General features: G+C 39.8%; 54 protein-coding genes, 2 rRNA genes and 1 riboswitch (1 of these 57 running past the window's edge). Of the genes, 46 read left to right on the forward strand and 10 right to left on the reverse strand.

Translation table 11 applies throughout. The features are described 5' to 3' along the window. A 23S ribosomal RNA gene (locus ACQKN3_RS15285) occupies nt 1-141 on the forward strand; the annotation flags it as partial. A gap of 183 nt (nt 142-324) precedes the next feature. After that, nucleotides 325-440, forward strand: a 5S ribosomal RNA gene (gene rrf / locus ACQKN3_RS15290). A 64-nt stretch (nt 441-504) separates the two neighbouring features. Here rrf and ACQKN3_RS15295 read toward each other — a convergent pair. Then, nucleotides 505-975, reverse strand: coding sequence for a GNAT family N-acetyltransferase (locus tag ACQKN3_RS15295; RefSeq protein ID WP_251690826.1), 471 nt, complete (start codon nt 973-975; stop codon nt 505-507). Between the two features lie 200 nt (nt 976-1,175). Here ACQKN3_RS15295 and ACQKN3_RS15300 point away from each other — a divergent pair, with 200 nt between their 5' ends. The 16 genes from ACQKN3_RS15300 (at nt 1,176) to purD (ending at nt 18,151) form a co-directional block, all read left to right on the forward strand. Next, a complete protein-coding gene (locus ACQKN3_RS15300; RefSeq protein ID WP_251690825.1) occupies nt 1,176-1,874 on the forward strand; it encodes a response regulator transcription factor in 699 nt (232 codons plus the stop codon). After that, nucleotides 1,871-3,319: a HAMP domain-containing sensor histidine kinase gene (locus ACQKN3_RS15305; protein ID WP_427713009.1), complete on the forward strand. Its 1,449-nt coding sequence runs from the start codon at nt 1,871-1,873 to the stop codon at nt 3,317-3,319. The genes ACQKN3_RS15300 and ACQKN3_RS15305 overlap by 4 nt, the downstream gene beginning before the upstream one ends. A gap of 1 nt (nt 3,320) precedes the next feature. Further along, nucleotides 3,321-4,358: a LolA family protein gene (locus ACQKN3_RS15310; RefSeq protein WP_251690823.1), complete on the forward strand. Its 1,038-nt coding sequence runs from the start codon at nt 3,321-3,323 to the stop codon at nt 4,356-4,358. A 153-nt stretch (nt 4,359-4,511) separates the two neighbouring features. Beyond that, entirely contained in the window at nt 4,512-4,700 is a 189-nt protein-coding gene (locus ACQKN3_RS15315) for an NETI motif-containing protein (RefSeq protein ID WP_251690822.1), read from the forward strand. Nucleotides 4,701-4,798: 98 nt separating this feature from the next. Beyond that, nucleotides 4,799-4,898: riboswitch (purine riboswitch) on the forward strand. A 167-nt stretch (nt 4,899-5,065) separates the two neighbouring features. Further along, on the forward strand, nt 5,066-5,554 hold the full coding sequence (purE, locus tag ACQKN3_RS15320) for a 5-(carboxyamino)imidazole ribonucleotide mutase (RefSeq protein WP_251690821.1): 489 nt from the start codon (nt 5,066-5,068) through the stop codon (nt 5,552-5,554). Beyond that, entirely contained in the window at nt 5,551-6,675 is a 1,125-nt protein-coding gene (gene purK / locus ACQKN3_RS15325) for a 5-(carboxyamino)imidazole ribonucleotide synthase (protein ID WP_251690820.1), read from the forward strand. The genes purE and purK overlap by 4 nt, the downstream gene beginning before the upstream one ends. A gap of 13 nt (nt 6,676-6,688) precedes the next feature. Then, a complete protein-coding gene (purB, locus tag ACQKN3_RS15330) occupies nt 6,689-7,990 on the forward strand; it encodes an adenylosuccinate lyase (RefSeq protein ID WP_251690819.1) in 1,302 nt (433 codons plus the stop codon). A 28-nt stretch (nt 7,991-8,018) separates the two neighbouring features. Continuing rightward, nucleotides 8,019-8,729, forward strand: coding sequence for a phosphoribosylaminoimidazolesuccinocarboxamide synthase (purC, locus tag ACQKN3_RS15335; RefSeq protein WP_251690818.1), 711 nt, complete (start codon nt 8,019-8,021; stop codon nt 8,727-8,729). A gap of 3 nt (nt 8,730-8,732) precedes the next feature. After that, nucleotides 8,733-8,978, forward strand: a complete 246-nt coding sequence (purS, locus tag ACQKN3_RS15340; RefSeq protein ID WP_350478741.1) for a phosphoribosylformylglycinamidine synthase subunit PurS — start codon at nt 8,733-8,735, stop codon at nt 8,976-8,978. A 4-nt stretch (nt 8,979-8,982) separates the two neighbouring features. Further along, the gene (gene purQ, locus ACQKN3_RS15345) at nt 8,983-9,666 is read left to right on the forward strand and encodes a phosphoribosylformylglycinamidine synthase subunit PurQ (protein WP_427713016.1); all 684 of its coding nucleotides are present in this window, start codon (nt 8,983-8,985) and stop codon (nt 9,664-9,666) included. Further along, nucleotides 9,653-11,884 (forward strand): phosphoribosylformylglycinamidine synthase subunit PurL, encoded by a 2,232-nt coding sequence (purL, locus tag ACQKN3_RS15350; protein ID WP_427713019.1) that lies wholly within the window; start codon nt 9,653-9,655, stop codon nt 11,882-11,884. Before purQ ends, purL begins: the two co-directional genes overlap by 14 nt. Next, a complete protein-coding gene (gene purF, locus ACQKN3_RS15355) occupies nt 11,860-13,278 on the forward strand; it encodes an amidophosphoribosyltransferase (protein ID WP_251690814.1) in 1,419 nt (472 codons plus the stop codon). The genes purL and purF overlap by 25 nt, the downstream gene beginning before the upstream one ends. A 24-nt stretch (nt 13,279-13,302) precedes the next feature. Continuing rightward, nucleotides 13,303-14,358 (forward strand): phosphoribosylformylglycinamidine cyclo-ligase, encoded by a 1,056-nt coding sequence (gene purM, locus ACQKN3_RS15360; RefSeq protein ID WP_427713022.1) that lies wholly within the window; start codon nt 13,303-13,305, stop codon nt 14,356-14,358. Further along, entirely contained in the window at nt 14,358-14,930 is a 573-nt protein-coding gene (gene purN / locus ACQKN3_RS15365; RefSeq protein WP_251690812.1) for a phosphoribosylglycinamide formyltransferase, read from the forward strand. Before purM ends, purN begins: the two co-directional genes overlap by 1 nt. Before the next feature lie 63 nt (nt 14,931-14,993). Beyond that, nucleotides 14,994-16,529: a bifunctional phosphoribosylaminoimidazolecarboxamide formyltransferase/IMP cyclohydrolase gene (gene purH, locus ACQKN3_RS15370; RefSeq protein ID WP_251690811.1), complete on the forward strand. Its 1,536-nt coding sequence runs from the start codon at nt 14,994-14,996 to the stop codon at nt 16,527-16,529. A gap of 371 nt (nt 16,530-16,900) precedes the next feature. Then, nucleotides 16,901-18,151 carry a phosphoribosylamine--glycine ligase gene (gene purD / locus ACQKN3_RS15375; protein ID WP_427713025.1) on the forward strand — a complete coding sequence of 417 codons (1,251 nt, stop codon included), beginning with the start codon at nt 16,901-16,903 and terminating at the stop codon, nt 18,149-18,151. A gap of 53 nt (nt 18,152-18,204) precedes the next feature. On the opposite strand, the gene ACQKN3_RS15380 is transcribed toward purD, so the two are convergent. From ACQKN3_RS15380 to ACQKN3_RS15395, 4 genes are all read right to left on the reverse strand, one after another. Then, nucleotides 18,205-18,981 (reverse strand): multidrug ABC transporter ATPase, encoded by a 777-nt coding sequence (locus ACQKN3_RS15380; RefSeq protein ID WP_427713027.1) that lies wholly within the window; start codon nt 18,979-18,981, stop codon nt 18,205-18,207. Between the two features lie 13 nt (nt 18,982-18,994). After that, nucleotides 18,995-19,237 (reverse strand): hypothetical protein, encoded by a 243-nt coding sequence (locus ACQKN3_RS15385; protein ID WP_251690808.1) that lies wholly within the window; start codon nt 19,235-19,237, stop codon nt 18,995-18,997. A 65-nt stretch (nt 19,238-19,302) separates the two neighbouring features. After that, nucleotides 19,303-19,875, reverse strand: coding sequence for a hypothetical protein (locus tag ACQKN3_RS15390; protein WP_251690807.1), 573 nt, complete (start codon nt 19,873-19,875; stop codon nt 19,303-19,305). Between the two features lie 121 nt (nt 19,876-19,996). Further along, on the reverse strand, nt 19,997-20,626 hold the full coding sequence (locus ACQKN3_RS15395; protein ID WP_251690806.1) for a hypothetical protein: 630 nt from the start codon (nt 20,624-20,626) through the stop codon (nt 19,997-19,999). 250 nt (nt 20,627-20,876) lie between these two features. On the opposite strand from ACQKN3_RS15395, the gene ACQKN3_RS15400 reads away from it, so the two are divergent. Together ACQKN3_RS15400 and ACQKN3_RS15405 are read left to right on the forward strand one after the other, a co-directional pair. Further along, nucleotides 20,877-21,884, forward strand: coding sequence for a hypothetical protein (locus tag ACQKN3_RS15400; protein ID WP_427713029.1), 1,008 nt, complete (start codon nt 20,877-20,879; stop codon nt 21,882-21,884). Between the two features lie 172 nt (nt 21,885-22,056). Further along, the gene (locus tag ACQKN3_RS15405) at nt 22,057-22,674 is read left to right on the forward strand and encodes an exosporium glycoprotein BclB-related protein (RefSeq protein ID WP_427713031.1); all 618 of its coding nucleotides are present in this window, start codon (nt 22,057-22,059) and stop codon (nt 22,672-22,674) included. 112 nt (nt 22,675-22,786) lie between these two features. Here the strand turns inward: ACQKN3_RS15405 and ACQKN3_RS15410 are convergent, their stop codons facing one another. Beyond that, nucleotides 22,787-23,017, reverse strand: a complete 231-nt coding sequence (locus ACQKN3_RS15410) for a YgaP-like transmembrane domain (RefSeq protein ID WP_079523760.1) — start codon at nt 23,015-23,017, stop codon at nt 22,787-22,789. A gap of 313 nt (nt 23,018-23,330) precedes the next feature. On the opposite strand from ACQKN3_RS15410, the gene ACQKN3_RS15415 reads away from it, so the two are divergent. The 12 genes from ACQKN3_RS15415 to ACQKN3_RS15470 all read left to right on the forward strand — a co-directional run bounded on the left by ACQKN3_RS15415 (nt 23,331) and on the right by ACQKN3_RS15470 (nt 38,877). Beyond that, nucleotides 23,331-25,064 (forward strand): adenine deaminase C-terminal domain-containing protein, encoded by a 1,734-nt coding sequence (locus ACQKN3_RS15415; protein ID WP_251690803.1) that lies wholly within the window; start codon nt 23,331-23,333, stop codon nt 25,062-25,064. A 27-nt stretch (nt 25,065-25,091) separates the two neighbouring features. After that, a complete protein-coding gene (locus tag ACQKN3_RS15420; protein ID WP_427713036.1) occupies nt 25,092-26,150 on the forward strand; it encodes a DUF3048 domain-containing protein in 1,059 nt (352 codons plus the stop codon). Nucleotides 26,151-26,168: 18 nt separating this feature from the next. After that, nucleotides 26,169-26,483 (forward strand): YerC/YecD family TrpR-related protein, encoded by a 315-nt coding sequence (locus tag ACQKN3_RS15425; protein WP_008408714.1) that lies wholly within the window; start codon nt 26,169-26,171, stop codon nt 26,481-26,483. A gap of 166 nt (nt 26,484-26,649) precedes the next feature. Continuing rightward, nucleotides 26,650-27,339: a heptaprenylglyceryl phosphate synthase gene (locus tag ACQKN3_RS15430; RefSeq protein ID WP_251690801.1), complete on the forward strand. Its 690-nt coding sequence runs from the start codon at nt 26,650-26,652 to the stop codon at nt 27,337-27,339. A gap of 35 nt (nt 27,340-27,374) precedes the next feature. Then, nucleotides 27,375-29,633 carry a DNA helicase PcrA gene (pcrA, locus tag ACQKN3_RS15435; protein ID WP_251690800.1) on the forward strand — a complete coding sequence of 753 codons (2,259 nt, stop codon included), beginning with the start codon at nt 27,375-27,377 and terminating at the stop codon, nt 29,631-29,633. Nucleotides 29,634-29,645: 12 nt separating this feature from the next. Then, the gene (gene ligA / locus ACQKN3_RS15440) at nt 29,646-31,643 is read left to right on the forward strand and encodes an NAD-dependent DNA ligase LigA (RefSeq protein ID WP_251690799.1); all 1,998 of its coding nucleotides are present in this window, start codon (nt 29,646-29,648) and stop codon (nt 31,641-31,643) included. Between the two features lie 18 nt (nt 31,644-31,661). Beyond that, the gene (locus ACQKN3_RS15445; protein WP_251690798.1) at nt 31,662-32,837 is read left to right on the forward strand and encodes a CamS family sex pheromone protein; all 1,176 of its coding nucleotides are present in this window, start codon (nt 31,662-31,664) and stop codon (nt 32,835-32,837) included. Between the two features lie 292 nt (nt 32,838-33,129). Beyond that, nucleotides 33,130-33,420, forward strand: a complete 291-nt coding sequence (gene gatC / locus ACQKN3_RS15450) for an Asp-tRNA(Asn)/Glu-tRNA(Gln) amidotransferase subunit GatC (RefSeq protein ID WP_079523753.1) — start codon at nt 33,130-33,132, stop codon at nt 33,418-33,420. Nucleotides 33,421-33,437: 17 nt separating this feature from the next. Continuing rightward, on the forward strand, nt 33,438-34,901 hold the full coding sequence (gene gatA / locus ACQKN3_RS15455; RefSeq protein ID WP_251690797.1) for an Asp-tRNA(Asn)/Glu-tRNA(Gln) amidotransferase subunit GatA: 1,464 nt from the start codon (nt 33,438-33,440) through the stop codon (nt 34,899-34,901). Between the two features lies 1 nt (nt 34,902). Beyond that, on the forward strand, nt 34,903-36,348 hold the full coding sequence (gene gatB, locus ACQKN3_RS15460; RefSeq protein WP_251690796.1) for an Asp-tRNA(Asn)/Glu-tRNA(Gln) amidotransferase subunit GatB: 1,446 nt from the start codon (nt 34,903-34,905) through the stop codon (nt 36,346-36,348). Nucleotides 36,349-36,816: 468 nt separating this feature from the next. Continuing rightward, nucleotides 36,817-37,989, forward strand: a complete 1,173-nt coding sequence (gene nagA, locus ACQKN3_RS15465) for an N-acetylglucosamine-6-phosphate deacetylase (RefSeq protein WP_427713042.1) — start codon at nt 36,817-36,819, stop codon at nt 37,987-37,989. A 15-nt stretch (nt 37,990-38,004) separates the two neighbouring features. Beyond that, nucleotides 38,005-38,877: a GNAT family N-acetyltransferase gene (locus ACQKN3_RS15470; protein ID WP_251690794.1), complete on the forward strand. Its 873-nt coding sequence runs from the start codon at nt 38,005-38,007 to the stop codon at nt 38,875-38,877. 43 nt (nt 38,878-38,920) lie between these two features. Here the strand turns inward: ACQKN3_RS15470 and ACQKN3_RS15475 are convergent, their stop codons facing one another. Beyond that, nucleotides 38,921-39,817 (reverse strand): alpha/beta hydrolase, encoded by an 897-nt coding sequence (locus ACQKN3_RS15475; protein WP_251690793.1) that lies wholly within the window; start codon nt 39,815-39,817, stop codon nt 38,921-38,923. Beyond that, complete coding sequence (locus ACQKN3_RS15480; RefSeq protein ID WP_427713046.1) at nt 39,814-40,431, reverse strand: YesL family protein; 618 nt, start codon at nt 40,429-40,431, stop codon at nt 39,814-39,816. The genes ACQKN3_RS15475 and ACQKN3_RS15480 overlap by 4 nt, the downstream gene beginning before the upstream one ends. 169 nt (nt 40,432-40,600) lie before the next feature. Between ACQKN3_RS15480 and ACQKN3_RS15485 the strand changes: the two genes are divergently transcribed. The 4 genes from ACQKN3_RS15485 (at nt 40,601) to ACQKN3_RS15500 (ending at nt 44,572) form a co-directional block, all read left to right on the forward strand. After that, nucleotides 40,601-41,908 (forward strand): sugar ABC transporter substrate-binding protein, encoded by a 1,308-nt coding sequence (locus tag ACQKN3_RS15485; RefSeq protein ID WP_251690791.1) that lies wholly within the window; start codon nt 40,601-40,603, stop codon nt 41,906-41,908. Nucleotides 41,909-41,977: 69 nt separating this feature from the next. Further along, complete coding sequence (locus ACQKN3_RS15490) at nt 41,978-42,895, forward strand: carbohydrate ABC transporter permease (protein WP_251690790.1); 918 nt, start codon at nt 41,978-41,980, stop codon at nt 42,893-42,895. A gap of 24 nt (nt 42,896-42,919) precedes the next feature. Beyond that, on the forward strand, nt 42,920-43,723 hold the full coding sequence (locus ACQKN3_RS15495) for a carbohydrate ABC transporter permease (protein WP_251690789.1): 804 nt from the start codon (nt 42,920-42,922) through the stop codon (nt 43,721-43,723). A gap of 9 nt (nt 43,724-43,732) precedes the next feature. Next, complete coding sequence (locus tag ACQKN3_RS15500; protein ID WP_251690788.1) at nt 43,733-44,572, forward strand: Gfo/Idh/MocA family oxidoreductase; 840 nt, start codon at nt 43,733-43,735, stop codon at nt 44,570-44,572. On the opposite strand, the gene ACQKN3_RS15505 is transcribed toward ACQKN3_RS15500, so the two are convergent. Further along, entirely contained in the window at nt 44,566-45,858 is a 1,293-nt protein-coding gene (locus ACQKN3_RS15505) for a transcriptional regulator (protein ID WP_427713051.1), read from the reverse strand. The two genes, ACQKN3_RS15500 and ACQKN3_RS15505, sit on opposite strands and share 7 nt — an antisense overlap. Nucleotides 45,859-45,941: 83 nt before the next feature. Between ACQKN3_RS15505 and ACQKN3_RS15510 the strand changes: the two genes are divergently transcribed. The 10 genes from ACQKN3_RS15510 (at nt 45,942) to ACQKN3_RS15555 (ending at nt 56,662) form a co-directional block, all read left to right on the forward strand. Beyond that, nucleotides 45,942-46,958 (forward strand): NAD-dependent epimerase/dehydratase family protein, encoded by a 1,017-nt coding sequence (locus ACQKN3_RS15510; RefSeq protein WP_251690786.1) that lies wholly within the window; start codon nt 45,942-45,944, stop codon nt 46,956-46,958. Further along, entirely contained in the window at nt 46,959-48,038 is a 1,080-nt protein-coding gene (locus tag ACQKN3_RS15515) for a dihydrodipicolinate synthase family protein (RefSeq protein ID WP_427713055.1), read from the forward strand. After that, nucleotides 48,007-49,020 (forward strand): zinc-dependent alcohol dehydrogenase, encoded by a 1,014-nt coding sequence (locus tag ACQKN3_RS15520; protein WP_251690784.1) that lies wholly within the window; start codon nt 48,007-48,009, stop codon nt 49,018-49,020. The genes ACQKN3_RS15515 and ACQKN3_RS15520 overlap by 32 nt, the downstream gene beginning before the upstream one ends. A gap of 1 nt (nt 49,021) precedes the next feature. Beyond that, on the forward strand, nt 49,022-50,074 hold the full coding sequence (locus ACQKN3_RS15525; RefSeq protein WP_251690783.1) for a Gfo/Idh/MocA family protein: 1,053 nt from the start codon (nt 49,022-49,024) through the stop codon (nt 50,072-50,074). Nucleotides 50,075-50,084: 10 nt separating this feature from the next. Next, nucleotides 50,085-50,714, forward strand: coding sequence for a peptide ABC transporter substrate-binding protein (locus tag ACQKN3_RS15530; RefSeq protein WP_251690782.1), 630 nt, complete (start codon nt 50,085-50,087; stop codon nt 50,712-50,714). Beyond that, a complete protein-coding gene (locus ACQKN3_RS15535) occupies nt 50,711-51,685 on the forward strand; it encodes a Gfo/Idh/MocA family protein (RefSeq protein WP_251690781.1) in 975 nt (324 codons plus the stop codon). The genes ACQKN3_RS15530 and ACQKN3_RS15535 overlap by 4 nt, the downstream gene beginning before the upstream one ends. Before the next feature lie 74 nt (nt 51,686-51,759). Further along, nucleotides 51,760-53,283 (forward strand): hypothetical protein, encoded by a 1,524-nt coding sequence (locus ACQKN3_RS15540; protein ID WP_427713058.1) that lies wholly within the window; start codon nt 51,760-51,762, stop codon nt 53,281-53,283. Then, nucleotides 53,284-54,858, forward strand: coding sequence for an FAD-dependent oxidoreductase (locus ACQKN3_RS15545; protein WP_427713060.1), 1,575 nt, complete (start codon nt 53,284-53,286; stop codon nt 54,856-54,858). A 1-nt stretch (nt 54,859) separates the two neighbouring features. Beyond that, on the forward strand, nt 54,860-55,798 hold the full coding sequence (locus ACQKN3_RS15550) for a GNAT family N-acetyltransferase (RefSeq protein ID WP_427713063.1): 939 nt from the start codon (nt 54,860-54,862) through the stop codon (nt 55,796-55,798). Beyond that, complete coding sequence (locus ACQKN3_RS15555) at nt 55,799-56,662, forward strand: ROK family protein (protein ID WP_427713066.1); 864 nt, start codon at nt 55,799-55,801, stop codon at nt 56,660-56,662. A gap of 57 nt (nt 56,663-56,719) precedes the next feature. Here the strand turns inward: ACQKN3_RS15555 and ACQKN3_RS15560 are convergent, their stop codons facing one another. Further along, on the reverse strand, nt 56,720-57,671 hold the 3' portion of the coding sequence (locus tag ACQKN3_RS15560) for an ABC transporter ATP-binding protein (protein WP_251690776.1). Its footprint extends 131 nt past the window's final position; 952 of the gene's 1,083 nt are visible here — the last part of the coding sequence; its start codon lies beyond the right edge, outside the window; it ends in the stop codon at nt 56,720-56,722.

A 57,671-nucleotide genomic window follows, 5' to 3' on the forward strand; every position in this document is an offset into this window, starting at 1 on the left:
GCATGAAGCCCCCCTCAAGATGAGATTTCCCATTACGCAAGTAAGTAAGACCCCTGAAAGACGATCAGGTAGATAGGTTCGAGGTGGAAGTGCGGTGACGCATGCAGCTGACGAATACTAATCGGTCGAGGACTTAACCACATTTTATTGCACAATTCAATGAAACGTTTATCCAGTTTTGAAAGAATGATCTTTCTAAGGGTTTCAAGACACAAGCTAGTCGAGGAAACGACTGAGTGATTGAAGGAGCGTACTAAAGTACGTGACTGAAAGAACGAGGGAAGTTGACGAAGGATAGCGCCGTGTATTGGAAGCCGAAAATAGTGAAGTGATGATGGCAAAGAGGTCACACCCGTTCCCATACCGAACACGGAAGTTAAGCTCTTTAGCGCCGATGGTAGTTGGGGGCTTCCCCCTGTGAGAGTAGGACGTCGCTTCGCACACGCAAAACCACTGAGGAATCAGTGGTTTTTTTGTTGTTATAAATAGATACATTATAATCGATTATATTCTGACCATGGTCATGAATTTTGTGACGTCATTGCTGAATTCATTTTCTTTAACAAAACCAAGCTTTTTATATAAATGAATGGCTCTTTCATTAAACGTTGCTACGGTTAATCTTAACGATTTACTTGGATAACTATCTTCAATGAATTTCATAATATACGTACAAAACTCGAACCCCTTGCCTAGACCCACCAGATTGGGGTGCATCCCGACTCCCATATCAATTAAATCTTCCTTATAAACATCAAACTTATTTCCGCTAGGTACTCGAGCACTCTTCCCGGTACAAAAAAAACCAATTACCTCTTTATTTTTATTAATAATTACATAGTAGGATCCATCCAGTAATTCCTCCATAGCTTCCACTGTTTGTTCATTATTATAAAAGTCGTAAGGCTCTTCATAATTCCAGTCGAGAATTGCAGTGGCCATCTTGCTGTTCATCTTTTCAAAAAAAATTTCCATTTCTTTACGACACCTCTTTTAACAAATTATATAGTTGATATTAACATAAAAACCCATTTTAGAAAGGTCGTCTTTACTGTGAAAGGTAACTTTGGCTATCTTTAAACAGACAATACAAAGTAAGATAAAATATAAAGGATTTATAAAGTTACAATTATCGGAAAAATTACTTGTTATAGTGATTGTAGGAGGCGTACATGATGGCACAACAAATTCTTTTAGTGGAAGATGACCGCGAAATTGCGCGAATTATTAAAGACACATTAATAAAGGAAGGTTATGCAGTAACATGGGCAACGACAGGAATTGAAGGATTAGAAGATTTCTCTGCCGGAAACTATGATTTAATACTTGTTGATTGGATGATGCCTGAAATGGATGGGTTATCAATGATTGAACATATTCGAATGCAAAGTGATGTCCCAATTATTATGATCAGTGCAAAAAGCAATGAAACGGATAAAGTCACAGGATTACAAGATGCCGATGATTATTTGGCAAAGCCATTTTCTTTAGAAGAGTTAAAAGCGCGTGTTCGGTCTCAATTACGTCGATGGCAGCGATATAATAAAGTCTTTGCAGCAGAAGATATGTTTTCATATGTACATGGGTTAAAAATCGATTGGGTAAAAGAACGTGTTTATATCGAAGATGCTGAAATTAACTTGACGCAAAAAGAATTTGCGTTACTGAAAGTATTGGCACAAAATCCATTCGAGTTATTTACAAAGGAAGCGTTGTATACACTTGTTTGGCACCAAGTTGAGCTGGACCAGACACATACGGTAACGGTCCATATTAAAGCATTACGTGAGAAGCTGCATGATCCTGTAAAATCACCTAACTATATACAAACCGTATGGGGAAAGGGCTACCGCTTTATAGGTGAACAAGTATGAAGATTAAATCATGGCTTCTACTTACGTATTTGCTTGTCATGATATTGCCGTTACTTGCATTGTATGGTCTTTACGTAACGATTAACGCATATTACCAAGATAAAAATGTTGATGAGTATTTTGAAAAGTGGGCATTAGTTACAGATTTAAAAGATCAATTGGATCATCCATCGCTTTACAATATTAATGCGAATTACAAGGAAATCGAGAAACTGACATCCGATCAGTTGATGATTACGCTGTACAGTCCGAATGGAAAGATTTATTATTCCTCAAATTTTATTAACACTTTCAGCAGCTTTGATTCGAAAAGAACGGTTTATAAAAATCTGTATGAATTTGAACAAAACTATAAGACATTTATTTATAAAGAACCTGTTTATGAAGATGGAGAAATAAAGGGTATATACAAAATTGCGCTCGTTCGTTCAGAATGGCTGGAACAAGTAAATACCAAATCTCTATTTGTCATAATTAGTTTAATTGCAATAATGCTGCTCATATACGGGTCGGTTGTCTATTTGCTAAACAGACGCCTCAATAAGCCGGCAAAACGACTAATGGAGCAAATGCGTGCTTTCGCCAAGGATGAAGCAACAAATCCGCTACCTGTAACAAAGGATGAAATCGGGGAATTAACCGAGAGCTTTCAGCTAATGCAGCAGGAAATTACGGCGACTCGAAAAAAGCTTGCATCGGAGCAGCAACAAAAGGAATTTATGATTGCAAGTCTGTCTCATGACTTGAAAACGCCTCTAACATCAATTCAAGCATATGCAGAAAGCTTACGGTACGGGAACCATTCTGAAAAGGATCATCAGGAATATTTGCAGATCATTCAGTCCAAATCAGACTATATGAAGCAGTTGCTTGATGATTTAATGATGTTGACATTATTGCAATCCCCAACATATGAACTGGAACTTGTAAAAGTCGATGGTGAAGAGTTTTTTGATATGCTTTTAGGTGACTATGAACAGATTAGTAGGGAAAAAGGGTTTAAGGCAAAAACGAAAGTCAAAGTGGAAGGAAGTTATTTCGTAAATCCGAAGCAACTGATGCGCGTTGTCGATAATGTTGTCGCGAATGCATGGACGTATACAAATCCTGGAGGAACGATTTATGTATCCGCATTTGAAAAATCAAATATGCCTTCGTGGAGTATAGGGAAATTAGCAGAAAGCTTTACGGAAAAAGGTGTTTATATTGTCGTACAAAACAGCGGTGCAGCGATAACGGAACAGGAGTGTAAACAAATGTTTGAACCGATGTATCAGATTGATGATTCCCGAAGCCATATAGGTGAGCGGGGGGCTGGTCTCGGTTTAAGTATTGCAAAGCAAATTATAGCTAAGCATGATGGAACAATTACAGCTAGAGCACAGAAAAATCAGTTAGCGATTGTCATATGGATACCATCAATTGAAGAAGAGAGGAATGGATAAAATGAAAAAATTGATTTATTCAGCAGCAGTAGTTTTAACGCTATCTTTGGCAGCATGCAGCAATGAAGAAAGTTATTCACCCCAGGAAATATTAGATCAGGCGATGCAGGAAACGTCTGAGCTTGATTCTTTTTATGGAGAATATAAAATGACAATGGATGACGGGACCGAAATACTTTCAAAGCAATGGGAGAAAAACGGAAAGACTCGTGTAGAGATGGTTGACTCCACAGGAGAGGAATCAATTGCTGTTAACGACGGTAAAACAATAACATCCTATTCGAAAACAATGAATGAAGCAATCATCTTTGAGCTCGGTCCAGACATGGAAAACTTAGTTCGACCAACGTTAAAAGAGCAGGCATTACGTACATTAGAACAAATAAAAAATTCCCATGATATTACGATTGGTGAAGAAGAAAAGATTGCCGATCATGAAACGTACCATTTAATCGCAAAAGCTAAAAAGCAAAATACGCTTATTGGAGATATGGAAGTTTGGGTTGATAAAAAAACATGGATGACATTAAAGACAATATCTGTAAGTGGCGATATGAAAATAACTTCTGAATTCACAAAATTTGAACCGAACAGTAAAATTGATGATTCCATATTTATTCTGGACATTCCGGAAGATGCTAATGTAAAAATTGAGCCTTTTCAGCCAATCGAACAATTAACAGAGCAGGAAGCTGTCGAGAAGCTAGGCCCCTTTTTAATCTTCTCCGAATCACTTGGTTACACATTGGAAGGAATTGAAGATATGGGGATGGCGGAAACTGAAGAGATTGTGTTAACGTATTCTAAAAACGGTGAGCAGCAATTTTCTCTTTCAATCTTCAAGCCAATGGAGTCCATCGGTGAAGATGAAGAGATAATTGAAGTACGCGGACAAAAAGGATCTAAAATTGATTTGGAGACTTTCAAATTACTTCAATGGGATGAAGAGGGCTTACGCTATAATATAATTATTGAAAATCCTGACTTAACATTTGAGGATATACTGGAGTTAACAGAACAAATGGAGTATATAAAATAAATGAACTGGAGCAATCACTGGAAATTTGTGATTGCTCCGTTTTATTTTCCAGTTGTGACAAATCGTTCACAAAATTAAATCTTTCTATTAGAAAGTACTAAAAATATCGTGGTATAGTTAGAGCGATATTTTACATGTGGAAGGATGACCTTTTTGGCTAAAAAGCAAGTATGGTATGAAGTAGAAGAAAATGAAACAATCGAGCAATGCCTTGAAAGAATGAAGAAAGATGGCTATATGCCATTTGGACGAAGAGAAGAACCTGTATTTGAAGAGGTAAATGGCGAACCTGTTTACTTACGTCAAAAAATACAATTTAAAGGTATATTGATAGAAGATTAACGGGCGATTTGATTAAAAACCGAACATTATCTTTTGCTTTAAAAATATCGTTCGCATTTTTACGTTGATTTTATTCGTAACCCTTGTTAAAATGTGAACAGGAAAAACATTTAATCCCTCATATATGCTAGAGAATATGGCTCTAGTGTCTCTACCCGGCACCGTAAATACCGGACTATGTGGGAAAGCAACTTCAGGTATGATGAATAAAGGATGTGGATTGCAATGCAATTATCTACATATACTTTTAATGCTCAGTCCTCAAGTAGATTGCTTTCTCATGCGTAGAGCGTAGAGAGCAGTTTATTTGAGGATTTTTACATTGATTTTTAACAAGTGAGAAGATGTTTAAAGGAGCGAAATTCATGAATCCGAAAATTGGCGTTATTATGGGAAGTTCAAGTGATTGGGAAACGATGAAGCATGCTTGTGACATTTTGGACGAGCTGCAAGTGCCTTATGAAAAGCAAGTCGTTTCAGCACATCGCACACCAGATTTAATGTTTGAATATGCGGAAGCTGCACGTGGACGCGGTATTCAAGTAATTATTGCAGGGGCTGGTGGAGCAGCTCATTTACCAGGTATGGTAGCAGCAAAAACGACATTACCTGTAATAGGGGTACCTGTACAGTCACGTGCGCTAAACGGACTCGATTCACTATTATCGATTGTCCAAATGCCAGGTGGTGTACCTGTCGCAACTGTAGCAATCGGCAAGGCAGGAGCAACAAATGCGGGCCTGCTTGCAACGCAAATTTTAGGAGCGTTTGATCAGGAGCTTGCTGCAAAGCTTGAGGCAAGACGTGAAGCGACAAAAGCTCAAGTTTTGGAAAGCACAGGTGACTTAACGTGACGAAAATGATTTACCCTGGACAAACAATCGGCATTATCGGCGGTGGTCAGCTTGGTCGTATGATGGCAGTTGCGGCAAAAGAAGCCGGCTATAAAATCGCAGTACTGGAGCCAACAATGGATTCGCCTTGTGGGCAAGTGGCAGACATACGAATTGTCGCAGCTTACGATGATGAAGCAGCATTGGAAGAGCTGGCGGAAGTAAGTGATGTCATAACATATGAGTTTGAGAACATCGATTACGATGGCTTAAAGCGTTTAACACAAATGGCCTATGTTCCTCAAGGTGCAGAGCTTGTGCGCATTACACAAAATCGTGTAACAGAAAAGCAGATGATTGTTGATGCAGGCTGTCCGGTTGCGCCATATATTGTCGCTTCTACATATGAACAGCTTCAAGAGGACATCGGAAAAATCGGCTTCCCATGTATCGTAAAAACAGCACGGGGCGGTTATGACGGGAAAGGCCAGCAGTTATTGAAATCTGCTGAGGACTTACCGTTAGCAAAAGAATTATTTGCATATTCACAGTGTATTGCAGAGGGCTTTGTTCCATTTACAAAAGAGATTTCAGTCATCGTTCAACGCAATGGAGACGGTGAAACTTACTGCTTGCCTGTCGGAGAAAACATTCATATAAATCATATTTTACATGAAACGATTGTGCCGGCACGAATCGAACAGTCTACAGCACAATTAGCTGAGGAAGCTGCTCTAAAAATTGCGGATTCACTACAACTGATTGGTACATTGGCAGTTGAAATGTTCGTCCTTGAAGATGGCAGTATCGTAATTAACGAATGCGCACCACGTCCGCATAACTCAGGCCATTATTCGATTGAGGCATGCAATATTTCACAGTTTACTCAGCATATTCGTGCAGTATGCGGGTGGCCGCTACGTAAACCAAAACTGTGGGCGCCATCAATTATGGTGAATGTACTTGGTCAGCATGTCGTTCCATTAACAAATTCCATTTCGAAGTTTCCTGACTGGTCAGTACATTTGTACGGGAAATCAGAAGCAAAGGTAAATCGAAAAATGGGTCATGTCACAATCATGACAGATGATATAAATACAGCATTACAACAAATTAAAGACTCTGGTATCTGGCCGGAGTAAAAGGAGAAGATTTATGATAGAACGCTATACACGTCCTGAAATGGGTGCAATTTGGACTGAAGAAAATAAATTTAAAGCATGGCTTGAAGTAGAGATTTTAGCTTGTGAAGCCTGGGCTGAAATTGGTGAAATTCCAAAAGAGGATGTAGCAAAATTACGTGCAAATGCATCATTTGATATCAATCGTATTTATGAAATTGAGCAGGAAACACGTCATGATGTAGTAGCATTTACACGAGCTGTTTCGGAAACACCTGCACTTGGTGATGAAAAGAAATGGGTACACTACGGTTTAACTTCAACGGACGTTGTAGATACAGCACTATCATATTTAATCAAACAGGCGAATGAAATTTTACGGAAAGATTTACATCAATTCATCGCTATTCTGACTGAAAAAGCGAAAGAGCATAAATTTACAGTAATGATGGGACGTACGCACGGTGTGCATGCAGAACCGACAACATTTGGTTTAAAGCTGGCATTATGGCTTGAAGAAATGCGCCGTAACTTAGTACGTTTTGAAGAAGCCGCAAAAGTAATTGAAACAGGTAAAATGAGCGGTGCTGTCGGAACATATGCCAATATTAACCCGCGTGTGGAAAGCTATGTATGTGAACATCTTGGATTAGCAGCTGCACCAATTTCTACACAGACATTACAGCGTGACCGTCATGCACAATACTTTTCTACATTGGCATTAATCGCTACATCAATTGAAAAATTTGCGACAGAAATCCGCGGACTGCAAAAATCCGAAACACGTGAAGTGGAAGAAGGGTTTGCGAAAGGGCAAAAAGGTTCATCTGCTATGCCGCATAAGCGAAACCCAATCGGCTCTGAAAATATGACAGGTATGGCACGATTGATGCGCGGTTACATGCTGACAGCTTATGAGAATGTAGCTTTATGGCATGAACGTGATATTTCCCATTCTTCAGCTGAACGTGTCATTATTCCGGATGCCACAATTACATTAAATTATATGTTAAATCGTTTCGGTAATATTTTGAAAAACTTAACTGTATTCCCTGACAATATGAAACGCAATATGGAGCGTACATTTGGTCTGATCTACTCACAGCGTATTTTACTTGCGTTAATCGACAAAGGATTATCACGTGAGGAGGCGTACGATACGGTTCAGCCATTAACAGCGCGAGCTTGGGATGAGCAAACACAGTTCCGTCCGCTTGTGGAAGCGAGTGAAGAAATCACAGCGCATCTATCACCGGAAGAAATTGCAGACTGCTTTGACTACAACTACCATATTCAGAATGTTGATTTGATTTTCGAACGTTTAGGTCTTAACTAACTAATCAATTAATCAGGAGGAATACGTCATGAATAAAGGCCAGCTTTTATATGAAGGGAAAGCAAAACGACTCTATACAACAGAAGATACTGAAATACTTTTTGTTGAATACAAAGATAGTGCGACAGCATTTAATGGTGAGAAAAAAGCCGAGATTGCTGGAAAGGGAAATTTAAACAACCAAATTACGACGTTACTTTTCGAAAAGTTACAAGCAAACGGAATTGAGTCACATTTCGTAAAAAGGCTTTCAGCGAACGAACAGCTTGTACGTAAAGTCGAAATTATTCCAATCGAAGTTGTTACACGCAATATTGCTGCAGGCAGCCTGGCAAAACGTCTAGGCTTGGATGAGGGTACTCCACTAAAGCGTCCGATCGTCGAATTTTATTATAAAGATGATGCATTAGGTGATCCGCTGATTACAACAGAGCATATTGATGTGCTGAATATCGCAACACCAATGGAAGTAGAACAGCTGTATAATGCGGCACTGCATGTGAATGAAGTGCTGCTACCGATTTTTACTGCTGTTGGTGTAACGCTAGTCGACTTCAAACTGGAATTTGGTCGTGATAAAGGCGGCAATATTTTACTTGCCGATGAAATTTCTCCTGACACTTGTCGTTTATGGGACTCTAGTACAAAGCAAAAGCTTGATAAAGACGTATTCCGCCGTGATTTAGGCAATCTAACGGAAGTATATGAGATTATATTACAAAAACTTGGAGGCAACTAACTCATGAAGAAAGTTAAAATATATGTAACATTAAAAGAAAGCATCCTGGATCCACAAGGTTCTGCAGTTCAAGGCTCATTGCAAAAAATCGGCTATGGTGAAGTTTCTGACGTACGTATCGGCAAGTATTTGGAAGTTACAATCGAAGATACTGACCGTGATATCAACACAATCGTGAAAGAAATGTGCGAAAAAGTATTAACGAACACGGTGATTGAAAAGTACCGTTACGAAGTTGAGGAGGCATAATACGATGAAATTTGCAGTACTCGTTTTCCCGGGGTCTAACTGTGATATCGACATGTTTCATGCGATTAAGGACGAGTTAGGTGAAGAAGTAGAATATGTTTGGCATACAGCTACAAGTCTAGACGGATTTGACGGGGCATTAGTGCCTGGCGGTTTCTCATATGGAGATTATTTACGTTGTGGCGCAATGGCAAACCAATCAAACATTATGTCGGCTCTAAAAGAGTTTGCAGCACAAGGCAAACCAGTGTTAGGTGTTTGTAATGGATTCCAAATTTTAACGGAAGCAGAGCTGTTACCAGGAGCTCTTATCCGCAATAAAAACCTGAAATTCATGTGTCGTACAGTACAGCTGAAAGTTGAAAACAACAACACATTATTTACAAACGGATATGAAGAGGGAGAAGTAATCAATATTCCGATCGCGCACGGTGAAGGCAACTACTACTGTGATGACGAAACATTAGCCTCTTTACAAGCCAATAACCAGATTGTCTTTACATATGAGGGTGAAAATCCGAACGGTTCTTTAGCGAATATCGCAGGAATTATCAATAAAGAAGGCAATGTACTCGGCATGATGCCACATCCAGAGCGTGCTGCAAATGAAATCGTTGGTGGCGCAGACGGTCTTAAACTATTTAAATCAATTGTGAAGCAGTGGAGGGAACAGCATGTTAACAACTAATTTCGAACCAACACCAGAGCAAATTAAGGAAAAACGTCTCTATGCAGACATGGGGATGTCAGATGCGGAATTTGACTTGGCAATTGAAAAGTTAGGTCGTATTCCAAACTGGACAGAAACAGGTCTTTTCTCGGTGATGTGGTCTGAGCACTGCTCTTATAAAAAATCGAAGCCGGTACTTCGCAAGTTCCCGACAAAAGGTCCTCAAGTACTGCAAGGTCCTGGTGAAGGTGCCGGTATTGTTGACATCGGTGATGAGCAGGCGGTCGTTTTCAAAATGGAATCACATAACCATCCATCTGCTATTGAACCATACCAAGGTGCTGCAACAGGTGTAGGCGGAATTATCCGTGATGTTTTCTCAATGGGTGCACGTCCAATTGCTATGCTGAACTCCTTACGTTTTGGTGAGTTGAAATCAGCGCGCGGTAAATATCTATTTGAAGAAGTTGTTGCGGGTATTGCAGGTTACGGAAACTGTATCGGTATTCCGACAGTAGGCGGCGAAATTGGTTTTGATCCGTGCTACGAAGGAAATCCGCTTGTAAATGCAATGTGTGTCGGATTAATCGATCATAAGGATATCCAAAAAGGTATTGCTGCAGGAGTAGGAAATACTGTAATGTACGTTGGTGCAAAAACAGGTCGTGACGGTATTCACGGTGCAACATTCTCTTCTGAAGAATTGACAGAAGATACTGAAGAAAGTCGTTCGGCAGTACAAGTTGGGGATCCATTCATGGAAAAATTACTTCTTGAAGCTTGTCTGGAAGTTGTAAAATCAGATGCATTAGTTGGTATTCAAGATATGGGTGCAGCAGGTCTTACTTCATCTTCAGCAGAAATGGCCTCTAAAGCTGGTACTGGTGTAGAGATGAACTTGGACTTAGTTCCTCAACGCGAAACAAACATGTCAGCGTATGAAATGATGTTATCAGAGTCTCAAGAGCGCATGCTGATCGTTGTAAAAGCAGGTCGTGAAGATGAAATTAAAGCGATTTTCGATAAATATGATCTTGATGCGGTAGCAGTAGGAAGAGTGACAGAAGACAAAATGCTTCGTTTACTGCACAAAGGTGAAGTGGTAGCAGAGGTGCCTGCAGACGCGCTTGCTGAAGACGCACCGGTTTACAATATGCCGGATGCTGAACCAGCTTACTTTGCAGCATATCAGGCAATGGAAAATACAGAACCAAACGTAACAGATTATAAAGAAACGTTAACAGCACTTTTAAAAGCGCCGACAATCGCTTCAAAAGAATGGGTTTATGATCAATATGACTACCAAGTACGTACAAATACGGTGGTAGCACCAGGTTCGGATGCTGCAGTATTACGTGTACGCGGTACAAATAAAGGGTTGGCGATGACGACAGACTGTAATGCTCGCTATATCTACCTAGACCCTACAACAGGCGGAAAAATTGCTGTTGCTGAAGCAGCGCGTAACATCGTATGTTCAGGCGGACAACCACTTGCGATTACAGACTGCCTAAACTTCGGTAATCCGGAAAAGCCTGAAATCTTCTGGCAAATCCAAAAATCGGCTGACGGTATTGCAGAGGCTTGTTTAGCATTAGATGCACCAGTTATTGGCGGTAACGTATCAATGTACAACGAGCGTTCAGGCGAAGCGGTTTACCCAACACCAACAATCGGTATGGTTGGATTAGTAAAAGATTTAGCGCATGTTACAACACAGGAAGTTAAAGCTGCCGGTGATGTTGTGTACGTAGTCGGTGACACAAAAACAGAATTCGGTGGTTCTGAATTACAAAAGTTAGTGGAAGGCGGCATTTCTGGCAAAGCACCTTCAATCGACTTAACAGTAGAAGCGGCACGTCAACAATCTATTTTGGAAGCAATTCAAGCGGGACTTGTTCAGTCAGCGCATGATGTTTCTGAAGGCGGAGTTGCGGTTGCATTAGCGGAGAAAACTTTCGCTGCAAAAGGTTTAGGTTTGGACGTAGCATTAACAGGTTCTGCAACAACGGCTCTGTTCGCTGAATCACAATCACGCTTTGTATTAACAGTGAAAGCTGAACATGCAGAAGGATTTGAAACAATCGTAAAAGACGCACAAAAAATCGGTACAGTAACAGACGACGCGAATATTAAAATTAGCGGCGAAACTGGTGTACTTGTTGAAGGTACTGTGGAGGAATTCCGTTCTGCCTGGAAAGGAGCAATTCCATGCTTGCTGAAATCAGAGGCTTAAATGAGGAATGTGGTGTATTTGGCATTTGGGGTAACCAGGATGCGGCCCACTTAAGTTATTACGGTTTACACGCATTACAGCATCGTGGACAGGAAGGAGCTGGTATCGTCACAACCGACGGTAATCAGCTTCAGGCTGTACGTGGTGAAGGTCTCGTAAATGACGTGTTCAATGAAAATAAATTACGTAAAGTAGTAGGGCACGCAGCAATTGCGCATGTACGATACGCAACAGCAGGCGGCAAAGGACTGGAAAATGTCCAGCCATTGTTATTCCGTTCTTCAACTGGCTCACTGGCAATTGCCCATAATGGGAACTTAGTGAATGCCACACATTTAAAACAGTTTTTAGAGCGCTCTGGCAGTATTTTCAACTCGACTTCCGATACAGAGGTTGTTGTACATCTCATTAAAAAATCAAAACACTCACCATTTCGTTCAAAAGTGAAAGAAGCATTGTCGTTATTAAAAGGCGCATTCTCTATTATTTTATTAACGAATGACCAAATGATTGTGGCTCGGGACCGAAATGGTTTACGACCGCTTTCACTTGGAAAGCTGGGTGATTCATATGTAGTTGCTTCTGAAACATGTGCATTTGATTTAATCGGTGCGGAATACGTACGTGAAGTGGAACCTGGCGAGTTATTGATCATTTCAAATAATGGTCTTGAGGTCGACAGCTATGTTGAAAAGGACAAGCGAACAATGTGTGCGATGGAATATGTATATCTTGCACGTCCTGATTCAAATATTGATGAAGTAAATATCCATATGGCCCGTAAACGCATGGGGAAAGAACTCGCAAAAGAATGTTCCCATATTGAAGCGGACGTCGTTACAGGAGTTCCTGATTCGTCCATTTCTGCAGCAATCGGATTTTCTGAAGCGAGCGGTATTCCATACGAGCTTGGTTTAATTAAAAACCGCTATGTTGGACGTACTTTTATCCAGCCGACACAGGAGCTTCGCGAACGTGGTGTTAAAATGAAACTATCACCGGTAGTTCAAGTTGTTAAAGGAAAACGTGTTGTAATGGTAGATGATTCAATTGTACGCGGTACAACATCGAGACGCATTGTACGCATGCTGAAAGAAGCAGGGGCGGCAGAAGTACATGTTGTGATTTCTTCCCCTCCAATGACGGATCCTTGTTATTACGGAATCGATACGTCGACACATGAAGAGCTGATAGCATCAAGCCACAGTGTGGAAGATATACGAGTAGCAATTGAAGCAGACACACTAACATTTTTATCGCTGGAAGGTATGGTCCGTGCAACGAACCGCCCGTTTGAAGATGAAAATGGCGGACTTTGCGTCGCATGCTTTACTGGTAAATACCCGACAGAGATTTTCCCGGACACAGTTTTACCACATGAAAAAGACTGTTAGAAATTAAGGAGGAGCAAGTACATTATGTCAAAAGCATATGAACAGGCAGGCGTAAATATTGAGGCAGGTTATGAAGCAGTAAAACGTATGAAGTCACATGTCGAGCGTACGAACCGTTTAGGTGTGATGGGAACGTTTGGCGGCTTTGGAGGCATGTTTGATTTGTCTGCACTGAACTTAAAGGAACCAGTTCTTATTTCAGGTACGGACGGTGTTGGGACGAAACTGAAGCTTGCATTTATGGTTGATAAACACGATACAATCGGCGTGGACTGTGTTGCGATGTGTGTAAATGATATCGTTGCACAAGGTGCTGAACCACTTTACTTCCTTGACTATGTAGCAGTAGGGAAGGCCGAGCCGGCAAAAATAGAACAAATCGTTAAAGGTGTTGCAGACGGCTGTGTGCAGTCAGGAGCAGCATTAATCGGCGGAGAAACAGCTGAAATGCCGGGTCTTTACGAAGAAGAAGAGTACGACTTAGCTGGTTTTGCTGTAGGTGCTTGTGAAAAAACGGACATCATTACAGGCGAGAAAATAGAGGAAGGCGATGTTCTAATCGGCCTTGCTTCAAGCGGTGTACATTCAAACGGCTATTCATTAGTGCGTAAAGTTGTGTTCGCGGACAATGAAATCGCAGTTGACGCAGTAGTAGAAGGCTATGAAGACCTTGGTCCTATCGGCGAAGCGCTTCTCGTTCCTACAAAGCTTTATGCAAAGCCAGTTTTAGCAGCACTTAAAGCTGCAGATGTACACGGTTGTGCACACGTTACAGGCGGGGGCTTCTATGAAAACTTGCCACGTATGATGCCACAAGGTTTGGCAACTGAAATCGATTTAGGATCTTGGCCAGTGCTGCGCATCTTTGAATTTTTAAAAGAAAAAGGTGCATTGGCGGACAAAGATTTATATAACGTATTCAACATGGGAATCGGCTTTGTTATTGCGGTTCCAGCGAGTGAAGCTGATAAAGTGGTTGCTGCAGTAGAAGCTGAAGGTGAAAAAGCTTACACAATCGGTCGCGTTGTGAACGGTGAAGGAGTTATTTTCAACGGCGAACATGACGGGAGCTTAGTGTAATGGGTACGAAAATTGCCGTATTCGCTTCTGGAAGCGGTAGTAACTTTCAGGCAATTCAAGAAGCTATTAGTCGCGGTGAGCTTAACGCGACGATCGAGCTTGTCATTACGGATAAGCCGGGTGCTTATGTTGTGACACGTGCACAAAATTTCGGTATACCTGCTATGGAGCTTGCACCGAAAACCTTTGCCGACAAGTTAGCTTATGAAACCAAACTTGTTGAACTGTTAAAAGAACGAGAGATTGAATGGATCATCTTAGCAGGTTATATGCGCCTTGTTGGGGAAACGCTATTATCGGCTTACGAGCATCGGATTATCAATATTCATCCGTCGCTGCTGCCATCATTTCCCGGAAAAGACGCCATTGGTCAGGCGATGAATCACGGCGTAAAAGTTACGGGTGTAACGGTCCACTATGTAGATGCGGGAATGGATACAGGAAAGATTATCTCGCAGGGAGCAGTTGATGTTGTAGATGGTAACCGTGAAGCGACTGAAGAGCGTATACATAAATTAGAACATGCGCTATACACGAAGACATTACAGCAATTATTTAAAGTAAATAAGTAAATTCGCATGAGCCGCTCCTGTGAGGGCATTGCTCACCGAAAAAATGAATTGGAGGACCTAATCGTGACGAAACGTGCACTTATTAGTGTTTCAGATAAAAATGGTATTTTAGAATTTGCAAAAGAATTAGTAGCTCTTGGCTATGAAGTACTTTCTACTGGAGGAACAAAAAGTTTATTACAACAAAACAATGTTCCGGTAACTGCAGTAGATGAAGTAACAAACTTCCCGGAAATTTTGGATGGCCGTGTAAAAACATTAAACCCGATGATCCATGGCGGTCTATTAGGTAAGTTTGATGAGCCAAGCCATGTTGCGCAAATGAACGAACATGGCATCCGCCCAATCGAAATTGTATGTGTCAATTTATATCCGTTTGTCGAAACGATTTCAAAACCGGATGTATCTTGGGATGATGCAATTGAAAACATCGATATCGGCGGTCCGACAATGCTACGTTCGGCAGCAAAAAACCATGATTATGTAACGGTAATTGTTGATGCAAATGACTATTCTGCCGTATTGGAAGAGTTAAAGGCAGATGGAAAAACGACATTAACAACACGTCGTCGTTTAGCAGCAAAAGTATTCCGTCACACGGCTGCATATGATTCGTATATTTCCAATCATTTATCAAATGCAATTGGCGAAGAGTTCCCGGAAAACATGACGTTAACATATGAACTGAAGCAAACATTACGCTATGGTGAAAACCCTCACCAAAAAGCGGCGTTCTATGCAAAACGTTTAGGTTCAGATTTCTCGATTGCCTACGCAACACAATTACACGGCAAAGAATTATCGTACAACAATATTCAGGATGCAAATGCAGCATTGCAAATCGTAAAAGAATTTGAACTACCTGCAGCGGTTGCCGTGAAACATATGAACCCATGTGGTGTCGGAACTGGTGAAACAATCGAAGAAGCATTCAGTAAAGCATATGAAGCAGATCCAACATCGATCTTCGGCGGCATCATTGCATTAAATAAAGAAGTGGACAAAGCAACTGCAGAAAAGTTATCGGGTATTTTCCTTGAAATCATTATTGCGCCAAGCTTTACTGCAGAAGCATTAGAAATTTTAACACAAAAGAAAAATATCCGTCTGTTAACTATCGATTTCGCACAGGAAAAGCAGGATCAATTCAATGTTGTTGCTGTTGAAGGTGGTTTACTTGTACAGGAGCCGGACCGTTTCGGATTTAAAGATGCAAACATTCAAGTTGTGACAGACCGTAAACCGACTGAAGAAGAATGGGAAGCGTTAAAACTAGGCTGGGCAGTTGTGAAGCATGTAAAATCAAATGCCATTGTTGTAACGGATAAACAAATGACATTAGGTGTTGGCGCTGGTCAAATGAACCGTGTAGGCGCAGCAAAAATTGCCTTTGAACAAGCGGGAGACAAAGCACAGGGCGCGGCATTGGCTTCGGATGCATTCTTCCCAATGGGCGACACAGTGGAAGCAGCGGCAAAAGCCGGTATTAAAGCAATCATTCAACCAGGCGGCTCAATTAAAGACCAGGAATCAATCGATGCAGCGAACAAATACGGTATTGCAATGGTGTTTACAGGGGTTCGTCACTTTAAACATTAATTAATAAGTTAGCAGTAGAGAAATTATTAAATTTACGTTATAATAGAATAAAGTTTCGCTAATGTTCTGGCCGGATGTTAGCAGAAGCGTTTGCAAATGATTTATTTATTCTTCTTTCTGGCCGGGAGAGGGATAAATAAGACGATTGGGCGATTCTTGGCCGGGTCCCCATCGTAACCAAATTTTATTAACAACTGTATCGACTTTGGCCGGGAGATGCGCTGTTAATAATAAAATAATCATTGATTGTAATATGCACAGCACTACTTTTGGTCGGGTAGCGCAGTGTAAACGACCATTAATGAAAAACGCTCGCCTAAAATTTGGCGGGCGTTTTTTTTATCCAAATTTCTATAAAAGGGGAAGCTAATATGAACATTCTTGTAATCGGTAGTGGTGGTCGTGAGCATGCGATCGCGAAGCAATTCAATAATGCACCATCTGTACAAAAGGTATTCGTAGCACCAGGAAATGACGGAATGAAACAGGATGCACAAGTTGTTGCGATTGATGCACTAGATTTCGCAGCACTTGCACAGTTTGTAAAAGAAAATGATGTAGCTTTAACATTTGTAGGGCCAGAGCAGCCATTAGCAGAAGGAATCGTTGACTACTTCAATGAGCAAGGCTTGGTTATTTTCGGTCCAACGAAAGCGGCGGCAAAAATCGAAGGTTCGAAGTCTTATGCAAAAGAGATTATGAACAAATATAACATTCCGACGGCAGCGCATGAAACTTTTACGGAAGCGGATAAAGCGGTTGCTTATATTAAAGAGCAAGGTGCTCCGATTGTAATTAAAGCGGACGGATTAGCGGCCGGAAAAGGTGTCATTGTCGCGATGACAGAACAAGAAGCAATTGAAGCTGTGGAAGATATGATCGGCAACCAACGTTTCGGGGATTCTTCGTCCCGTGTTGTTGTGGAAGAGTTCCTCGATGGCGAAGAATTCAGCTTCATGAGTTTTGTACATAAAGGGCAAATATACCCAATGGTCATTGCACAAGATCATAAACGTGCATATGATGGCGATAAAGGACTAAATACAGGCGGAATGGGTGCTTATTCACCAGTACCGCAAATTTCTGAGGACATTGTGAAAGTTGCGTACGACACAATCGTAGAGCCAACTGTAAAAGCAATGGATGCAGAAGGTGTATCATTCACTGGAATTCTGTATGCAGGCTTAATTTTAACTGCCAAAGGCCCGAAAGTAATTGAGTTCAATGCACGTTTTGGTGACCCGGAAACACAAGTTGTGTTACCACGTATGGCTTCAGACTTCGGTGAATTTATGATGAGCTTAATGAACGAGCAGCCATATGAGTTACAGTGGAAAGAAGAGGCTATGCTAGGGGTTGTTGTTGCGGCTGAAGGCTATCCGGGTGATGTGGAAAAAGGCAATGCACTGCCGGAACTTTCGGATATTGAACTGCCGGTATTCCATGCGGGGACAAAGCTTGAGGGCGACCGGTTCATCGGTAACGGTGGCCGTGTGTTGTTAGTGGCGTCAGAAGCAGCCACGTTAAAAGAAGCGCAGGAAAAAGTATATGCTGAACTTGCAAAGAAAGAATGGACGAATTTCTTCTTCCGCAAAGATATTGGTTGGAGAACATTTAAATAAAGGAGAGGCGATACGTGCAGACGTGTCGCCTTTTCTACTATCTAAGCTGTCTGTTATATATCACCTTTTTTATGTTTCTCAATCTCAATGGCGAGCAATAGTAACTTGTCATCAAACTCATCCAGTATACGTAGTTTTTCATCAAGCTCTGTTTCAAAACTGGTTGCTTGAATGAATAAATTTTGGAGCTGGTTTTCAAGGTTGATTCGGGTGATCGTTTGTTCATCAGTTGGAGAATAATTATTATGTTCAGGCTCTTTTATTTGGACCATTTCTTCAAGGGTAGAATGAATTTCATCATTTTTATCTTTAATATGCTTTAACAAATCGTGCTGTTGATTGATCGTATCACGTAGAGAAAGTAATTGTTCATTGTTGCTGTTCATGAAAGAACGCAGCAAATGATCCAGTTCTTCTACGGCCTGTATATAGTTTTCTGAACGGGCAGCAGGATTTTCGCTATTAGCTGTTTTTTCGATTGTTTCTTTTAATTGTTTGTTTTCTTTCTGTAAGTTTTCTTTTTTTTCCACTAGTGATTCAATGGAAGTAATCAGTTTTATTCTTTGCTCTTCACGTAATTGAATATTTTCATGCAGCTCGCTAAGCTCTTTTTCAAAACTTTTCCTCAGCATCATTAATTCCAATGAAAGTTCTTTTTTCTCGTTTACTAACTGACTCAGTTCCTGCTCAAGACTATTTACCATTGAATAATAGTCCACGCTTTGTAGGGTGGATATTTCGTTTTGATATTTTGCGATTTCTGATTTTAAAAAGATGATAGTTTGCTGTAATTGAAGTACGTCCTTATTTTTCACGCTTTCAATATCCACATGGATCCTCCTTTCAAGTCATATCTTTCAGTAAGCCTATAATCTCCTGAAACTCTTTTTCATTTTCATTGATGAGCTGGTTTATTTTTTCAACAGCTTTTTTTTCTTCTTCTTCATTGACAGGGTATGATGCTTCATATTTATTGTTTGATAATAGATAAGCTAATAATAAATTGAGTGAACTTTTTTCCAGAAAAATAAAGCTATTATTATTTTCCTGGAGCTCATCTTTTATCGATGAAAAATGTTCTTTCATGAATTGCTTTAATATCTTTTCAATTGTTAGTACTTCGGATTCTTCTTGTTTATCTTCAAATTCGTTTATGATGTTTCCTCCTGTTCCAAATGAATGACACTTAAATTAATAGGGTTTACAACAGCAATCCCATCTTGAAACTGATCACAATAAGTAAAGCCTGTAATGCTTCCAGCGTAAGATTTATTTGGGGACCATCTTATCTGGAAATTTGTAAATGAAATGATTTCATTCGGTTCGATTGATGTTTTGCTAATTGGTTTAAGCCAGTATTCGTTTTTGTTTGGCGTTTTTGAGAAACGCAACCATTCATTCGGTCCTTTTAGTCTTTGTTGGAGCTGTTCATGTACATACCGACCACTAAATGAAAAAGGTGATGATTCAGGCAATGTTATACAAATAGAAGGGTTTAGTAATGGTTCATTACCGATATTATAAATATGATAAGAGCCTAAACATAAACTCTCCTGATCTAATTGATGGGATATATTAAAAGTGGAAGTGAAATAGCTAATAACCTTGGTGTTGTTGGAGTTAGGAAGTTTTTCGATGAGTTCCTTTATTTCGTGGAGATAGGTTTGGGTTTGATTTTGCAGCGTATTTAACTTTATTTCGAAAGGGTGGGAGCTTTTGGGCACTGGAAATACCTCCTCCTTACGGTTAAATTTTATTTGCTTATGTAAGCAAAATAAAGAAAGGGTGTTTCTCCCTTTCTTTATTATATGATGATGAAGTTGGTGATAACACTGATTCATAATATTATGGGAAAACAACAGCACAGTTGTTAGGGCGAGATGCTGGTGAACAAGCAAATGGTAAATCTGCTCGTGGTTCACAGTAGTCAGCCAAAAATTCTACTGTCACTGGGAATGTTGATTGAATGCTTTGGCAAACTGCGATTGAAAGTGATAGATTCTCAAATGAAATTGTACCGTCCCCATTGTTGAAGAATGGACCAGTTGAGCATACGAAGCAATCAAGATCTGTATATGTTACATCAACATTTGTCCCTTTAGGTGCACACATTACAACATGTTCGCAGCGTGAAATATCAAAGCCGTTACTTGTGTAAGTTGTTCCGTTTGCTAACGTAATGCAAATTGTCACAGTGAAGTTCTTTTGAATCATAAGCTGTTGTAAATAAACAGATGTTCCGTCAATCGTAAATGTACGATTTTCACGGCTCATAATAACAACAGGGTTTACTGCTGCTGGTACTACTTGGCATGTAACTTGAGCTCCTCCGACAACTGCATCTACTGGTAAACCTGGAAACGTAATTGGGCTTGTTGGAGTGAACTCAAAAGACATATCTTTCACAACCCAGTCATACACCTTTTCCACATTAATACAGATTAGTTCTTGTTGCGATGGCATTTGTTCCTTCATGTTCTTATCACCTCCTTCTATATTTTTATCTTTCGTTTGTATTTTATGACGCTGTAATAGAAGTGCATAGGCAAAGAAATAGTTTGGCTGTTGGGAATTCTGTAATTAGGTTACCTTCACAAATTAGTAGATCAAAGCCCATTTTTGTGACTTTATAATTAAAAACAACTGCAAAGGTGAAGTGTTTGTCACATACCTCAGTTAACGTCAATAAAATATGAAGAGATGCGGATTGAAAGGGGTGAATGAAATGGAAGAATCCACAACCTATACTCTCCAGGAAATTGAAAAGTTGAAATTAAAAATCTCTGGGTACAGAAATACATTGATGACATTGAAAATGGGGACATCGTTTGAAGATTTCCAAATGATGAAAAATGAATTTGAAGCATTAAAAAGCCAATTAACATATATAGAAGGCTTAACAAAAACAATGGAAGAAAAACAACAAACTCAAACTGTAATTTATGAAGAGCAAGCAAAACAATTTGAAATGCAGATTGCTTCATTGAATAAGACGGTTGAAAAAATGGGTAAGGAAATTGTATTAATATCGAAGAAGTTAAATAATGTTAAAGAAGAAAAGGTGGAAGAGGAAAAGAAAGCGCAGCCGTTAGCAGAAAAATCTAATGCTCCAAAGCCTGATAGTACGATGAAATATCTTCAGAACGGGACTCAGGAAAATGTACCTGCACCGGCGCTACCGAATCAACCATCGTATATGCAGTTGAGAAATTTAACAAATCAAGTCATCCAATTGCAAAAAGAGGATGAAAAGACGAAACCGGAAGAACATATAGAATATAAAGCTGATCAAGTTGATGAACGCTATTTTAATCAGCGTTATTTCCAAACAATCAACCATCCACCACAAAATGTAAGTAGAAATTCTTTGAATAAAGCTTCACTCAAACCAAATAAGTCGTCAAAGGGTGAAGCAACCTTTTTACCGACTTTAAATAAAGTCTCTAACTTATTTGAGCCAGAGAATGGACCCGAAGAAACGCCTCCATCTCTAATTAAGAAAGTTAGTGAAAGTAGTATCGTAAGTCCTGAACTTCATGAAGTTAAGTTGGTAGTTGAAAAATTACAACCAGTCGATTTAAGTGAAATAAATGAAGGCAGTTCAATGCGGGAAGAAGAGCAGATGGAAAGTATTGAATTAACGGTTGAAGAAAGTACGGATAATTCAGATTCTGGAGAAGAAAAGACGAAGAAACAGCGGAATTCCTCGTTCTTTAATATTTTTCGAAAATAAATAGAAAAGCTTTATAAAATCATCCTAGTGTTAGGATGATTTTATTTTTTTTGCCTGAACAAGCTGTCGATTCGCTCAAGTAAAAAACTGAATTACAAAATTTGATTACTAGTTAATTGCCCTTTGATTCTATTGATTGGTGAATAGAATAATTGCGAAGGAGGTGAAAAATATGTGTATGTGTTCTAAAAATATGAATATTGGTAATTTACATCCATGTGGATCAAACTGCGTTAACTTAGGACCATTCAGAGCTGTAAGACCGGGTTGTACACCACCAAATACAGGGTCAATCATTCCATTCTCTTCTGGTATTACGCCAGTGGTATTAACTACGCTTGTTGGGGGATTAGTGGGTACAACAAGTTTAATTGGATTTGGTACTGCGGTTCCTGGAATTACAATTGTAGGGAATACAATTGACCTATCAGGTGTTGCTACTGAAGCTTTCGCAGTTCCACGCAATGGTAGTATTACAGCAATCTCCGCATCATTCACTGCACTAGCTGCCGTTGATCTTGGTTTAGGATCTGTATCGGTTACTGCTCAAATTTACCGTGCACCTGCAGGAAGTTCAGTATTCACTGCTACAAATGCTAGAGTTACGCTGACACCGCCATTTACAGGGCTTATAACTCTTGGCCAAACATCATATGGATCATCAAATGTGCCACCGGTTCCTGTAGCACAAGGTGACCGTTTATTAATGGTTTACTCAATTGCCGGAACAGGAGTTACATTAGCTGCTGCACTGACAGGTACGGCAAGTGCTGGTATTACAATTTCATAAACGCATAAAAGTTATTACTGAAACCCAAAAGCGCTATATTTAACCAATATAGCGCTTTTTTATTGTGTATACGTATTACATAAAATTATTCAACATACCCTAGATCCACCTCTTAATCATTGACGGGCATCATTTCGTTCATTTGTTCCGATTTGGCCATTGCAACTACTGGACAATATTGATAATATCCTTCCGCCACTTTCATCGAACCGGCAAGAATCATCATACGGCCAACTGTACATTGAGGTTTATGAGCGATTCTCCCAACACCGAATGCGGTCATTGCAACACCGCACATCATACGGATAAAAGCGTTTGTTTCAGAAATATTGGGGGTTAGCAATTATACTTCACTCCTTTTTTTAGAAAATTTAAAAATTATTTTGGAAACACTTTGCTTTATGAAAGTGCTATGTTACGATTAATTCACCAAAAGGAATATTGTAGCAATTGCCTACATAAAGCAAAATATATTGAATTAAGTATGTGTTATTCTTTTAAATCGATACGCATTAATCTAGCTTCAGCAGCTGTTAAAGACAATTGCTGAAGCTACTTGAATCGCAGCAGTATATTTTTTAGAGCTGGTATAAGTATCTTGGAAAAGTTATGAGCGTCCTTATATTATGGTAGAAAAGTTGAAAGGAGTGCAGAATATGCCGGAAATTAGTTGGAAGTTAAGTAATATTCGAGAGCAAGTGAGTATCATTGATGGGCATGCTGCTCCGAGTCTAGTTTTAAAAAATGCAAAGTACTTACATAGTATGATGAAAAGTTGGGTAACAGGAAACATCTGGATATCCAATGACCGCATCGTTTATGTCGGGAAGGAACTGCCTGCAAGTGTAGAAGGGACAGAGGTTATTGATCTGGCCGGAAAAGTAGTTGTACCAGGTTATATTGAGCCGCATGTACACCCTTTTCAATTATACAATCCCCATAGCTTTGCAGAATTCAGTGCACAGACAGGCACAACTACATTCATTTCAGACAATATGACACTTGTTTCATTAATGAAAAATAAGAAAGCGTTTTCTTTTATGGATGAGCTTGCTAAATTGCCATTTTCATTTTACTGGTGGAGTCGCTTCGATTCACAAACGGAGCTTGAAAATGAAAGGGAACTATATTCAAATGCCTCCGTATTGGAATGGCTTGACCGTCATGACGTACTGCTCGGCGGGGAACTTACAGGATGGCCTCGTCTGATGCGCGGGGATGATCAAATGCTCTACTGGATTCAGGCAGCTAAGCATAAGGGAAAAAAAGTCGAAGGGCATTTACCGGGAGCATCCGAAAAAACGTTGGCTAAAATGCGTTTACTAGGAGTCGATGGTGACCATGAATCAATGACGATTGAAGATATCGAAGCACGTTTGCAGCATGGTTATGCTGTTACTCTCCGTTATTCTTCAATTCGCCCGGATTTGCCGCATTTATTAAAAGCGGTTGTCGATAAAGGCTACGAAATATTTGATCAGTTAATGATGACGACAGATGGATCCACACCGAGCTTCCATGAAGATGGTGTGATGGATAAATGTATAAGGGCTGCCCTTGAAGCAGGTGTACGTCCGGTTGACGCTTATAATATGGCAAGTTATAATGTTGCGCGCTATTATAATATGACAAATCTGCATGGGCTGCTTGCTACAGGGCGTTATGCAAATATTAATATTTTGTCGGATGAATATTCTCCGACACCTGAAGCAGTCATTTCAAAAGGAGTATGGCTAAAGCGCGACAATAATGATTTGAAAGCATTCCCGGAAGTAGACTTATCACTATTCGGTGATTTGAAAATTGATTTTGATTTGCATGAAGGAGATTTTCAATTTTCGATGCCGATTGGCGTTGAAATGGTGAATGATGTTATTACGAAGCCTTATAGTATAAAAAATCTCGGACATCATCATCATACCTTATCTACAGAACATGATGAAAGCTATTTAATGCTTGTCGACCGAAATGGGAAATGGCGCATTAATACGATGATTAAAGGATTTGCTACTCATGTAAAAGGCTTTGCTTCATCGTATTCAAATACTGGAGATATAATTTTAATCGGAAAATCGATGCACGATATGCAGCGTGCGTTCCGAGAACTGAAGAAAATGAATGGCGGGATTGTGCTTGTTGAAGATGATCAAATCGTAACAAGTATTCCTTTGACATTGGCCGGCTCTATTTTCGATGGGACAGTTAATGAAGTAATTCCGCTAGAACTGGCATTGAAGAGTGCTTTGAAAAAACGTGGTTATCACCATACAGATGCAATTTACACATTGCTGTTTTTACAATCGACACATTTACCATATATTCGAATTACGACGCGTGGGATTTTTGATGTCATGAAAAATAAGGTTATGCTACCTGCTGTAATGCGATAAACCTATAAAAGTGAGAGGAGTAGCACGATGAAACGCAGTATATTTATGTTAGCATTATTAGGTATAACCTTAACGACAGGTTGTTCCGATAAAGAACGAACAGAGGAGCCTGTTGTAGAGATAGAAGAAACAGAAGTAGAGGAAGATATTATTGTTGCGGAGGCGGAAGAAATACTGCCATTTGTTACACCATTTACAGGGGAACGTGTAGCAGAAGAAGTGACGATGCGTCCAATACTTGCAACGATTAATAACCATCCGCAGGCACGTCCTCAATCTGGACTTGCACAGGCGGATATTATATATGAAATGCTGGCGGAAGGTGATGTGACACGCTTTTTAGCACTTTACCAGTCCGAACTTCCTGAATCTATCGGACCGATTCGCAGTGCGCGGTCGTACTTCATTGATATCGCAAAAGGACTGGACGCATTTTATATTGCACACGGATACAGTCCTGAAGCGAAATCGATGCTTGCACAGAGAGTTGTCGATAATATAAATGGAATGCACTATGATGGTACTTACTTTAAACGTTCATCAACACGGGTCGCTCCACACAATTCCTATATTTCGGGCGAAAATGTAAAGGCCGGTGCCGAAAAAGTAGGGACTTCACTACTTTATCAGAAAAAAGTGTCCTACCCATTTTATGAAGCCGAAGATAATGTTAAAATAGGAACAACGGCTAATGAAGTATCGATGAAATACAATAATAGCGGTTCATTTAATAGTCAGTACGTTTACAATGCAGAAACGAATCAGTACAAGCGTTATTCTGCAAATGTAGAAACAATCGATTACGAAACAAATGAATCCATCGAATTAGCCAATATTTTATTTTTTGAAATGCCTCATCGAATTGTAGACAATGCGGGTCGACGCGAAATTACAATTACGGGTGGTGGCAATGCGTATGTAGCTCAAGCGGGGACGATACGTGAAGTGAAATGGAAAAATGCAGATGGCCTGCTGGTGGCAGTCGAAGAAGATGGATCGGAAGTAAAGTTAGTTCAAGGAAAGACATGGATACATTTCGTACCAACATCTCCAGGTTTAGCGGCATCTGTTATATATTCAGAGTAGAGAGGAAATGGTGGGCACATGCAAATTGAAAAAATTCGCGGTCATCAAACAGATCAGTTGTTTAAAGCTGTCCTAGAGTTAAAAGATATTGAGGAATGCTATAAATTTTTCGATGACTTGTGCACGATTAGTGAAATTCAGTCGTTGGCACAGCGATTTGAAGTTGCACATTTATTACGTTTGAAAAAAACGTATGAAACAATTAAAAAGGAAACAGGTGCGTCAACAGCAACAATTTCCCGTGTACGCCGTTGCTTTGACTACGGAAATGACACTTATGATGAAATGCTGGGCCGTCTTTATCCAGACGAAAAGCCATTTACGTCAAAGTAAAGAAGCGCCCAATCATAAATATATGAGCAAGCTTAAAAGACTGAGCAGATTTATCCGCTCAGTCTTTTAATATTTCATCGAATTTCGTTATACTAAGAGATGGTCAATAAAAACTAAGATAATGAAAAGTTCAATATAAAAATTTTGAGAATAGGTGGATATATTCATGGAATATTTAAACTGGAGACATGTATTTAAACTGGACCCTGCAAAGGAAATTTCGGATGAGGCATTAGAGCAGATTTGCGAATCGGGTACGGATGTTATTTTAGTTGGCGGGACAGATGATGTGACGTTGGATGGCGTTTTGGATTTGCTCGTCCGTGTCCGTCGTTTTTCAGTACCGATAGCGCTTGAAATTTCAAATGTCGATAGCATTACACCAGGATATGATTATTATTTCATACCGTCCGTGTTGAATAGTCGAGATACAAAATGGGTGAAAGATATGCATCATGAAGCGATTAAAGAATACGGCGATGTACTGATTTGGGAAGAGCTTGTAGCGGAGGGCTACTGTATATTGAATCCGGATTGTAAAGTAGCACAAGTAACAGATGCGAAAACGGATTTGACGGTGGAAGATGTTGTGGCATATGCACGAATGGCCGAAAACTATTTTAAATTGCCGATTTTTTATTTGGAGTACAGCGGTGCATATGGTGATATCGAGATGGTGAAGGCAACAGCCGAAGTATTAAATGAAACAAAGCTCTTCTACGGAGGCGGCATTACGTCCGTAGAACAGGCGAAGGAAATGGCTGCACATGCTAATACCGTAGTTGTCGGAAATATTATTTATGATGACTTAAAAGCGGCATTAAAAACCGTACAAGCAGTAAAAAGTGTTATATAATAGGAACAAACGTTCTTTAGATAGGAAGGTGCAATATGGAGCATATAGCAAAAAATTTAGTAGCGGGAATGAATCCACAGCAAGCTGAAGCGGTGAAATCAACAGAAGGCCCGCTTCTAATTATGGCAGGGGCCGGCTCTGGGAAAACACGGGTACTGACACACCGTATCGCCTATTTAGTGGTTGAGCGTGAAGTGTACCCTTCGAAAATTTTAGCCATTACGTTTACAAATAAAGCTGCCCGCGAAATGCGTGAGCGAATTGACGGGATTTTAGGAAACGGAACAACGGAAAGCATGTGGGTATCCACATTCCACTCGATGTGCGTACGCATTTTGCGACGTAATATTGACCGGATCGGTTATTCGAAAAGCTTCTCGATTCTAGATAGTTCAGATCAGCTGACGGTAATAAAAAATATATTGAAGCAGGATAATATCGATCCGAAAAAATATGATCCGCGTGCAATTTTAAATACGATCAGTTCGGCAAAAAATGAATGTATTACTGTGGACGGCTTTGAAGCGAACATGAATCCGCATAATCCATTTGAAAAGATTGTCGCACAAGTATATAAAGGCTATCAGAAACGATTAAGACAAAATCAAAGTCTCGATTTTGACGATTTAATTATGCTGACAATCCGTCTATTTAACGAAGCGCCGGATGTGCTTGAGTTTTACCAAAACAAATTCCAGTACATTCATGTTGATGAGTATCAGGATACCAATAAATCCCAGTATCTACTCGTGCAATTATTGGCGAAGAAATTCCGCAATATTTGTGTCGTAGGGGATTCGGACCAATCGATCTACCGTTGGCGCGGTGCCGATATTTCGAATATATTATCGTTTGAAAAAGATTACAAAGAAGCAAAGGTAATTATGCTCGAGCAAAACTACCGTTCCACTAAGCGTATTTTACAAGCGGCAAACAGCGTCATTGAAAAAAATAAAGACCGCTATAAAAAAGTACTGCGGACAGAAAATCCGGAAGGCGAAAAGATTCAGCTTTACAAAGCCGGCAATGAGCAGGATGAAGCGCAGTATGTCGTACGTACGATTCAAAAGCTTATGAAGGACGAAGATTACAAGCTGGATGATTTTGCGATTTTATATCGTACAAACGCACAGTCACGTGTAATCGAGGATGTGCTCGTAAAATCGAATATGAACTACCAGATCGTTGGCGGCACAAAGTTCTATGATCGAAAAGAGATTAAAGATTTGCTTGCTTACTTGCGTTTAATTGCAAACAATGACGATGACTTGTCGCTGGCGAGAATTATCAATGAACCAAAACGTGCGATTGGTGCGACTTCATTTGATAAAATGCTTGTCTATGCGATGGAACGCGACCGTTCAATTTTCGATGCGATGGGTGAGCTTGTATTTATGGGGCTTTCAGGGAAGGCAGCTACTTCCGCTGAAAACTTCTACAGTATGATTCGTTCATTAAGTGAACGTCAGCAAGAATTATCGGTAACAGAGATTGTGGAAGAAGTGCTTGAAAAATCAGGATACCGTCAAATGCTGAAAGCGGAAAAATCGATTGAAGCAGAAAGCCGCCTGGAAAATATCGAAGAGTTTTTAACGGTAACACATGCTTTTGAAGCGCGCAGTGAAGATCAGTCATTAGTAGCATTTTTAACAGACCTTGCACTAATAGCTGATATTGATTCTTTAGATGAAGAGGAAAAAGCAAAAGGTACGATTATTCTAATGACGATGCATGCTGCAAAAGGACTGGAATTCCCTGTTGTGTTCATTATCGGAATGGAGGAAAATATATTCCCGCATTCACGTTCATTGGAAAGTGAAGATGAAATGGCTGAAGAACGACGCTTAATGTATGTCGGTGCGACTCGGGCAGAGCAGCGTCTTTACTTGTCGTGTGCGGGCTCTCGTACAATTTTTGGCCGTACAGGCTACAATGCCCCATCACGTTTTTTACGCGAAATTGATGAAAATGTGTTAGAGCAAGTTTCAAAAGCAAATACTACATCATATCGTGATGATTCATTACCGTTTAAATCGAACCGTTATGACCGTATGCCGAAGCGTTCATTAGGAAGTGTGCAGGCACCTGCTTCCCAAACGTCACGTCTGAATTCTACTGGCGGAGATAAGTTTGATTGGAAAGTAGGCGACAAAGCTGCCCATGGTAAATGGGGTGTCGGTATGGTAGTAAGCGTAAAAGGTGAAGGTGATGGAATGGAACTGGACATCGCTTTCCCATCACCAACTGGAATAAAACGTCTACTAGCGAAATTTGCGCCGATTACGAAAGCTTAGGAGGAACATTTGATGAATGAAATAGAACAAAGAATTGCGGAATTGAACAAGCTTCTTCATGAGTATGGCTATGCGTATTATGTATTGGATAGACCGGTAGTAGAAGATAGTGTATATGATCAGCTTTTACATGAACTTATCGCATTAGAGGAAGCAAATCCGGAATTTATTTATCCTGATTCTCCTACTCAGCGTGTCGGTGGCATGGTATTGGAAGGCTTTAAAAAGGTAACGCATGAAACAGCAATGCTTAGTTTGTCGAATGCTTTCAATGAAGAAAATCTGCGTGATTTTGACCGGAAAATCGAGCAGGCAATCGGTAAAAATTACTCGTATGTATGTGAGCTGAAAATTGATGGTTTGGCCATATCTCTGCGCTATGAAAACGGGATATTTGTACAAGGTGCTACACGTGGTGACGGAACAGTAGGGGAAGATATTACAGCCAATCTGAAAACAATCCGTGCCATTCCTTTACGTTTAAAAGAACCAGTGACATTAGAAGTTCGCGGCGAAGCCTATATGCCCAAAAAGTCTTTTGAGAAACTGAATGAACGTCGTGCTGAAAATGGCGAGGAGCTATTTGCAAATCCTCGAAACGCGGCAGCAGGATCGTTGCGTCAATTAGATCCGAAAATTGCGGCAAGCCGAAATTTATCGACGTTTATATATGCAGTTGGCGGGGATGGAGAAAGCTATGGCATAGACGGGCATTGGGAAATGCTCAAGTATTTGGAGGAGCTAGGTTTTCCATCAAATAAAGAACGTGAGTATTGCGAAACTATTGAGGACGTTTTGGCGTTTATAGAAAAGTGGACAGAAGCGCGCCCAAATTTATCGTATGAAATTGATGGTATCGTTATCAAAGTGAATCGCTATGCCCATCAGGATGAGCTTGGCTTTACAGCAAAATCGCCGCGCTGGGCAATTGCCTACAAATTCCCAGCTGAAGAAGTTATAACAAAATTATTGGATATTGAACTGACGGTAGGTCGCACAGGGGTTATTACTCCAACAGCGATTTTAACACCGGTGCTTGTTGCGGGGACTACTGTGAGCCGTGCGTCATTGCACAATGAAGACCTGATCCGTGAAAAGGATATTCGAATCGATGATACGGTCATCGTACGAAAAGCAGGGGATATTATTCCGCAAATTGTGGGAGTTGTTCTGGAGCAGCGACCGGATGACGCCGTACCATATAAAATGCCGACACATTGTCCTGCGTGTGAAGAAGAAGTGGTACGTATTGATACCGATGTAGCATTGCGCTGTGTGAATCCGCAATGTCCTGCGCAAATTGCGGAAGGTGTGAAGCATTTCGTATCACGCAATGCAATGAATATCGACGGTCTTGGCGAAAAGGTAGTAGAACAGCTGCTTCGCGAAGGCTATATTCAAGATGTAGCTGGACTATATGAACTTACAGTAGAGCAGCTGATCAACCTGGAGCGAATGGGACAAAAATCAGCGACGAATTTAGTTGAAGCGCTTATTCAGTCAAAAGAAAATTCCCTGGAACGATTACTGTTCGGTCTTGGCATCCGCCATGTTGGGGAAAAAGCAGCTAAGATTTTGGCAGCTCAGTTTGAAACAATCGATGCACTAATGGTCGCTACTGAAGAGGAATTGAAAGATATTCATGAAATTGGCGATAAAATGGCCGAATCGATTGTAGCGTATTTTGCAAACGAGCAAGTACAACAATTAATCGAACGCCTAAAAGGATTTGGCTTAAATATGTCCTATAAAGGCAAGAAAATTGTCGTGGAAGCAGGGGCAAATCCTTTTGCAGGAAAAACAATTGTACTGACAGGTAAATTGCAGCAATTGACACGTAACGAAGCAAAGGCGAAAATAGAACAGTTAGGTGGTACGGTTGCAGGGAGTGTCAGTAAAAAAACAGACCTTGTAATAGTCGGAGAAGATGCAGGCTCGAAGCTTGAAAAGGCTCAAAGCTTAGGCATTGAAATTTGGGATGAAGTGCGCCTAATCGAACAATTAATATAGTAAAGGGGACTTGCTCTCATGAAACGTTATCGCTGGATACCTGCGGTAATTGTAGCGGCGATGTTGTCAGCGTGTGCACCAAACCTTACACCTGATACAGAACTGACGCAAGAATCAGATACAGAACAAGCTGTGGAAACAACAATTATCCCGAACATGCAAATAAACGATAAATTTTATCGCGTATTGATTCCTTATAAGGAAAGTGCAAGTCGTGGTTTAGTTGTTTCCAATATTTATACGAAGTACGATATGAAGGAAGTCGAAACAGGCTTAATGCGTATTTCGCAAAATCATTTCGATACGGAAAACTATTATTTCCAGGAAGGTCAGTATTTAGATGAGAATACATTGAAATACTGGTTAGCCCGTCCAAATCAAACAGAAGACAAAGGACCGGAGTACCAAGGTCTAAACCCGTCAAGTGTGGATGAGGCGACAGGCAAGGAAATGGATCCGACTGTAAAAGCGACAGAAGCACCCGTTTATTTGGCACATATTGTGGAACAAAACTATTTAACAAAAACAGATGAGAACAAAGTAAAGCTGGCTGGTGTTTCAATCGGTTTAGCGTTAAATTCAGTTTACTATTATCAAAAAGAGCAGTATGGGGAATTTTTTGAACAAAAAATTCCTGATGCAAAAATAGAAGCAGAAGGTAAAAAAATAGCGCAGGAAGTGATCAATCGTTTGCGTGCCCGTCCGGAGCTGGCAGATGTTCCGATTGTCATTGGTTTATTTAAACAAGCTGAAAGAAATGCGATTGTACCGGGGACATATACTGACTATAACTTCGCGGATAAAGGAAAAACAGAATTGGGTGAGTGGAAAGCAATCGATGAAAAATACGTTACTTTCCCGATGAGTTCGCCGGATGATGTATACCGTGACTTGAATACGAACTTCCAAAACTTCAAGCAGGATGTCGACAAATATTTCTCGAACTTCACGAGTGTGTTTGCCACTGGATTTTATCAAAACAAAAAAGTTCAGAAGCTTGATATCGAAATCCCGATCCAGTTTTACGGAACGGCTGAAATTACAGGATTTACACAGTATTTGACCGGTTTAATGCTTAATCATTTACCTCTTGACCTGTATATTTCGGTGAGTATTACTTCTGTTAACGGACCGGAAGTGCTAATTATTAAAGAACCGAATGAAGATAAGCCTTTTGTTCATATTTATGAGTAAAATCCCCCGGAAAATACCATACTTTTACGAGTGTGGTATTTTCTTTTTGCACAGGATTTCTACTTCACTACGTTAATGCGTTAATTTGGCGAAAAATCGTCATAAGTGGGGGATTGTTTGCTGGATTTTTTCCTAAAGCGGAGATTTTTACAAGGAAAAATGTTATCATTATGGGCATGGTTTATGTAGAATCAGCGGGTATCCAAAACAATCACTGACTCCACATATAGACCCGGCGGATGATCCGATTTTGCCGAGGTATATTTGATTCGATAACTTGGAGGTGTAACAAATGGCAAACATTTCGAAAGAAGAAGTAAAACACGTAGCACACTTAGCTCGCCTTGCTATTACAGAAGAGGAAGCAGAGAAATTTGCTGAACAACTAGGGAAAATTACTGATTTCGCAGAGCAGTTAAATGAACTAGATACAACAAATGTAGAACCGACTTCACATGTTTTACCTTTAGTGAACGTACTTCGCGAGGACGTAGCAAAAGAAGGCTTACCTCTTGAAAAAGTAATGCTGAACGTAAAAGAACAAGAAGCAGGTCAAATTAAAGTACCATCAATTATGGAGTAATAGGAGGAACCACTCGCATGACAGTATTTGAGCGCACATCAGCACAATTGCAAGAGAGCTTAAAGTCGGGTGAACTAACAATTGCGGATTTAACAAAAGAAGCGTTTGACCGCATTGAAAAGTTGGACGGCGAAGTACAAGCTTTCTTAGCATTAAATAAAGAACAAGCAACTGCAAAAGCAGCTGAGTTAGATCAAGTTCCTTTTGAGGAGCGCGGTCCATTATTCGGTATGCCGATTGGCGTAAAGGATAACATCGTAACAGAAGGATTGGAAACAACTTGTGCTTCTAAAATTCTGGAAGGCTTTATGCCAATTTACGATGCAACAATCGTAAAAAAATTACGTGATGCAGGCATGGTCACTGTTGGTAAATTGAACATGGATGAGTTCGCAATGGGTTCTTCTAACGAAAACTCTGCTTATAAAACAACTAAAAACCCATGGAACCTTTCGCATGTGCCAGGTGGTTCTTCAGGTGCATCTGCAGCAGCAGTTGCAGCGGGTGAAGTACCATTTTCACTAGGTTCTGATACGGGTGGATCAATCCGTCAACCAGCAGCTTACTGTGGTGTTGTAGGAATGAAACCTACATACGGTCGTGTATCTCGTTTTGGTTTAGTTGCATTCGCATCTTCTTTAGACCAAATCGGACCAATTACACGCAATGTAAAAGACAATGCATTATTACTTGAAGCAATCTCAGGTGTAGACGAAATGGATTCTACTTCTGCAGATGTGCCAGTACCAAACTATGCAGCCGCTTTAGACGGTAATATTAAAGGCTTAAAAATTGCTGTACCAAAAGAATTCCTAGGTGAAGGCGTTGGCGAAGCAGCAAAACAGTCAGTGCTTGATGCATTGGAAGTATTGAAAGGCCTAGGTGCTACAGTAGAAGAGGTATCTTTACCACACTCTAAATATGCATTAGCAGCATATTACATTCTTTCTTCATCAGAAGCATCTTCAAACCTTTCTCGTTTCGATGGTATTCGTTACGGCTACCGTTCAGAAAACGCGAAAAACTTATTAGAGCTATACAAACAATCTCGTGCTGAAGGTTTCGGCGATGAGGTGAAACGTCGTATTATGCTTGGAACATATTCTTTATCAGCTGGTACGTATGATGCTTACTACAAAAAAGCACAACAAGCACGTACTTTAATTAAAGCCGATTACGACAAAGTGTTCGAAAACTACGATGTAATCATTGGGCCAACTGCACCAACACCAGCATTCGCTATTGGCGCAAACATTGATGATCCATTGACAATGTACGCAAACGATATTTTAACAATTCCAATCAACTTAGCAGGTGTACCGGCAATTTCAGTTCCATGCGGTTTTGAAAACGGATTACCATTAGGTTTACAAATTATTGGTAAGCATTTCGATGAAGAAACACTTTACCGTGTGGCATATGCTTATGAGCAACAAACAGATTTTGCTAAACAAACTCCAGCATTATGGGAGGTAAAATAAAATGAACTTTGAAACAGTCATTGGTTTAGAGATTCACGTTGAGTTAAAAACAAACTCAAAAATCTTCTCTAGCAGTCCAAACCACTTTGGTGCGGAACCAAACACAAATACAACAGTAATCGACCTTGGTTATCCAGGCGTTTTACCAGTATTAAATAAACAAGTAGTAGATTACGCTATGCGTGCTTCTTTAGCATTAAACATGGACATCGAACAAGAAACTAAGTTCGACCGTAAAAACTACTTCTATCCAGATAATCCGAAAGCTTACCAAATTTCACAATTTGATAAGCCAATCGGTAAAAACGGTTGGGTAGAAATCGAAATTCCAGCTAAAGGTGATACACCAGGCTATAAAAAGAAAATCGGTATTACTCGTCTTCACATGGAAGAAGATGCTGGTAAATTAACGCATGCTGACGGCTATTCTTTAGTGGATTTAAACCGTCAAGGTACACCATTAGTTGAAATCGTTTCTGAGCCAGATATCCGCACTCCGGACGAGGCATATGCTTATCTAGAAAAAGTAAAATCAATCATTCAATATACAGGCGTTTCTGACGTACGTATGGAGGAAGGTTCTCTTCGTTGTGATGCGAACATTTCAATCCGTCCATACGGTCAAGAAGAGTTCGGTACAAAAACTGAGCTTAAAAACTTAAACTCATTCAACTTTGTACGTCGTGGTTTAGAGCACGAAGAAATCCGCCAAGCAGAAGTATTAATGGCTGGTGGCGTTATCGAGCAGGAAACACGCCGCTTTGATGAGAAAACAGGTAAAACAATCCTTATGCGTGTTAAAGAAGGTACAGATGATTACCGTTACTTCCCAGAGCCCGACTTAGTGCGTCTTTCAATTTCTGATGAATGGGTAGAGCGCGTACGTAACGAGATTCCAGAATTACCGGATGCTCGTAAAGCACGTTATGTTTCTGAATTAGGTTTAAATGATTATGATGCAAACGTACTCGTAGTAAACAAAGAGATTTCTGATTTCTTTGATGCAACTGTAAATGCAGGTGCTGATGCGAAATTATCAGCTAACTGGTTGATGGGTGATATTTCTGCATACTTAAATGCAGAACAAAAAGAGTTGAAAAATACAGCTCTAACACCGGAAAACTTAGCAGGTATGGTGAAATTAATTACGGACGGTACAATTTCTTCTAAAATCGCGAAAAAAGTATTCACTGAGTTAGTAACAAACGGTGGAGACGCAGCGAAAATCGTGAAGGAAAAAGGCTTAGTTCAAATTTCTGATCCGGAAGTAATTCGTGGTTTCGTAACAACTGTTCTTGATAATGATGCAAAATCAGTAGAAGACTTCAAAGCTGGTAAAGACCGTGCGATTAAAGCACTTCTTGGCCAAATTATGAAAGCTTCTAAAGGTCAAGCAAACCCACAATTAACAAACCAAATCTTAATGGAAGAAATTAATAAACGTTAATTTTTTTCTTAGAAGAGGGTAGGACATAACCAAAAAATGCTATTTTTCTCTATGAGAAAAATAGCATTTTTTTGCTGAGCGTTAAAAATTGATTTCCATTCCGGGACGCTTTCTGCGGGCACGGCCTTACACGAACGTCTCAGGCATCGGTGCTCCTGTCGCTACGCTTTCGTCGCAAAATAAATTTTTGCTGTTCCCGCAGGAAGCTTTGCTTGTAGCGAAAGGCGTAGCCGTCAGCTGGTATTTTAACAGTGCGAAAGGTGATACCGTCAGCACGAACACTCGCCCTTCATTCCAATCAATTTTCCAAAATATCCGTTTCTTAATAAAGAGTTTTGTATTTATCCAAATATAATTCTACTTCTATCCCCATCTCTTTGTATTTTTAAAAAGGAATTTTCTTGAAAATTGGCAAGTATAGGCTAATAATGGGGAATATAAAAGGCGAGGTAGAGGAGGGAAATGTTCATGGAAAAAACATGGTGTATTGGACCACTCCAAATTGTCCGGGAACAGCGGATAGAGGAAGATTGTTATGCTGTTATTGAAGGCAAAAAAATAGTCCGGTTTTGTAAAAAAGACGAATTACCTGTACAAATCGATTTTGTGGAAACAAAGGCAGCGTATAAAATGATGCCGGGAATGATTGACCAGCATATTCACGGAATGTCCGGTGCTGATGTTATGGACGGAACTGAAAGCAGTCTAAATACGATCAGTATGGCACTTGCAAAATACGGGGTGACTACCTTTTTAGCAACAACGATGACTGCGGCAGATACACAAATCGAGCATGTTGTACAATCGATTGCCAATACAAAGAACAATGTTAAAGGTGCCAAAATTGCCGGCATACATTTAGAAGGTCCTTTCATTAACCCGATTCAAAAAGGGGCACAGTCCGATCAGTTTATAATAAAGCCTTCTGTAGAAATATTTGACCATCTAAATGAGTCTTCCCAAAACGAAATTAAACTAATTACACTAGCAGCTGAGTTAGATGAAGGCCATAAGCTTGCAACATATTTAAAAAATAAAGGGATTGTAGCATCGATTGGTCATTCTGATGCCAAATACACTGAGACAAAGGCATTGCTAGAACAACAGCTTATTCAGAATGCCACTCATTTTTGCAATGGGATGAGGCCAATCCATCACCGGGAGCCAGGCTTGCAGGTCGCTTTACTGCAAAGTGAGTGTATGTTGGAAATTATTGCTGACGGCTTTCATATTCACTCGGACATGATTCGCTTTATTTACGATACGATTGGTGAGGACCGAATGATATTAATATCAGACAGTATGCGGGCAACCGAATTAGCAGACGGTATTTATGATTTAGGTGGACAACAAGTTCGGGTAGAAGAGGGCTTGTGTAAATTAGTCGGAAGTGATGCGCTTGCGGGAAGTACGCTCAATTTAAATAAGTCCAGAAAGAATATGAAAGAGTGGCTCGGACTATCAGATGTGACACTGGCTAAGCTGACTTCAACAAACAGTGCAAAATTGTTAGGGTTATATGAAGAAAAAGGGTCAATTGAAATTGGCAAAGATGCTGATTTTTATATTGTAAATGAAAAAGAGGATGTTGTATTAACTGTTTCAGAAGGAAAGATTATTTATGAAAATAGTAAGATTTAAAAAGGAGGGGTGGAAATGAATTTCATTAAAGGAGAGGCTGTGCGCCTTAACCCCGAGCTGAAAAAAAGTTTCTTTAAACTGGCAAACGATACTTTTGGTCTGGATTTCGAACAATGGGATGAGCAAGGGTATTGGAACGATACATATTGTCCCTATGTGTTTGAAGAGGATGGCGAAATAGTGGCCAATGTTTCTACAAGTATCGGGACGATGATTTTGGATGGCAGGCAGTATAAAGCTGTTCAAATCGGGACTGTTATGACAAATCCAAAATTCCAAGGGAAAGGATTGTCCCGTCAACTTATGGAAAAGGTGATGGAAGATCATGTGAGTGCACATATCATATACCTGTTTGCAAATAAAACTGTATTGGGCTTTTATCCGAAGTTCGGTTTTGAAACACGTATACAATCTACATTTACTGTGGATAAAAAAGATATTGAAACGGTTCATACTGAAGTGAAGAAAGTGAACCTGGATGATAAGCCTACAAGAAATGTATTTTATGAAACAACGGTGTTTAGAAAACCAGTCAGTCAGAAAATGAGTATGGTTCAAAATGAAAATATCGTGATGTTCCATGCATTGATGCAATATCGGGACTGTATTTATTATGTTCCTAAGTATCAGGCATTCGTCATTTTGAATGTAACAAGCGATTATGCTGAGTTAATCGATGTGATTTCTAAAGAGCAGGTTGATGTACAGGAAATACTCGGTTGCTTACCGATTCAATCCGAAAAAATCAGACTGTGCTTTACACCGGATAATTTAAAGATTCCTGTCATGCAAGATTTGCTCATCGATGAGGGAGCAATGTTTGTTAAAAATCAAAAAGATATTATGTATCCGAATAATTTGCTCTATCCATATAGTGGTTTGGCATAAAAAAATAGAGATCCGTAAAATCCTGCGGGTCTCCATTTTGCGGTTACTTCAATAATTTTAATGTAATATCCAAAAGCCGTTTTTTAGCTTTACGGGCAATTGGTATTCCCTCCAAGTCGAATCCGTGTGTACATCCTTGGTAAATATCAAATTGAACTTGTACACGGGACTGCTGTAGTTTATCCACAAATTCACATACTTCTTCGTAAAATAAATCGTGCGTTCCGATAAACGTATATACCGGCGGAAGCCCTTCAACATTTGCATAAAAAGGCGATGCATAAGGTGGGATGTTTTCACGATCCGGTAAATAAGCAAGCCAACTTTTTCTGTTTTTTTCGGCATTCCAAATAGCAGGTGAGGTAAATTTCTTATGAAATGACCTTTCATTTGCATCAAGCATCGGATACAACGGTAAAACCGCCGCGATTTTTGGCCCTTTTTCATCTCGGGCTTTTAATGCTACGGCCAATGCTAAGTTTCCCCCGGCACTGGCGCCACTTACGATAATTTTCGTTAGATCTATATTCAGATCGCCTGCATGTTCACTTAGCCACTTTAATAGCTCATACCCGTCGTTTAAAGCAGCAGGGTAAGGGTTTTCCGGAGCGAGCCGATATTGCGGGAGGAACACTACCGCTTGGAAGTTATGTACAAAATCTGTTACATAAGGTAAGCTGTCATCCGGACTGCCGAACACCATACCCCCGCCATGAAACCAAATAAAGCCCGGCATATTTTGTACTGCATTCTTCGGCTGTATCCGGATGACTCGTATATTTCCTATCATCATTTCTTCGATTAAACAATTTTCAAGTTGGTAGTTTTGCTCGGAATAATGGATAAATGTTCTGTTCATGATCAGTTGCTCGAATGTACGAGAATTTTTTAATTTACGATCAATACTTTCAACGAGTTCAGGGTGCAGTCCATTCATCATGTTACAGCCTCCGATACTTTCCGTGGTTCAATTTTCTTAAAGGAACGCAGAGAGAATTTCATAACGAACCAACTAAGCACACTCCCTGCAAATAAAGGAATTGCCCCCGGCATAATATTGAAAATGCCATAGATCAATATGATACATAACGCATTTAAAATGACCGTGAAAGGTGAAGTGATCGTAAATAAAAATGCTTGTTTGATTATTGCCAAAAATGCTAAATCAAAATGTACATACACTGGAAAGAAGAAAAATAAAGTTCCAAAAATTAAAAAGGCAATGATAAAAGTTGGTATGAGAAGGAATGATAAAGAATCCACCATATAAATCGCATAAAAGTCGATTGCTAAAATCAGCACAATAATATAACTAATTACCGCATATCCATTACCTCTAAGCCACTCGGTTTTATAGACTTCCCAAAATGTTTTTGTAATCGGCTTCTCAATATTAAGAAGAAATTGTCTTGTAATTGTAAATAAAGCAATCGTCGCCGGAAATATTCCGAAAACAAAAAGTCCAGTCGCAGAAAAAAATAGCCATAGAAAATTCAAGTAAATTATTTTTAATAGCTTTACACCAAAATCGTAAAACCCGTCCCAAAATGTCATAAAGTTAATAACCCCCTTGTCTTTATTATAAAATAAAAAATCTGAAAAATCGTACAATTTAAATTAAGGTCTTTTAATGGACTTGAGTTCCTCCTAAATTTTTTGTAGTCTGGAAAAAATAGCTATTTCGCTATTTTATACAAAGGAAAAATAAAAAGGGGGATGGGTTATGAGTAATACAATTTTTAAAAAGTTGGGACTGCTATTTTTAGTATTAGTGCTTTCTGTTGTAATGGCTGCATGCAGCGAAGATGAAACGACATCAACAGATGCGGATACAAATACGGACAATGGAAGCGCTAACACAGATTCAGAAGAATCTTCAGGATTATCAGGTGAAATCACAGTTTGGGCACACCCTTATACAGATGGCTCAACAGGTGAAGGAGATATGTGGAAAACATTTGCATCGGATTTTGAAGCTGAAACAGGTGTAAAGGTAAACTTCGAACAAATTCCATGGGCAAATCGTGACCAAAAAATCTTAACGGCTTTAGCGGCAGGTCAAGGTCCGGACGTATTCTATGTAATTCCTGACCAAATGCCACAATATGCAGAACAACAATTAATTTTAGATATATCGCAATATGTTACAGATGAAGATTTAAGCGGTTTTGTACCAACTGCTATCGAAGCAACAAGTTGGAAAGGCAAACAGTACGGAATGCCAATTTTACAAACAGCGGAGTCATTAATTTATAACAAAGATATTTTAACGGAGTTAGGGGTAGATGAAAACAGCCTTCCGACAACATGGGATGAATTCAAAGCTTTAGCTGAGAAAGCTAAAGCAGCTGGTTATTATGCATTCTCCTATGCTGGTGGAGGTTCTTTAAATAACACGCTTTATCCATTTTTATGGCAAGCTGGCGGTAATGTAATTGATGAAGAAAACAACATCTTAATTAACAAGCCTGAAGCGGTTAAGTCATTTGAATTAATTAACGAAATGTATACAAAGGGCTGGATTCCGCAAGATTCAATTACAGCGCTTGATCATGACTCACTTTACTTCGGCGGAAAGTTATTAGCTGTAAATGGTTCTGGTATTTCGGTAAACCGTTTATTAGCTGAGAAGCCATTTGAGTTTGTTATTGCTCCACCATTAAAAGATGCAGAGCAATTAACTTACGGTACTGTTGGTATGTTTGTAGGTTCGGCGATTTCTAAAAATCCTGAAGCCGCAGCAGAGTTCATGAAGTATATTACAAATACAGATAACCAACGTACATTCAACAATATTACACAATATATCCCGACACGTGATGAAGCGAAGGATATTTTTGATTCACAACAATACATGGCTCAATTAGCAGGCTACACAGAGTATGCGAAGCCAGGTGTGATTCACCCAGAAGGGCGTAATATTATGCCTTTAGTTCAAGCAGAAATTCAAGCAATGTTAGAAGGTAAACAATCTCCTCAGGAAGCTGCAGATAAAGCGGCAGACGCAATTGATAAGGTAATTAACAAATAATTTTAAAGGAGAGTTTGGTCGTGAAGATCAAACTCTCTCATTACTTCAAGTACAGAAAGGGTGAGGCATGTGACCTCTACAACTTCTAAACAATCACTTAGTGCACGAATTAAGAGGGAGTTAAACAAAAATCTATTAGTCTATGTCGTGCTCGTTCCCGTAATAATTCATTTTCTTATTTTTCAAATCTATCCATTTGCTTTAAGTTTTTATTTAACGTTTCATGACTGGAAAATTATTGGGGACCCTGAGTTTGTCGGGTTAAAACATTGGAAAAGTTTGTTTGATGATGAAATCGCTTGGAAAGCAATATGGAATACAGTTAAGTTTTCCATCTATTATATAGTTCCAACAATGGCGCTTGGCCTAATTTTAGCAGTAATCATTAATTCAGGAGTTAAATTTTCAGGGTTTTTTAAAGGATTGTTTTTCTTACCTGTTGTTACATCATTCGTAATTATTGCAGGTATTTGGGGATGGTTATTCCGCGGTACAGAAGATGGTTTTATAAACTATTTAATCGGTTTTGTCGGAATCAACCCACAGCTGTTTTTATCCAGTTCATCACAGGCGCTTCTCGTCTTGGCAGGATTAAGTATTTTTAAAGTAGCGGGTACAACGATGATTTACTATTATGCGGGACTACAATCCATCGACCGTCAATTGTATGAAGCGGCTCGGATTGATGGTGCAAGTCCATGGAAGATCTTCTGGAAAGTTACATTCCCGATGTTAAAGCCTATTCACTTTTACGTGGCAATTACAACAACGATTGGTTCATTCCAAATTTTCGACTCTGCGTTCTTGTTAACGAATGGGGGACCGAACTACTCAACAACGACCATCGTGTATTACTTATATCATCAAGGGTTTACAAGCTTGAACTTGAGCTATGCAGCAGTCTTATCGTATGTGTTATTCTTTATCATTTTAATTATCTCGTTAATACAACGTAAATATATCGGGAAAGATCCAAATTATTATTAAGCTGGTGCGGGAAGGAGCAGATAAATGAAAAAAGTAATCTCTTATACAGCATTAGCAATATTAGCAATCATTTTTATAATGCCGTTCATCATCATGGTGTTCGGTTCATTAAAAGAAGTGAAACAGGCACAAATTGATCCGCTGTTTTGGCTGCCGACCAATCCATCAATCCAAAACTATATAACAATTTTTACGAATGGGATTTTTATACGATGGATCTGGAACTCTATCGTTATAACTGTCATTCCTGTTATTACTCAAATGCTTTTTGCGGCATTGCTCGGTTATATATTTGCTAAAAAGCAATTTTGGGGTAAAGAGGCAATCTTCTGGATTTTCATGGCAGTCATCATGATTCCTCAACAGTTATTTATTATTCCCAAATATATTATGTTCGCCGACTTTGGATGGATTAATACATATTGGGCATTAATTGTACCTGAATTATGGGCAATCATGGGTGTATTTTTAGTACGACAATTTTTACAGGGAATACCGAAAGATTTGGAAGAGGCTGCCTATATTGACGGGGCGAATGACTGGCAAATCTTCTTCAAGATTATTTTGCCGCTATCATTCCCAGTAATTGCGACAGTAGGAACTTTTGCTTTTATTTCAAACTGGAATGACTTATTCCAGCCGTTAATTTATTTAACAAATGAAAAGATGTTTCCAGTTACAGTTGGTCTTGCCTCGATGCTCGGAAAAGAAGGGAACTTCGGTGTCGAAATGGCAGGTGCAACAATTTCATTCATACCGACATTTTTAATATTTATTTTCTTCCAACGTTATTTTACAGAAGGAATTACAATGTCAGGTATTAAGTAGGGGGCTTCTATGAAAATAGGTATGATCGGAGCAGATTCAACCCATGCAGTCGCGTTCAGTGAAAGGCTACAGAAAAAAGGTCATGAGCTATTCGCATATCGGGGTGGATCTACAATTGAAATAAGTAGAAACCGAATTGAACGAGTTTCAGCGGAGTTGCATATAAGAGGAATTCCTTTTATAAAAACACTACAGGAACTGGCAGACATTTGTGATGCGTTTATCATTACATCGGTTGATGCCTCACAACATTTCGAGCAATTTGCAGTCTTGGCTGCTTCTGAAAAACCTATTTTTATCGATAAACCATTGGCACAAAATTACGAGCAGGCCATTTCCATTATGGAACTAGCCAATGAAAAGGGAACACCTTTGATGAGCTGCTCTGCTTTACGCTTTGCTGAAGAAATTCAACTGGCAAAATCTAAAAAGAGCATTGAGGCAGTGGACATCATAACTCCACTGCCGATGCTGCAGGAATTCGACTATTACTATTATGGCATACATGCAGTGGAAATGATCAGTGCGTTAAAAGGAACATCTTTCAAAGACATAGCCGTTACCTTTAATGATCAGCAACACTTTATCTCATTAACATATCAGGATGGGACAGTATCTTCAATTAGAGGGTACTTGCAGCATCGTCAAAGTTTTCAATTTGTAACACATACTCAGCAGCAAAGTGAATGGTTTGAAATTGCTGAAGGAGATGTCCGATTTTATGATCGCCTGATTGATGCAATAGAGCAATTTTTTATAGAGAAAAAAAGTCACATTGATCTCACCGACACATTGCAGACAATCAAACTATTAGATCAGATAAAGCATATTGCCAGCACAACTTACTGATTCTTTATATCTTCTAAAAACTGAATATAATAGATGCGTTTAGGACGTCCTCGGTGAGCTACCTTTTCCTCGCCGATAATATCAACTAGTCCGGCATCCAGCCATTTTAGCAGTATCCGATTTGCGCTTCGTAACGTGATATTCAATGTTTGAGCAAGTTCTTCGGCCGTATAAATAAACTTTTGATGCTTCATAATGCGACCCATTAATTTGGATATATAGGAAGCGGACATACCGGCTTTTTCCGCCCGCTCCAATAATTTTAAATCTGTTATGACTAACGGGTACTGTTCATAGTTAATAAAAACGGTCGTATCGATTGGACCGATCACACTATTATCTTCACGCACGATATAACAAAGGTTTGGTCCGTTTTCATTTGCCTGATAGAGAGCCTGTTTGGCATGACGACCGGAATCATTTGCATTGATTCCAAAGCCGACACCGATTGTGCAATTAATTTTCAGCTCTTCTTTAAAGCGGGAAAGCAGCGGCAAATGTTTGTACCCTAATGTTTCGCGCTCAAATTGTCCACGGGTCGTAATAAAACTATATTGTAATGGATTCAGCATGATTAAATGACCATCCATTTGTTGTGTGAACTGCTGAAGTATTTGTTCCACTTTCGACTGTTCTTGTTTAGCAATCAATTCAAATTGAATCAAACCGTATACAATTTGACTTTCTTTGTTTTGTCGCCCTTTAGAGGCCAATAATACCCGTTCAAAAGCAACAATCAATTCTTGCTTTGTCGGAATTAAATAACGACATTCGATATTATGTTCACTTAATGATTCATAGACAGAGGCAATCGTAGTAACCGGAAAATAGCCTTGTTCAGCATGTTTTATATGATTTTCCAATATGGAATCAACCGTTTCGCCTTCAGAAAACACATAGTCGATTTTATGATGTAACTGATGTGTAATCGACAAGATGGTACTTTGTTGTAAAAAGTCAAAACAATACTGCTTCTGTTCATTTTGTATTTTATGGGTTAATAGCAATTCATATAGCTGAAGCGCTCTACTATTAATCTGATAAAGCTGCAAAGATGAATCATAGAATTTCAATTGCTGAAAAATATAAGGATCTGCTGCGACAAGCATTTCGTATTCATATATAAATCGCTGTAGCTCGTCCGTCATTATAAAGTCTTGTGTTAAAAAATAATGTGGTTGGATATTAGGGAATCCACGTAATGCTTCTTTAATTGTATCCTGCAAAATTTCAGGAACAATAATCCCTACTAAACTTTGTGAGGTATACGGAAGTGCCTTATTCATTATGTCTGTGCCTCCAAAAATCCATATTAATATAATTTTACAGAAAGATGTAAGAATATTCAATTTATAAAGGGGTGACCGCAATGCAAACGGTACAACAATTAGAAGAATTTATGACAAAACCTTCTGCTGCATTAGTAGAGGATATAAAAAAAATTGATGGTGATATTTTGATTTTAGGAATTGCAGGAAAGATGGGTCCTACTTTAGCAAAAATGGCGAAGCGTGCTGCTGAAGAAGCGGGGATCGAGAAACGGATCATCGGTGTGGCCAGATTTTCAAATAAAGAAATGAAAGAAGAGCTGGAATCTGCAGGGATTGAAACAATTACTTGTGATTTAATGGATGAAGAGCAACTCGCTCAGTTACCGGATATACCGAATATCATTTTCATGGCGGGAAATAAATTCGGTACAGTTAATAACGAACACTTCACATGGGCGATGAATACATACGTACCAGGTCGTGTGGCAGATAAATTTAAAAACTCAAATATCGTCGTATTTTCTTCAGGCAATATTTATCCATTTACTCCTGTAACAGCGGGCAATTGCGGAGAAGATGTAACACCGGTTCCCGTTGGTGAATATGCAATGTCCACATTAGGAAGAGAACGTATTTTTACGAATTTCTCCAATCGCTTTCATACAAAAATGCTTATGTTCCGTTTAAATTATGCGATTGATTTACGATACGGGGTTTTATTGGAAGTTGCAAAATCCGTCTACAATAATGAGCCGGTTGATGTCACGATGGGCAGTGTCAATGTCATCTGGCAAGGGGATGCAAACGAATACGCGATTCGCTCGCTAATACATTGCGAATCACCTGTAAAAATTCTGAATGTAACAGGGCCGGAAACATTGTCTGTTCGCTGGCTGGCGAAGGAGTTTGCAAAACGCTTTAATAAGGAAGCTATAATTATAGGGGTGGAACAGGAAACAGCATTATTAAATACAGCGGCCCATGCCCATAAATTATTTGGCTATCCCCGTGTATCCATTGAGCAAATGCTTGATATGGTTGCAAATTGGGTGGAATTAGATGGTGCCACATTAAATAAACCAACGCATTTCCAAGAGCGAAAAGGGGCGTTTTAAATGAATGAAGCTGTAAAAAAAGCATTGTTTGACGGTGCGTTTATTCCGGCGCATCCATTAGCGTTAAACGAAGACAAATCGTTGGATGAAGTAAGTCAGCGTGCCTTGACGAAATATTATATTGAAGCTGGTGTCGGGGGCTTGGCAGTTGGTGTTCATACGACACAATTTGAGATTCGTGATCCCCAATTCAACTTGTATGAGCGTGTTCTTTCAATTGCAATAGATGAAATGAAGAAAGCGAATGTTCCGGAATCCTTCATTAAAATAGGTGGTGTTTGCGGTCCGGTAGAGCAGGCGAAAAATGAAGCGACAATTTTAAAATCTCTTGGCTATGATTTAGCTTTACTAAGTATGGGAGGACTCCAACATTTATCAGAAGCGCAGTTATTGGAGCGAACGAGAGAAGTTGCCAAAATCATTCCTGTAGTTGGTTTCTATTTACAGCCATCAGTAGGCGGCCGTGTATTCACATACAAGTTTTGGCATGAACTTGCCAATATAGAAAATGTATATGCAATTAAAATGGCGCCTTTTAATCGCTATCAAACATTAGATGTCGTTCGGGCTGTAAGCAATAGCGACCGCCGGGATGAAATCGCTCTTTATACAGGAAATGACGATAATATTGTCATTGATCTATTAACTGAATATGCATTTACGATTAATGGTGAAACCGTTAAAAAGAAAGTGGTTGGCGGCTTGTTGGGGCATTGGTCAGTATGGGCAAAAACTGCCGTTCAATATTTTGAAGAGATTAAGGCAGCTAGAGATAAAGCACAAATTGATGCAAGCTGGTTAACAAAAGCCACCGAAGTGACAGATGCGAATGCGGCTTTCTTCGACCCGGCACATGCCTTTAAAGGGAGCATTGCAGGGATCAATGAAGTATTGACGAGACAAGGATTGTTAAAAGGAAACTGGTGTCTGGCAGACCACGAAGTATTAAGTGAAGGTCAAGCCGATGAAATAACTCGAGTTTATAAAATGTATCCGCATTTAAATGATGATGTATTTGTTAAACAAAATTTAGCAAAGTGGAAATCAGGTGAGAAGAGTGAAAGCTTTACAAGCACATGATGGTGTCGTGAAAATAGCTGAAATCGATCAACCCGAGCTTTTTGCAACAGGGGTATTAGTAGAGACCTATTATACTGCTGTTTCACCAGGGACTGAACGGTTATTAATTGAAGGAAGCAAACAAGGGGTACGCCAGCTTGGTTATAGCGCTGTTGGGAAAGTGAAGGGAATTGGTCAAAGTGTTACAACCGTCCAAGTAGGTGATATCGTTGCTTGCTACGGTGCACCTTATGTTGGGCATATGGAGCAGCTTGTTGTACCGGAAATATTAGTAGCTAAATGTTCTGCAGAAGTTTTGCCAAAGCACGCGGCATTCGCAGCACACGGTACGATTGCCATTCACGCAATACGTCAAGGACAACTGCAGTTCGGTGAATCGGTTGTAGTTATCGGGTTAGGAGTACTTGGCCAAATGATTGCAAAGATTTGCGCAGCAGCAAGTTATGACGTCATCTGCTATGAACCTAATGAAAAAAGAGCAGAAATGCTGAAAGGTACACCGGGCATTGAAATTTTTTCGGATTTAAAAGAAATGGAACAGCATATTGTGGATTATACGAAAGGGCATGGTGTAGATGCTGTTCTATTATGTGCTGGTGGCAAACAATCTGAAACAACTCCCCGTAGCCTTGAGTGGGTTCGTAAGCAAGGCAGAATTGTTATTGTCGGTGATGTAGAACCACAATTTAATCGTGAACAATTGTTTATAAAGGAAGCGATCATTACGATTTCAAGAGCTGGCGGACCAGGCCGTTATGATGCTCGCTATGAAAGAGAAGCGATTGACTACCCGTATCATTATGTTCGCTGGACGGAAGGGCGCAACCTGGCAGCCTATATTCGTTTACTGGAACGAAAGGCGATCGATGTTTCTGACTTTGTGCAACTGGAAATTCCTTTTGAAAATTCAGCCGGTGTGTATGACATATTAGAGAGCAGTGAGGCATTGACCGCCATCATTGAATATTCGGGAGGGAATTAACATGTTAAAGGTTGGTGTAATTGGAGGAGGATCTATTTCCGAGTATCATTTAAAACCTTATTTCGAACATCCCAATGTAGAGATTGTTGCGATTTGTGATAGTGATGAACGAAGACTGAAAGCTTTAGGCAAAAAATACTGTGTAGAGAACTTATATTTAAAAGTAAGTGAGTTCCTTGCGAACGAGGAAATTGATGCAATCAGTATCTGTACCTGGAATAACTCCCATGCAGAAATTGCAATTCAGGCACTCCAAAAGAACAAGCATGTTCTACTTGAAAAACCATTAAGTTTAACGCTTGATGAAGCTTATGCAGTTGAAGCTGCGGTAAAGGAATCGAATAAGATTTTACAAGTTGGATACGTACGCCGATTTGCAACAAATGTAGGGGTACTTAAAAAGTTTATTGATGCAGGTGAACTGGGCGAAATTTATTATGCGAAGGCTTCATGCATACGCCGATTAGGCAATCCGGGCGGCTGGTTCAGTGATATTAAAAAATCCGGTGGCGGGCCTTTAATTGATTTAGGAACGCATATGATCGACCTTTGCTGGTATTTAATGGGGAAACCAAAGCCGATTTCAGTTTCAGGTAATACGTACAAAAAGTTAGGAAATCGCGCCCATGTTGAAAACTTATCTTTCTATAAGGCGGCGGATTATGACGCTGAGCATAATGATGTTGAAGATCTTGCGAATGCGCTCATTCGTTTTGAAAATGGTGCTTCTCTCTATGTGGATGTAAGTTTTACACTACATGCAAAACAGGATGAAGTATCCGTAAAACTTTATGGTGAAAATGGCGGTGCCGAAGTAGAACCGGAACTGGCCATTATAAAAGAGCAGCATGAAACAATTTTAAATATTACACCACAAATCGATTTGTTAAGTTTCGATTTCGCAGGTTCATTCATCAACGAGATCAATCATTTTGTGGATTGCTGTATTAATAATGTGCAGCCTATTTCTACAGTGGAAGACGGGGTTGAAGTGACGAAAATGTTGGCGGCAATTTATGAATCGGCTGCAACAAATCAAGAAATAAAATTGTAGGTGATTACTAGTGAAAATCGTATTGGAAAAAGACCGGAAGCTACTTATGCACTCTCCGCTGTATCGTTTTACAAACGAGAACAGTGAAGAGGCTAATACCGTAACAATTTTGCAACAGCCTGCAGCAGATGCCTATAAGCCATTCTCGATTTCTGATAAACAAGGCTGGATTTACTTCGATTTATGGTCGTATTCATTTGCCATTCAATTACATGAAGTGTTGAAAGCACATGATACGGTAAAAGGCGTCCTTCGACTGCGAAGAACGACGAATAATTTCTCGTATATAGAAGAAGATATCCTTGCTTTATCGGAATGGTTTGGAACCGTTCGAAACGTATCGGTACGTTCGAATGAAATTGGAGAAAATCATTATACGATCGTTCTGTGTGAATTCGGAGAATCGATTATGGCCCATTTAGAATACCGGACGGGTCACGATCGGATTGAACTTGAATGGAGCAGCCATCTGCATATTGCAGAGTTTGATAGTTTACAAATGACGAGTGACACAGACAACAATCGAAACCTGTTCAAAAATATAGATGCAGTTCATCAGTATGCGGTTCGATGGAATGATGCTTATGATGAAAGACTGGCTGCTGTTAGACTGCTCCTGCAACGAGGTGAACTGCGATGAACATTGGCATTATGAGCTTTGCACATATTCATGCTACTAGCTATGCAAAGGCAATTCAGCGTATCCCCGGTACGAAATTAACAGCTATTTTTGATACGGATACAACGAGAGGTATGCATGCGAGCAAGCAATATGATGTACCATTTTTTACAGATATGAATGTATTTTTAGCAGAGGATATCGATGTTGTGCTTATTTGCAGTGAAAATGTGTTTCATAAAGAAATGGTAATTGCGGCAGCGAACGCAAAAAAACATATTTTATGTGAAAAACCGATTGCTACAAATATTGATGATGCAAAAGAGATGATCGATGTATGTAAAGAAAACGGTGTGCAACTGTCAATCGCTTATCCGGTCCGCTACAGTGCACCTATCCGAGATTTGAAAGCAGCCATTGATGCAGGTGAACTTGGAGAAATCGTTGCAATCCGTTCTACTAACCGCGGGCAAAACCCGGGCGGATGGTTTGTCGATGAGGGGTTGGCAGGTGGTGGTGCGGTATTGGATCATACCGTCCATATGGTTGATATTATGCGCTGGTATATGAACAGCGAAGCAAAGGAAATTACAGCATTTGCGAATAACTATTTTACCGAGCTTGGTACGGATGATGCAGGGATCATGACAATTGTATTTGATAATGGTGTGATTGCTTCACACGATGCAAGCTGGTCACGGTTCCCGGAATTTCCGACATGGGGTGACGTGATGATTGAAGTAATCGGAACGAAAGCAACGCGAAAAGTCGATGTGTTCAACGAGAAGCTTAACCTGTATGGGAAAGGCAACAAATCGCTCACACATTTATATAGCGGAAATGATACCGATTTTGATTTAATTGTCGACTTTCTAAATTCAATTCAGCATCAAAAGCAACCGCTTATTTCCGGTTATGATGGATTGAAATCTTTAGAAATAGCGTTGGCAGCATATGAGTCAAATTACAAAAAGCAAGCAGTAAAACTATAGGACAATTCAAAGGATACTCGTAACGGGTATCCTTTTCGTTAAACCGGAGCAATTAACGAAAGGGAATGATGCAGATGAACAAACTAAAAAGTTATAAAAATGAAATTGAACAATTTGCATTTGAAGAACTAGAACGCTTTTATACGGGGGATAAACAAGTCATTTTTGAACAGTTGAATCCATTGGGAAATGGTGATGAATATGTAATTAATTACACTGAAAATAACTATGTGATTCGCGGGAATACAAGTCGTTCCTTGTTGTACGGGGTGTATAAACTGATTGAAAAGGTAGAAGGGCTTGTATTTTTGGAGTTGGAGAATGAGAAAAAAATTGGTATTCAAGGGCTGACAAGTACCTATGAAGGAAAACCGAAATTCAGTCGTAGAGGAAATGTATTTGAAACAATCGATGACATCCCTTTTTTAAAGAGGATGCTAGATGTTGGTACGAAAAACGGACTAAATGAAGTGTTCTTTACATTTTTCCTATGGGATGAAGTAAAGGAGGCGCTATTGCCGGAAATAAAAAAGCGTGGGATTGATGTCACGTTAGGCGGGCACAGTTTACGTTATTTATTGGCAAAGGCAAAAGGAGTTAGCGTTTCCGGAAAGGCTGCTGCTGATGGGGCGGTAAATGACTTAGTTGGAGAGGAAACAGAATTTACAGCGGCCAATGCGCTAAAAAATCATGACTTTTTACAGGATGAAAAAGCTCAGCAATCAGTCATCGAAGTAATCGTATCTTACTGTGAAGCAGAACCCGTTATTCGACGGATTTCACTCTGGCCGGAAGATGTGGGAGCAAAAGGTGAAGAAGCAAAGCTCTTTTTAACTCAATATATGGCTTTCACCGAAAAGCTACAGCAAGCATTAACTGGAGCAGGTTTACAAGTTGAAGTAGAGCATATCGTCTATAATGCCGGTCTAAGTTGGGAAATGCTTGAGCGCAAAGAACAGCAGGTAAGTACAGCCAATGTTTTATATGCATATTGGGGACGTAATTATGCACACAGTTATGAATCAGAACGTGATGAGCGTGCATGGGATAGCCTGATGGATTGGCGCAGTGCAACTGACAAACAGATTACAGTTTTTGAATATTACAGTGACCACTTCATGCTAAGTGAACTTTTCCCGCTATTATTTAAACGAATAACGACAGATATAGAGAATTATAAAAAAACAGGCTGTGATGGAATGGTCAATTTAGTCGTGCCACTTCATAAACTCGCAAAGGCTCAGCCACATATGGAGCAATACGATTATCAGCAGTACCAGCAATTAAATAATGTCGTATTTGCAAGGTCGCTTTGGGAAGATGTAGAAACTGTTTCGTATTTACTGTCACCGGCCATGCAGCAGCTTGCAGAAGAAATTGAACACATTTTTGCTCAAAACAGTCAGTATAACGCCGTATTTTTCCCAAGCCGTGTTGTAGAGGCCAAAAACCCGGAAATGAAACTTGAAGTACTGGAGTTATTAAATAAAATGGAACAGTTGCTGCAACAGGAGCAAGTAGAGGAACCGCTTCAACAATATGTGGAGTCATTACAGGGAGTCGTTCAGGCTACGAAATCACGTTGGGAGGCTTTATAAATGTGGGAACCGGTTTTTTATTACTGTAAAAAAGAAAAGAGACAACAGCATTATAAGCAGGATGTATTAATATACGGTGCGACACCTGCAGGCATTACAGCAGCAATTACCCTTAAAAAGAAGGGACATGATGTTCGTATTGCTGAATGCAGCCGCTTTGTCGGCGGGATGACGACAAGTGGGTTAGGGGCAACGGACTTAGGTGCTGAACAGGCGCTTGGTGGTTTAGCGAAGCAATTTTATGACGAGATTGCGCACCACTATCGTATCGAAAAATGTGTACGTTTCGAGCCGCATGTAGCAGAACGTATATTTAAAACATGGTTAGAAGAACATGAGATTGATATCCAGACGGAGCAATTTATTGAATCGGTTCTTCTTGAAGACCGGCAAATTCAGCAAATCGTTATGACAGACAGTACAACCTATGAAGCAAAGCAATTTATTGATGCCAGCTATGAAGGTGATCTGCTGGCACATGCAGGGGTTGAATATATTGTAGGAAGAGAAGCAAGCACAGTTTATAAGGAAATTTATAATGGAGTTCAATTTGGTGCACAACATCACAAGTTTGAAAGTTTTATCGATCCGTATATAGAAGAAGGCAATCCGGCAAGCGGACTATTGTATGGAATTTCGGATGAGGTTGTGAAAGAGCAAAATGGTGAAGGTGATCATCGAATTCAAGCTTATAATTTCCGGATGTGTTTAACAAAGGAAAAAAAAGTGCCGTTCCCAAAACCGAATGGATATGAGCGTAATAATTATGCACTGCTGTTACGCTATATAAAGGCAGGGCATTGGGACGCGATGAAGTTACATACCCCATTGATGAATGGAAAAACCGATTTAAATAACCATGGGGCATTTTCTACGGATTTTATCGGAATGAATTATGCTTTCCCAGATGGGGATTATGAATTAAGAGAAAAAATGTATCAGCAGCATGTAACATATGTTGCAGGGCTACTGTACTTTTTAGCCAATGATGAAGAAGTGCCGCTTGTTATTCGTGAAGAAGTGGGACAATGGGGATTGGCGGCAGATGAGTTTACCGATACAGGCAATTGGCCGCGCCAGCTGTATATAAGAGAAGCAAGGCGAATGGTAGGCGAGTATGTTATGACAGAACACAATGCACTAAAACGAGTAATTTGCGAACAACCTATTGCAATCGCATCTTTTCATATGGATTCACATAATTGCCGTCGGATCGTCGTCAATGGGCGAGTAATGAATGAAGGTGATATCCAAGTACCGGTAAAACCATTTATGATCGATTTGCGTTCGCTTTTACCGAAGAAGGAGCATTGTACAAACTTAATTGTTCCTGTGTGCCTAAGTGCTTCTCATATTGCTTATGGTTCAATTCGGATGGAACCGGTATTTATGATGCTCGGGCAAGGGGCAGGTACTGTAGCGGCAATTGCACTGCAGGAAGGGAAACCAGTTCAGGACATTTCATATGAACAAGTAAAACAACAGTTAATAGAACAAGGGCAAGTTGTTGAATGGGATGAAAACTTTTTTGATGATCCGTTACGTCGAATGGAAGAAACATTTGGGGGGAAATAGGATGCTAAAGCCAGTAACAAAGGAATCTCACAAGAACATAGTAGACTTATGGAATATTTGTTTGCCTGACTTTAAGTTGTCGGATCGCTTGCTTGAACAAAATACTTGGCAATCATCTTATGTTTTAGATGAAGGAAGTGCGATAAAGGAAATAGACGGGAAAACTGTCGGTGTTGTCATTGCAAAAGTTTGGCATGAAACACACGGCGTTTCTTTAAATAAGGAGCATGGCTGGATTCAAATGCTGCTCGTACACCCGGATTACCGTCAGCAAAAAATTGCGATAGAACTTTATCAATATGCAGAACAGGCCCTTCACAATAACGGAATAAAGAAAATCCAGTTTGGCGGAGATTTAGGCCACTTATTATGCGGAGTCCCACTTGGTCAGCGGGAAGGTGTTGCATTCGCCGAAAAGTTTGGCTTTAAGAGAGTTGTCGATAGTGTAGACTTTACGAAAACGATAACAGAGCGATTGTCATTGCCTGAAAAAAACAATGTTCAATTTGTTCTATTGGAAAAAGAGGAACAACAGCAACTCATTGATTTTATGAGCAAGTCTTTTCCCGGACGTTGGACTTTTGAAGCACATGACTATTTTGCTCACGGAGGTACAGGAAGAGATTATGTCGTTGTAAAATGGGAAGGTAAGATTGTTGGCTTCTGTCGTATAAATGACGAACATAGTGCCTGGACGGGGCCGAACTATAATTGGGCAGAGCAGTTTGACCGATTAGGTGGCATTGGTCCACTAGGGGTAAATGAAGATTATAGAAAATATGGATTAGGACGTGCGGTTATTGAAGCAGCAGAATATTATTTGCAGCAACGTGGTAAAGAGACGTTCTTTATTGATTGGACAGATTTAATCGCCTTTTATGAAAAGCTTGGCTATACGATTTGGAAAGACTACGGAATTTTTGTGAAGCAGGTGGACTAAATGTGGATTTTAAGTGCTGATATCGGAGGGACAAAATTAGCACTTGCTTTATCGAAGCAAGAACAGCCTGAAAAAATAATAAAGCAAATGGAAGCAAAGAGTCCCCAGCAATCTGAATCATTATTTGAGGCCATTATTTCTGGTTTTCATAAGCTTCTGGAAGATGAAGATGGGGGGGACGTTATAAAAGTTGCGGTCGGTTTACCGGGAATATTAGATTTAAAACAAGGGCTTGTTGTATTTCAGCAAAACTTGCCATGGCGTAATTTTCCGCTCGTCCAAAGACTTGAAATGGCATTTCCGAAAGCTCAAGTTTTTATGGAAACAGATATGATGACAGCAGCAAATGGAGAATATAAAATCCGTCATTTTGAAAAAGAGACATTCATTTATGTCACGATCAGTACAGGAATTGCCTGCTGTATCATTCATGAAGGAAAGTTTTTAAGAGGTGCCGGAATTCCAGGAGAAATCGGTTTTTCGTTAACAAGCGTAGGGGCCTATTTTGAAGAAGTATGTGCTGGACCTGGTTTATTAAAGAAGTTACAGCAGCATACAAATGAAGAATGGACATTACAGCAATTTTTTGACCGCTACTATGAAAATGATGAACGTATTGTGCCGCTCATCCATGAATGGCAGCAAGAAATCGCTCAGAAAATTCATAGTTTCATCCTATTAGTAGATCCGCATGTTGTTGTACTAGGCGGAGGAGTTATGAATCATCATCCGCTAATTGTGGGTGAAATTTCCCGTTTAGTTGATCAGTATTTCAGCCTGCCATTCTTTGAACATAAAAAAGGCAGAGTGCAAGCAAGCTTAAATAAAGGCAATGCCGGACTGATAGGTGCAGCGTTGCTATAAAATATAAAAAGAAGCAGTCAGAATTTTCTCTGACTGCTTTTTCTAATTATTTACTAATCAGCGAATCCGCATTTCAGTTGCCGGATCAAAAAAGTGTGCCTTAGCTAAGTTGAAGTTAAGGGAAAGCTCCTGGCCCATAGCTACATCTGCATCTGCGTGTATTTTGCCTACAAATTGCTGGTCATCAATTGATGCATAAACAATCATTTCTGCACCGGTTAATTCGCTTACTTGCACTTTAGTTTTAACAACACTGCTCGAGTCTTGTTTATTGCCGTCATGTATATCTTCAGGACGGATACCTAAAATAATTTCCCGGTCCGTATAATTTTGTTCTTTTAATACTTTTAATTTTTCTTCGGGAATGCGAACTTTTTCGCTGGCAATTTCAAAATATTCCCCTACGACATTCCCGCGAAGGAAGTTCATAGCTGGTGAACCAATAAACCCGCCAACAAATACATTCTCAGGTGTATCATATACTTCACGAGGCGTTCCGATTTGCTGAATGATTCCATCTTTCATTACAACAATACGTGAAGCCATTGTCATCGCTTCCGTCTGGTCGTGTGTAACATATATAGTCGTCGTATTTAAACGGTAATGGAGCTTTGTAATTTCAGAGCGCATTTGTACACGAAGTTTTGCATCCAAGTTCGATAATGGTTCGTCCATTAAAAACAGTTTCGCGTCACGAACAATGGCGCGTCCTAATGCAACACGTTGGCGCTGACCACCGGATAGGGATTTTGGCTTCTTGTCCAATAATTCCGATAACCCTAAAATTGCTGCAGCGTCACGTACTTTTTTATCAATTTGATCTTTGGAGAATTTACGCAGCTTCAAGCCAAAAGCCATATTATCATATACATTCATATGCGGATAAAGAGCGTAGTTTTGGAACACCATTGCAATATCACGGTCTTTTGGTTCAACTTCATTCACTCGTTTACCCTCGATGCGTAGTTCCCCTTCGGAAATCGTTTCAAGTCCTGCCACCATACGCAAT

Origin of the sequence: Solibacillus sp. NPDC093137 (genome assembly GCF_050280445.1) — a bacterium.
In the GTDB taxonomy this organism is placed as follows: domain Bacteria; phylum Bacillota; class Bacilli; order Bacillales_A; family Planococcaceae; genus Solibacillus; species Solibacillus isronensis_B.

Coding starts and splice junctions, on each gene's coding strand:
- ACQKN3_RS15510 (WP_251690786.1), top strand. CDS start 45,942: ATGCAAACGGTACAACAATTAGAAGAATTTATGACAAAACCTTCTGCT.
- ACQKN3_RS15445 (WP_251690798.1), top strand. CDS start 31,662: ATGAAACGTTATCGCTGGATACCTGCGGTAATTGTAGCGGCGATGTTG.
- ACQKN3_RS15305 (WP_427713009.1), top strand. CDS start 1,871: ATGAAGATTAAATCATGGCTTCTACTTACGTATTTGCTTGTCATGATA.
- purN (WP_251690812.1), top strand. CDS start 14,358: ATGGGTACGAAAATTGCCGTATTCGCTTCTGGAAGCGGTAGTAACTTT.
- purS (WP_350478741.1), top strand. CDS start 8,733: ATGAAGAAAGTTAAAATATATGTAACATTAAAAGAAAGCATCCTGGAT.
- ACQKN3_RS15395 (WP_251690806.1), bottom strand. CDS start 20,626: ATGAAGGAACAAATGCCATCGCAACAAGAACTAATCTGTATTAATGTG.
- ACQKN3_RS15425 (WP_008408714.1), top strand. CDS start 26,169: ATGCAAATTGAAAAAATTCGCGGTCATCAAACAGATCAGTTGTTTAAA.
- ACQKN3_RS15500 (WP_251690788.1), top strand. CDS start 43,733: ATGAAAATAGGTATGATCGGAGCAGATTCAACCCATGCAGTCGCGTTC.
- purC (WP_251690818.1), top strand. CDS start 8,019: ATGAATAAAGGCCAGCTTTTATATGAAGGGAAAGCAAAACGACTCTAT.
- purF (WP_251690814.1), top strand. CDS start 11,860: ATGCTTGCTGAAATCAGAGGCTTAAATGAGGAATGTGGTGTATTTGGC.
- ACQKN3_RS15515 (WP_427713055.1), top strand. CDS start 46,959: ATGAATGAAGCTGTAAAAAAAGCATTGTTTGACGGTGCGTTTATTCCG.
- ACQKN3_RS15295 (WP_251690826.1), bottom strand. CDS start 975: ATGGAAATTTTTTTTGAAAAGATGAACAGCAAGATGGCCACTGCAATT.
- ACQKN3_RS15480 (WP_427713046.1), bottom strand. CDS start 40,431: ATGACATTTTGGGACGGGTTTTACGATTTTGGTGTAAAGCTATTAAAA.
- purD (WP_427713025.1), top strand. CDS start 16,901: ATGAACATTCTTGTAATCGGTAGTGGTGGTCGTGAGCATGCGATCGCG.
- ACQKN3_RS15485 (WP_251690791.1), top strand. CDS start 40,601: ATGAGTAATACAATTTTTAAAAAGTTGGGACTGCTATTTTTAGTATTA.
- ACQKN3_RS15540 (WP_427713058.1), top strand. CDS start 51,760: ATGAACAAACTAAAAAGTTATAAAAATGAAATTGAACAATTTGCATTT.
- ACQKN3_RS15310 (WP_251690823.1), top strand. CDS start 3,321: ATGAAAAAATTGATTTATTCAGCAGCAGTAGTTTTAACGCTATCTTTG.
- purL (WP_427713019.1), top strand. CDS start 9,653: ATGTTAACAACTAATTTCGAACCAACACCAGAGCAAATTAAGGAAAAA.
- ACQKN3_RS15555 (WP_427713066.1), top strand. CDS start 55,799: ATGTGGATTTTAAGTGCTGATATCGGAGGGACAAAATTAGCACTTGCT.
- purQ (WP_427713016.1), top strand. CDS start 8,983: ATGAAATTTGCAGTACTCGTTTTCCCGGGGTCTAACTGTGATATCGAC.
- ACQKN3_RS15475 (WP_251690793.1), bottom strand. CDS start 39,817: ATGATGAATGGACTGCACCCTGAACTCGTTGAAAGTATTGATCGTAAA.
- ACQKN3_RS15405 (WP_427713031.1), top strand. CDS start 22,057: ATGTGTATGTGTTCTAAAAATATGAATATTGGTAATTTACATCCATGT.
- ACQKN3_RS15545 (WP_427713060.1), top strand. CDS start 53,284: ATGTGGGAACCGGTTTTTTATTACTGTAAAAAAGAAAAGAGACAACAG.
- gatA (WP_251690797.1), top strand. CDS start 33,438: ATGACAGTATTTGAGCGCACATCAGCACAATTGCAAGAGAGCTTAAAG.
- ACQKN3_RS15525 (WP_251690783.1), top strand. CDS start 49,022: ATGTTAAAGGTTGGTGTAATTGGAGGAGGATCTATTTCCGAGTATCAT.
- ACQKN3_RS15385 (WP_251690808.1), bottom strand. CDS start 19,237: ATGAAAGAACATTTTTCATCGATAAAAGATGAGCTCCAGGAAAATAAT.
- ACQKN3_RS15505 (WP_427713051.1), bottom strand. CDS start 45,858: ATGAATAAGGCACTTCCGTATACCTCACAAAGTTTAGTAGGGATTATT.
- purE (WP_251690821.1), top strand. CDS start 5,066: ATGAATCCGAAAATTGGCGTTATTATGGGAAGTTCAAGTGATTGGGAA.
- ACQKN3_RS15535 (WP_251690781.1), top strand. CDS start 50,711: ATGAACATTGGCATTATGAGCTTTGCACATATTCATGCTACTAGCTAT.
- gatB (WP_251690796.1), top strand. CDS start 34,903: ATGAACTTTGAAACAGTCATTGGTTTAGAGATTCACGTTGAGTTAAAA.
- ligA (WP_251690799.1), top strand. CDS start 29,646: ATGAATGAAATAGAACAAAGAATTGCGGAATTGAACAAGCTTCTTCAT.
- gatC (WP_079523753.1), top strand. CDS start 33,130: ATGGCAAACATTTCGAAAGAAGAAGTAAAACACGTAGCACACTTAGCT.
- nagA (WP_427713042.1), top strand. CDS start 36,817: ATGGAAAAAACATGGTGTATTGGACCACTCCAAATTGTCCGGGAACAG.
- ACQKN3_RS15420 (WP_427713036.1), top strand. CDS start 25,092: ATGAAACGCAGTATATTTATGTTAGCATTATTAGGTATAACCTTAACG.
- ACQKN3_RS15415 (WP_251690803.1), top strand. CDS start 23,331: ATGCCGGAAATTAGTTGGAAGTTAAGTAATATTCGAGAGCAAGTGAGT.
- pcrA (WP_251690800.1), top strand. CDS start 27,375: ATGGAGCATATAGCAAAAAATTTAGTAGCGGGAATGAATCCACAGCAA.
- ACQKN3_RS15470 (WP_251690794.1), top strand. CDS start 38,005: ATGAATTTCATTAAAGGAGAGGCTGTGCGCCTTAACCCCGAGCTGAAA.
- purM (WP_427713022.1), top strand. CDS start 13,303: ATGTCAAAAGCATATGAACAGGCAGGCGTAAATATTGAGGCAGGTTAT.
- ACQKN3_RS15550 (WP_427713063.1), top strand. CDS start 54,860: ATGCTAAAGCCAGTAACAAAGGAATCTCACAAGAACATAGTAGACTTA.
- ACQKN3_RS15495 (WP_251690789.1), top strand. CDS start 42,920: ATGAAAAAAGTAATCTCTTATACAGCATTAGCAATATTAGCAATCATT.
- ACQKN3_RS15300 (WP_251690825.1), top strand. CDS start 1,176: ATGGCACAACAAATTCTTTTAGTGGAAGATGACCGCGAAATTGCGCGA.
- purB (WP_251690819.1), top strand. CDS start 6,689: ATGATAGAACGCTATACACGTCCTGAAATGGGTGCAATTTGGACTGAA.
- ACQKN3_RS15400 (WP_427713029.1), top strand. CDS start 20,877: ATGGAAGAATCCACAACCTATACTCTCCAGGAAATTGAAAAGTTGAAA.
- ACQKN3_RS15430 (WP_251690801.1), top strand. CDS start 26,650: ATGGAATATTTAAACTGGAGACATGTATTTAAACTGGACCCTGCAAAG.